Genomic DNA, 55885 nt, shown 5'->3' with positions numbered 1-55885 from the left:
ACCGCAGTCCCTCCTAATCATGTTTCTTCCAGCTTATCCGCGCACTCTTTCTATCGCCCCAGCCCGGGGCTGAGAAAACCAGGGCAACCAAAAGAGCCCAGACGTAGATATTATACGCCAGCCCAGAACGGCTGTCAAGCAAGATCTGCCAATCAAAATTAGTATTCCACCTGAACTAAATATAATCCAGCCGCCGGCGCCGTCGGCCCCGCCTGTGTCCGGTCGCCGCTGGCCATAATGTTTAGCACTTCTTCTCTGCTCAGCTTACCCCGGCCAACCTCTAACAAAGTGCCAACGATGTTGCGAACCATGTGGTACAAGAAGCCATCGGCGGTAATCTCCAGCCCGATTAGCGGCGGCCTGGTCCAGATTTCACACCGGCTGACCGTCCGCACCAGGTTCTTAACCGCCGAGCCACTTGCGCAGAAGCCCCCAAAATGGTGTGTCCCAATAAAGCATTGGGCCGTCTCCTGCATCGCCGGCACCTCAAGCGCATAGGGGATAAAAGCCGCGTAATTCCGCCAGAAAACCGAGCAGATCGGTGCATTGTAGATAAGGTAACGGTACGTCTTTTGTTTCGCCGAATACCGGGCATTAAACTCTGGCCCAACTTCTTCCGCCGACAGCACGCGGATATCCGCTGGCAAGCGGGTATTAACCGCAATCGGGAACTTATCTAGCGGGATCCTGGAGACAGTTGAGAAACTAATCACCTGCCCCAGGGCATGCACCCCCGTATCGGTACGGCCGGCGGCCGTGACTTTTACCGGGCTTCCCGTCACCCGGGTCAGCACCTCTTCCACTACCTGCTGGATGGTTGGCCGGTGAGCTTGTGGCTGTCGCTGCCACCCGTAATAGTTGGTGCCGTCATACTCCAAAGTCATCTTCAGGTAGCGCACGTCTGACCACCTCACCAAAGAATCCCTGGCCAAACCCGGGTTAGGATCGAATAAACACACATCAAACCGCTGACGGCTATAACCAGATAGTCAAGCCCTGTCATCTGCGGCTGGTATAACCTAGTCCGCTTTTCCCCTCCCTGGTAGCATCTCGCCTCCATCGCCAGAGCCAGGTCCTCGGCCCGGCGGAAAGCGCTCACCAACAAAGGGACAAGTACAGCGACCAGATTTTTGCCGCGCTGCACGACCCCGCCGCCCTCAAAATTCGCGCCCCGCGCCTTCTGGGCTTTGATGATTTTTTCTGCTTCTTCAGCGAAGATGGGAATGAACCGTAGCGCGATGGTCGTCATCATCGCCAGTTCGTGAGCCGGCACGCGGATTCGCTTTAGGGGAGTGAGCAGGCGCTCCAAGCCATCTGTCAGAGCAATTGGCGAAGTGGTCAGGGTTAAAAGTGAAGTCAGGATGATCAAAAAAATCAACCGTACTATAAGTAATCCGGCCAACCTCAGCCCCTGGTCAGTAATCGTGAAAGGGCCCAGATACAGGAGCGACTGACCCGGAGTCAGAAAAAGCTGCAGCGGAACAGCGATCAGGAGAATAATCAGCAAGGGCCTAAGGCCCCGGAGAATCATCCGCAGGGGCAATCCAGACGCCACCTGTGCTCCAATCAAGAGCACTCCCAAGACAAACAGGCCAAACTTATCTTCCAGGATAAACAGGGCCATCATCAGCAAGCCGGTAGCAATGATTTTGGTTCGGGGGTCTAATCGATGGACTGCCGAATCACCGGGAACATACTGGCCAATGGTAATGTCTTTTAACATCGACTTTTACCTCGCTTCATAACCACCTGCAGAATCTCCTGGCTGGCTTCTTTCACCTGAGTAATCCCTGCATTCACCGGCCAGCCCAACTCCCGCAGCCTGAACATGAGCCTGGTCACGCTAGGAATATCCAGCCCTACCTGCTCCAATGTTTCCGGACGGCTGAACACTTCACGGGGTGAGCCATCAAGGATAATCTGCCCAGCCTGCATTACGACCAGCCGATCTGTCAGGCACGCGACCTCCTCCATATGATGTGACACAATAATAACCGTCATCCCTAGCTGCTCACGCAGAGCCAGAATCTGGCGTAAAAGCGCATCACGTCCCCGGGGATCCAGCCCGGCCGTCGGTTCGTCCAGAATTAAAACTTTCGGCCGCATCGCCAGCACCCCCGCGATCGCCACTCGCCGCATCTGCCCACCGCTTAACCCAAAAGGTGAGCGCTGATGCAAGTCATTGTAGTTGAGACCAACCAGTTTCATCGCCCACTTGACCCGTTCGGTTACTTCGGCTTCGTCAACACCCAGGTTGCGCGGTCCAAAAGCAATATCGTTAAAAACCGTTTCTTCAAACAATTGTTGTTCGGGAAACTGAAAGACCAGGCCCACCTGCTGCCTGATTCGTCTGAGTTCCGTGCCTTTCAAATCACCGATTGAAACTCCGTCCAGGTAAACCCGGCCGCTAGTCGGTTTAAGCAATCCGTTCATGTGCTGAACCAGCGTAGACTTACCCGAACCCGTTGGCCCGATAATTCCCAGAATTTCGTGCTCGCCAATCGTCAGGTTGATCCCCTGCAAGGCAGTAGACTCATACGGAGTGCCGGGCATATAAGTATAACTAACGTTCTCTAGAATAATCGACATAAGCTAGCCACCATCTCATCAACGGTTAAGATATTCGCTGGCAAGTCAATGCCTTTTCTTCTCAGGAGATAAGCCATCTCTGTCATGGGCGGAACGTCCAGGTAGATTGACCGCAGAGCTTTCGTTTGCGTCAGCACCTCCCGTGGGGGACCATCCATCACGACTCGACCCTGGTCAATCACTACCAGTCGCTCCAGATCAACGACTTCTTCCAGGTGATGAGTGATTAAAATCACCGTCATCCCAGCCTCTCGGTTGAGCCGCCGCAAAGTGGCTAAAACCTCTTTGCGGCCGTTCGGATCAAGCATCGAGGTCGGCTCGTCCAAGACCAGATACCGGGGCCGCATGGCCAGGGCCCCCGCGATGGCGATCCGCTGCCGCTGGCCACCGGAGAGCAAGTGAGGAGCTCGCATTCTGTATTCAGACATACCAGTCCATTTTAGCGACTCGTCTACCCTTTTCCTGATCTCATCTCTTGGCAAAGACAGATTCTCCGGCCCAAAAGCCACATCTTCTTCGACTACCGGGGCGACCAACTGGTTATCGGGGTTGGAAAACACCATTCCCACCCGCTGCCGGATTTGCCAGAGGGCAGATTTATCCGCCGTATCAAGACCATCTACGAGAACCTGACCCTCAGTTGGCAGAAGTAAAGCGTTTAAATGCCTGGCCAGGGTTGACTTTCCTGATCCATTCTGTCCCAGAATACCAATAAATTCCCCTTCCCGGATCTGGAGATTTAGTTGGTCCAAGGCGATGATCTCTTCTCCACTAGTCAGACGATAACGATAACTCAGGTCGATAACCTGGATCAACCTACCACCCTCTCTAATCAATCTAAATTAATTATTTGCGTGTTTTCAAAACAATTTTTTTCCGCCTCATACCTAAGGCCCGTCCTTTTTTTATCTTCGCCAAACACTGGGAAAGTCCTTTTCCCTCAGTTGAGACCAAAATATCCGTTGAACAATGAAAAATTAGAGCCAGGAATTATTATCTGAGTAACTTCTCCTGACTCTTGATGCGGCTAAACCAGTTCAATTATGACAACCGGGGCACCATCACCGCGCCGGTATCCTTTTTTGATAATCCTGGTATATCCACCCTGACGATCAGCATATTTCGGCGCGATTTTTTCAAACAGCTTGGTGACCACATCCTCATCCAGCAAATAGGCGAGGGCCTGTCTTCTGGCGTGCAGGTCACCGCGTTTCGCCAGAGTAATCATTCTTTCCGTCAAGCGGTTCAATTCTTTAGCCCGGGTTTCCGTGGTCTCGATCCGCTCCTTATCTAACAGTGAGGTAACGATGTTGCGAAGCATTGCTCGCCGCTGGTCAGACCGTAGACCCAATTTACGATATCCCATGGTCTTCCCTCCCTTGCAGTTCACTCATTGGATTTGCGCAATGAAAGCCCAAGTTCAGCCAGTTTCTTGTCGACTTCTTCCAGCGATTTCTTGCCCAGATTGCGCACTTTCATCATATCTTCTTCTGATTTTTGGATCAGCTCAGCCACTGTGTTGATCCCAGCCCGTTTGAGGCAGTTGTATGAACGCACCGACAAATCGAGCTCTTCGATCGTCATGTCCAGGAGCTTGTCTTTTTCTTCTTCTTCTTTTTCCACCATAATTTCCACGTCGCCGATCCGCTCGGTCAGGCCGATAAATAATCGCAAGTGTTCGCTCAAAATTTTCGCCGACAGGCTGGTGGCTTCTTCTGGCGAAATACTGCCATTCGTCCAGACTTCCAGAGTCAATTTGTCATAGTCAGTAACCTGACCGACCCGGGTATCCTCAACTGTATAGTTGACCTTTCGTACCGGGGAAAAAATGGAGTCGACCGGAATTATGCCGATGATATGGTCAGGGCGCTTGTTCTTTTCCGCTGATACGTAACCCCGGCCTTTTTCCACAGTCATTTCCATAAACAGTCGGCCATTCTCACTTAGAGTAGCGATGTGCAGTTCGGGATTAAGGATCTCCACATCGGCATCAGCGATAATGTCACGTGCTGTCACCTCTCCCGCTCCTTGAGCCTCGATCCGCAGGATTTTCCCTTCGTCACCATACACTTTTAAAGCCAGGCTTTTTAAGTTCAAGATTATATCAGTAGTATCCTCCACTACGCCTGGAATCGTGGAAAACTCGTGCAGCACCCCATCAATCTTGACTGAAGTAACCGCCGCACCGGGGAGAGAAGACAGCAGAACTCGCCGCAGCGAATTTCCCAGGGTGATCCCATAACCTCGTTCCAAAGGCTCAACGACAAATTTCCCGTAGGTGTTATCTTCGCTTCGTTCGACACATTCGATCTTGGGTTTCTCGATTTCTAACATCTAAGACCCTCCTTTCCCCACTCTCAGCAACTTTCTGGTTGTAGCAAAAAGCAGACGAGGGTAATGGGGGTAATTATCTCGAGTACAACTCAACGATCAGGTGCTCTTGAACTGGAACATCGATCTGGTCTCTGGTCGGTAGAGTAACAACTCGACCCGTCATTGCCTCAGGATCTACTTCCAGCCAAGCAGGAGGGGTCTTGTGTTTTGCCAGTTCCATATTTTCCTTGATCCGGGGTATATCCCTGCTACTTTCCTTAACGGTGATGGTATCACCAGCCCGGACCAAAATCGATGGAATGTTAGCTTTTTTACCATTCAGTTGGAAATGGCCGTGCCTAACTAGCTGTCGGGCTTCATTACGGGAAGAAGCAAAACCCAATCGATAAACAACGTTATCCAAGCGGCGTTCCAAAAGTCGAAGCAGGTTTTCCCCCGTGATTCCCGGCTGCCGCTCAGCTTTCGCGAAGTATCCTCTGAACTGTCGTTCGAGAATACCGTAGATCCGACGGGCCTTCTGCTTTTCACGCAGCTGGATTCCGTATTCGGATAACTTCTTCCGTCCCTGACCATGCTGGCCGGGAGCATAGGTCCGTCGGTCGACCGCACATTTACCCGAATAACAGCGATCGCCCTTCAGGTATAGTTTAACACCTTCGCGACGACACAGTCTACATACTGCTTCGGTATACCTTGCCATTTTTGTTCACACACCTCCTAGACTCTTCTCCGTTTGGGTGGACGGCATCCGTTATGTGGAATTGGCGTAACGTCTTTGATCATGTTCACTTCCAGCCCGGCTGCCTGCAGAGAACGGATCGCCGCTTCCCGGCCGGCACCTGGCCCTTTTACATAGCACTCCACTTCTTTCAAGCCATGTTCCATTGCTGCCTTAGCTGCCGCTTCTGCCGCCATTTGTGCAGCAAAAGGAGTAGACTTCCTGGACCCTTTAAAACCCAGGGTCCCAGCACTAGCCCAGGAAATGGCATTGCCGGCGGTATCAGTTATGGTTACAATTGTATTGTTAAAGGTTGACTTAATATGGGCAACCCCACGGTCAATGTTTTTCCGTTCGCGCCTTTTAACCCGACTAACTCGACGTGCCATTTAATCCTTTCCCCCCTTATTTTTTCCGTCTTACGCCAACCGTGCGCCGTGGTCCTTTACGCGTCCGGGCATTCGTTTTGGTTCTCTGGCCACGGACCGGTAAGCCCCGACGGTGCCGCAAACCTCGATAACAACCAATCTCCATGAGTCGCTTGATGTTTAAAGAAATCTCCCGACGCAAGTCACCCTCAACCTTATAGTTCCGGTCAATAATCTCCCGTAACTTGGCCACCTCGTCTTCTGTCAAATCTCTGACCCTAGTGTCGGGATTAATTCCTGTTTCTGCCAGGATCTTCTGCGAGGTAGGCCGACCAATCCCAAAGATATACGTCAGAGCGATTTCCACCCGCTTCTCTCGCGGTAAGTCAACACCGGCAATACGTGCCATATTCCTTTTCTACACCTCCACGCGCGTACTAATTCTTATTCCGTGTCATTAGCCCTGCTTCTGCTTGTGCTTGGGATTCTCGCAAATTACCATGACCTTACCGTGGCGTTTGATGATCTTGCACTTTTCGCAGATGGGCTTAACTGATGGTTTAACCTTCATTATTAACCCTCCCTTAACAGGACGTTGGTAATTTACTATTTAAAACGATAGATTATCCGTCCCCGTGTTAAATCATAGGGAGATAATTCCACAGTTACCCGATCACCCGGCAAGATCCGGATAAAATTCATCCTGATCTTACCTGAAACATGGGCAAGCACTTTATGCCCATTCTGAAGTTCTACCCGAAACATAGCGTTAGGCAGTGGTTCAATGACCGTGCCTTCCACTTCAATAACATCTTCTTTTGACATCAGGCCTTCAACCTCCTTGTTCACCAATTCATTCCCTGGGTTGGCTTAAGACCATAATCGCTCGCCTGACCTCAGCATTGCTAGGGCACTGCCCAGACATTATCTTAGCCGCAATTTCCGTAGCCACTTGATGGGTAATTCGTACGTGTTTGATGTTTTTCCTTTTAGGGTTTTCAACTTTGCGCAAGTCTCCGTCAACCAGACCTAGATAGCCATCTTCGGTGATCTCCCAGATGAGAAAGGGTCGGTTTTGATCACGACCGGCTTTCGAGTAAACTAATTGACCGATTCTTACATCCCCAATGTTCAAGCCGTACACCCCCACCCTTTGTGAACACCAAGGCTTAACTAACAATTTAGATCCGCGTCAAAATTTCTGGTCCTTTTTCCGTCACCGCGATGGTGTGTTCAAAATGAGCCGATAGTTTGCCATCTCTGGTGACAACCGTCCAACGATCTTCCTTGGTCATTACTTCAAAGGTACCCATATTCACCATGGGTTCAATGGCTAGAGTCAACCCCGGGTTCAAGCGAGGGCCACGTCCAGGTTTACCAAAATTGGGCACTTGAGGTTCTTCATGCATGCTCCTCCCGATCCCATGTCCGACATAATCGCGGACCACTGAAAATCCATTATTTTCCACGTAAGTCTGCACGGCATGCGAAATATCGGACAGGCGATTACCAACTACCGCTTGTTCAATCCCTTTGGCCAGTGATTCCTTAGTTACATTAATTAACCGTGCAGCCTCACTGGTCACCTCGCCTACCGGCAGCGTTACCGCCGCGTCTCCGTAATAGCCGCTTACGATTGCCCCGATGTCAATACTAATAATATCACCAGTTATCAATTTCCTTAAACTACTAGGAATGCCATGAACGACTTCTTCGTTAATCGAAGTACAAATACTGGCTGGAAATCCATCGTATCCCTTAAAAGCCGGGATCGCCCCACAGTGACGCATAAAGTCTTCCGCTAATTGGTCAAGCTCTTTGGTCGTCACGCCCGGTGCTACCGCCTTCTCCAGCTCAGCATGCGTCCTGGCTACCACTCGACCAGCATCGCGGAGATAGTCTAATTCCCGGTCAGACTTCAGGATGATCATGTTTATTCTCTCCCCAAGCTCAGGCAGATGTCGTTAAATACCTTTTCCAGCGCTTGATTGCCGTTGATCGTTCTCAGGATACCCTGTTGCCGATAATACGTAATCAGCGGTTCGGTTTGCCTGGTGTAAACCTCCAACCGGTTGGCTACCGTGTTGCCTGTGTCATCACTGCGCTGATACAGTTCCCCACCGCACTGGTCGCATACTCCCGGCTTGGCCGGTGGGTTAAACTCCACGTGATACGTCGCTCCACACTGCCGGCAGATGCGGCGGCCCGTCAGCCGGGCATAGAGGACCTCACTGGGTACTTCAATGTTTATTACCGCATCCAGCCGTCGGCCCAACTGGTCTAGCGTTTCCGCCAGCGCATCAGCCTGGGAAACAGTCCGGGGAAATCCATCCAGCAAAAACCCAGCCGCACAGTCGCTGGCTGATAATCTATCCCGCACGATGCCAATTGTGACATCATCAGGTACCAGCTGACCGGCTTCCATGTAGGCCTTGGCCTGCAAGCCCAATTCGGTCCCCTGCTTCATCGCCGCCCGGAACATGTCACCGGTCGAGACATGGGGAATCCCAAACCGACTCACCAGCATTGCCGCCTGAGTACCTTTGCCCGCCCCAGGTGGTCCCATCAAGATAATATTCATGGGGATCACTCCTCAACCTAAAGTGTGCGAAATTTACTTCATGAATCCCTGGTAGCTTCTAAGCAATAAGTGGGATTCTACCTGCTTCATGGTTTCCAGCGCCACACCGACCACGATTAACAGAGCAGTGCCCCCAAACCAGATCGTAGTAATCTTGGTTAAGGCGATCACGAAGTTGGGTAAGATGGCAATAAAAGCCAAGAAGATAGCCCCGGCCAGAGTGATTCTGGTCAGGACGCGGTCAATAAACTCTGCCGTCGGCCGGCCCGGCCGAATGCCGGGAATAAATCCGCCATACTTCTTCATATTATCTGCTACATCCATCGGGTTAAAGGTAACGGCGGTATAGAAGTAAGTAAAGAAGATAATCAGCAAAGCATATAGAACATTATACAACGGGGTACCAAAGTTAAAGTAATTCTGAATAAAGGTATTCAGCCAGCTGGCAGAAAACCAAGAAGCAATCGTGGCTGGAAACATCATGATCGACATCGCGAAAATAACCGGGATGACGCCCGCCTGGTTAACCCGCAGCGGTAAATGGGTGCTCTGTCCACCGTAAACCCGCCTGCCGACTACTCGCTTGGCGTACTGAACAGGGATTCTCCTCTGCCCTTCATGCATGGCTACAACGCCGGCGATCACCAGTAAGGCGATGACAACCAAGAGCAAGACATTAAAAACATTAACCGTACCAGCCACCAGATACTGCCCGATGGAAACAAGCGCCGAAGGTACCCGCGCCACGATGCCGGCGAAGATAATCAGGGAAATTCCATTGCCAATTCCCCGGTCCGTGATCATTTCCCCAATCCACATCAAGAGGGCCGTGCCCGCTGTCAGAGTTGTCGCAATGAGCAGGTAGGAACCCCAGCCGGGGTTGATCACCGCTGACTGACCCCCAATGTTATATCTACCCAGAGCAACCGCCATGCCTAAAGCCTGAATAAAGCCCAGAATTACAGTACCATAACGGGTATATTGGGTGATCTTCTTGCGGCCTTCTTCTCCTTCTTTGGCCAGTTTTTCCAAGGCTGGAACAACCACCGTTAACAACTGCATAATAATCGATGCATTGATGTATGGGGTGATGCTCATCGCAAATACCGTAAAACGCTTAAATGCCCCACCGGAAATTACGTCGAAGAAACCAAAGAGCTGCCCTTTCATCAATTCCTCAATGATGTTCGTGTTAATACCCGGCACGGGTACATGCGCTCCGATCCGAAAGACCAAGAACATGATCAAGGTAAAAATAATTTTTTGCCGTAGGTCACTTAGCTTCCACGCCGTTTTCAGTGAGTCAAGCACCTACATCACCTCAACTTTACCGCCAGCGGCCACGATCTTTTCCGCTGCTGCCTGACTGACCCCATGCACCTTAACCGTCAAGGCCCGCTCAAGTTCGCCGGTGGCCAGGATCTTGACTCCGTCCTTAATATTCTTGATTACACCAGCCTTTTTTAAGAGTTCGGGTGTAACCACCGTGCCGTCTTCAAACCTGTTGAGATCTCTGACATTGATCACTACCAGTTCTTTCTTGAACTTGTTGTTAAATCCTCGCTTCGGCGTTCGGCGTTGCAGCGGCATTTGTCCGCCTTCAAAACCCGGCCTTACTCCTCCACCGGAGCGAGCTTTCTGGCCCTTGTGTCCACGACCAGCCGTTTTACCCAGACCGGAACCAATCCCGCGCCCCTTGCGCGTTGGTTCCCGACGTGCACCTGGCGCCGGCTTGAGTTCATGCAATTTCATCATGTACACCTCCTCAGGCTTCTCATTCCTTTAAGACAACTGAGCTGGTTATTAGGCTTCGATTTCCTGCACAACCACTAAATGCTCGACTTTTCGAATCATTCCTCTTATTTCAGGAGTATCGTTCTGCACCACGGTGTGATGAAGTTTCTTCAGTCCTAGAGCCTGAATGACTAGCCGCTGATTTTCCGGATAGCCAATCGTGCTCTTGACCCAGGTAATCTTCAGTTTATTGGCCATCGCTGCTTCCTCCTAACCTATCAGTTCCTCCACCGTCTTCCCGCGCAGCTTCGCCACCTGCTCCGCCCGCTTCAAGCCCTTTAGACCCTCTAATGTAGCTCTGACCATGTTATTCGCATTGGAGGATCCCAGAGATTTCGTTAAGATATCCTTAATGCCGGCCAGTTCAAGAACTGCCCGCACCGGACCACCGGCAATGACCCCGGTACCGGGAGAAGCAGGCTTCAGTATAACAGCACCGGCCCCAAAATGACCAACGATCTCGTGAGGAATCGTAGTTCCAACCAGGGGTACCTCGATCAGGTTTTTCTTCGCGTCCTCAATCCCTTTACGAATCGCTTCTGGTACCTCACCAGCCTTGCCCAAACCGGCGCCAACATGACCCTGTCCATCACCAACTACTACCAAGGCGCTAAAGCTAAACCGCCGACCACCTTTAACAACTTTAGCTACCCGGTTGATGCTGACAACCTTCTCACTCAGTTCTAACCCTGTCGCATCTATTCTAGCCATCTATGCTTGTACTCCCTCCTTTTCTTGGATTCTAGAATTCCAACCCGGCTTCCCGAGCCGCTTCCGCCAAGGCGGCGATCCGACCATGATAAATATTACCGCCGCGGTCAAACACCACACGAGTAATGCCTTTCTCCATCGCCTTCTTCGCGATCAATTCTCCGACCAGCCGTGCCGCCTCAATGTTACCCCCGTAGGTAATCTTATCTTTTAATGCCGGGTCGAGGGTTGAGGCCGCGACTAGGGTTGTTCCGTTGGTGTCATTAATAATCTGGGCATAAATATGTTTGAGGCTGCGGTAAACAGACAAGCGAGGGCGCTCCTCCGTGCCAAAAATTTTCTTTCTCACCCGCAGGTGTTTTTTATTCCGCACCTCTTGGCGATTTATCTTCTTGAACAACTACGTTCACCCCTTCCGTACCAGCAGTAGCAATATTGTAAGCTCAAACCTACTTCTTACCTTTACCGCCCGTCTTACCAACCTTGCGAAGAATCTTTTCGCCTTCGTATCTGATCCCTTTGCCCTTATAAGGTTCAGGCTCGCGGACGGCACGGATTTTCGCCGCCAGAGCGCCAACCTGCTCCTTATCAATACCCTTAACCAGGATCTTGGTCGGTGCCGGCACTTCAATCTCCAAGCCCGTCTGCGGTTCTATTTCAACTGGGTGCGAATAACCCACGGTTAGGACCAGCTTGTTACCTTGTTTGGCCGCCCGATAACCTACCCCGACCACTTCCAGTGATTTCTGAAACCCTTTCGTTACTCCTTCAACCATATTATTGAGCAAGGTCCGACTCAAGCCATGCAGTGAGCGGTGTTTTTTTTCATCGCTTGCTCGAGTGACCCGCAGGGTTTTTCCCTCAAGAATAATCTGCATTTCTTTGGGAAACTCACGCCTCAGTTGACCTTTTGGCCCTTTAACCGTTACGACATTTCCTTCAATTTTCACTTCTACTCCGTCAGGCACGCTGATGGGCAATTTACCAATTCGGGACATCCCGTACACCTCCTACCAGACATAGCAAATGACCTCGCCGCCCAGCCCTTCTTTCCGAGCCTGCTTGTCGGTCATAATGCCTTTTGATGTCGAGATAATGGCGATGCCCAATCCACCCAGTACCCGAGGAATTTCATCCTTCTTGGCATATACCCGCAGGCCGGGTTTACTGATTCGCTTCAAACCAGTAATTACTTTTTCCCGGTTGGGGCCATACTTGAGGTACAGGCGAATTATTCCTTGCTTACCATCATCAATATATTCGTAATCACGGATGAAGCCTTCCTGTTTGAAGATTTCGGCCAATGCTTTCTTCATTTTAGAAGCTGGTACCTCTACCTTTTCATGATAAACCGTATTGGCATTGCGGATTCTGGTCAGAAAGTCCGCGATTGGGTCGGTCATAACCATTTAATTATTACCTCCTTTCCCTTCGGGCTACCAACTGGCCTTGGTCACGCCGGGAATTTCGCCCTTATAGGCCAATTCGCGGAAACAAATACGGCACATACCGAACTTACGCATATAAGCATGCGGGCGTCCGCACAGCTTGCATCTGGTGTAGGCCCTGACTTTAAACTTAGGTGGTCGCTGTTGTTTGGCAATCATCGATTTCTTCGCCATCGTCTTCCCTCCTTACTGGCTGATGTGGGCATCACTGCAATTAGGCTTCTCTAAACGGCATCCCTAATAGCCGTAGCAGTTCTCGCGCTTCTTCATCGGTTTTCGCGGTAGTCACAAACACCACGTTCATGCCGCGCAATTTATCAATTTTATCATACTCTATTTCGGGGAAGATCAGTTGTTCACGTAAGCCAAGGGTATAATTGCCCCGACCATCAAAGCCCTTTGGTGAAACACCACGGAAATCACGCACCCGCGGTAAAGCAACATTGATTAATTTATCTACGAACTCGTACATCCGACTTCCCCGTAAAGTGACCTTACAGCCGATGGACATACCAGCCCGCAACTTGAAGCCTGCGATCGACTTTTTGGCCTTGGTCACAATGGGCTTTTGGCCAGAAATCTTGGTTAAATCACTGACTGCTGCATCCAGTGCCTTGGGATTTTGAATAGCCTCACCAACACCCATGTTGATGACCACTTTTTCCAGCTTGGGGATCTGCATTATGTTCTTATACCCAAACTTTTTCATCATGGCTGCGGCCACGTCGTTCTGGTATTTTTCTTTCAGTCTTGGCACTTCCGTCGCCATAACTTTCCTCCTTTCCTCGAAAACTAAGCGTCAATCAATTCTCCACACTTGCGGCAGGCTCGCACATACTTGTCATCGAGTAGTTTTTTGGCCACCCGCGTTGGTCTCTGGCATTTACTGCACACCAGCATCACGTTGGAACTGGCGATTGAACCTTCCTTCTCCACGATTCCACCCTGCGGGAGTGCCCGGGTTGGTTTGGTATGCTTCTTGGTAATGTTAACGCCCTCAACGATGATCCGTTGCTTCTTTGGGTTTACCTCCAGGACCTTACCACGCTTTCCCGCGTCCTTACCGGTGATCACCAGGACAGTATCGCCCTTTTTTACATGTACTTTGGGAGTTGTCACCTAACTCACCTCCGTCTGAGTGACTTCTTGTTCCAAAATATTGACCAGAATTATAGCACCTCAGGAGCCAGGGAGATAATTTTCATGAAATCCTTATCCCGCAGTTCCCGGGCCACTGGTCCGAAGATCCGAGTCCCCCGGGGGTTGTTCTGGTCATTGATAATTACCGCGGCGTTTTCACTAAACCGGATATAAGAGCCATCTGGACGTCTGATTTCTTTTTTTGTTCTTACTACAACAGCGCGGACTACGTCTCCTTTTTTAACCACGCCTCCTGGCGTTGCTTCTTTAACAGAAGCGATGATTATATCCCCAACCGAGGCATAGCGCCGTAGTGAGCCACCCATGACTCGAATGCACATCAGTTTTTTCGCGCCAGTGTTATCGCCAACTTTAAGAATGGTTTGAGGTTGAATCACTAAAATAACCTCCTTTCACCAGAAATAATGTTAAAACTAGCAATTACACGCGTTGTGCTTTTTCAAGAATAGTGACTACCCGCCAGCGTTTTTCCCGGCTTATCGGACGGGTCTCCATGATCTGGACCTTGTCGCCAACACTGCACTGGTTATTCTCATCGTGCGCCTTAAACTTCTTGGTCCGCCGGACTGTTTTACCATAAAGCGGATGCCGCGTCAACGTCTCCACGGCTACCACCACGGTCTTATCCATCTTATCGCTGACCACAGTCCCAATCCGTGTTTTTCTCTGTGCCCGTTCTTCCACAAATGCAAACCTCCTTTGCTGGCCTTATCAAATTACCCAAACCAATACGCTCTAGTTAATCCCCTTTTTACCGGCCAATTCGCGTTCCTTCAAAATCGTTTGTACGCGAGCGATATTTCGCCTTACTTCCCGTATTCGCATGGGATTGTCCAGTTGGTTGGTCGCCATTTGAAAGCGTAATTTAAACAGTTCATCTTTAAAATCATGCAGCTTGCGCACCAATTCATCATTGGTCAGATCGCGCATCTTGTTAGCTTTCATTAGCATCACCACCCACCTCTTCTCTTTTCACGACCTTGCACTTAACTGGTAGCTTATGCGACGCTAATCGCAAAGCCTCACGAGCAACTTCCTCAGACACACCTGATAGTTCAAACATCACTCGCCCGGGTTTCACCACGGCTACCCAGTACTCGGGCGCCCCTTTACCACTACCCATCCGGGTCTCAGCCGGTTTGGCGGTAACTGGTTTATCTGGAAAAATCTTGATCCACACTTTTCCTCCCCGCTTGATGTAACGGGTCATGGCGATCCGGGCCGCCTCGATCTGACGACTGGTGATCCAGCACGGCTCCAACGCCTGGAGACCAAATTCACCGTAGGAAACCTGGTTTCCCCTCGTGGCTTTACCAGTCATGCGTCCCCGGTGTTGTTTACGGTACTTTACCCTCTTTGGAATCAGCATTGATTACTCTCCTCCTTCCCTCTGTCCCACAGCCGGCTTGGCTTTGATTTCGGGAAGTACTTCTCCCTTGTAGAGCCATACCTTAACCCCAATTTTACCGTAGGTTGTTTTAGCTTCAGCAAAGCCGTAGTCAACATCTGCCCGCAGAGTATGAAGGGGAACTTTACCTTCGCTGTACCACTCCGTCCGGGCGATCTCGGCTCCGGCCAGGCGGCCGGCACAGGCCACTTTAACACCCTGCGCACCAAGGCGCATCGAACGAGAAACCGCCTGCTTCATGGCCCGGCGGAAGGAAACGCGTTTTTCCAACTGCGCCGCGATATTCTCAGCCACCAGCTGGGCATCCAGTTCCGGCTTTTTGATTTCAGCAATATTCACGCTGACCTGCTTTCCCGTCATCTGCTCCAGTTCTTTCCGCAGGTTCTCAACCTCGGCTCCGCCCCGTCCAATAACGATACCTGGTTTTGCAGTATGAATACTGATCTTGACCCGATTCGCGGCCCGCTCAATTTCAATTAGGGATACTCCAGCGGCATACAGCTTCTGCTTGATGTAACGGCGGATCTTGATGTCCTCATGGAGCAACTCCTGGTAGTTCTTATCAGCATACCATTTGGAGTCCCAATCCTTGATGATCCCAATTCGCAGACCTTTTGGATGAACTTTCTGACCCACCTGGTTATCCCTCCTTCTTTTCCCTGACTACTACGGTGATGTGGCTGGTCCTTCGGCGCATCAAATCGGCACGGCCTTGTGCTCGCGGCTTGTATCGCTTCAGGGTCGGCCCCTGATCAACATAAATCGCGGCAATGTATAAATCATCTTTGTTCATGTCGTAATTATGCTCGGCGTTCGCGGCCGCAGACTTAACCACCTTTTCGATAGACTTGGCTGCCATTTGGGGAATAAACTTTAAAATTGCCAGAGCTTCGTTGAGGGCTTTCCCCCGAATCAAATCGACAACCAGTCTCGCTTTACGCGGAGAAATACGGATATATTTAGCGACTGCCTTTGCTTCCATACAATTACCCCCTCTCCAGCCCTATTTCAGCGCTGTTGATCTCTCTGTGTGCGCTCCATGTCCTTTGAAATGTCGGGTAGGAACAAATTCACCCAGCTTATGTCCGACCATATCTTCCGTGATATATACCGGGACATGTTTTTTTCCATCGTATACCGCCAGAGTATGTCCGATCATCTGGGGAAAAATCGTTGAACGGCGAGACCAGGTCTTAATTACTCTCTTTTCGCCACGCTCGTTCATATCCTCAACTTTCTTTAAGAGTTTCTCATCAACATAGGGCCCCTTTTTGAGCGATCTTGCCATTCAGTCGTCTGCCTCCCTTCTACTTAGTTATTATGGGTTAGCGTCAATTACTTACTACTTACTTCGTTTTTTAACAATCAATCGATCAGAAGGCTTTTTCTTTCTGGTTTTGCCACCAATCGCCGGTTTACCCCAGGGAGTCACTGGCGTTTTGCGACCGATCGGCGAACGACCTTCTCCACCGCCGTGCGGATGGTCTACCGGGTTCATCACCACTCCACGGACCGTTGGTCGAATCCCCAGCCAGCGTTTGCGCCCGGCTTTACCAATGGTGATATTCTCATGCTCCAGATTCCCTACCTGACCAATGGTCGCCTTACAACGAATATGCACCAGGCGAACTTCACCAGAAGGCATCCGGATGTGCGCATAGTCTCCTTCCTTCGCCATCAACTGCGCCGCCCCACCAGCGGAACGCACCATTTGGCCGCCTTTTCCCGGCTTCATCTCGATGTTATGGATCATGGTTCCAACCGGGATGTTCTTTAATGGTAAGGCGTTCCCAATCTTAATATCGGCTTCTGGTCCGGAGATAATCTTATCGCCTATTTTTAGTCCGTGCGGCGCAATAATATATCGTTTCTCTCCGTCAGCGTAGTGGAGCAGAGCGATATTTGCCGTGCGGTTGGGATCGTACTCAATGGTGGCCACCCGAGCGGGAATCCCGTCTTTATCCCGCTTAAAATCGATCCGGCGATACATCCGCTTGTGACCGCCACCACGGTGTCGAACCGTCAATCTCCCCTGCGCGTTACGACCACCTGTCTTCTTTAAGGGTTCAAGCAGCGACTTTTCCGGGGTTGTAGCCGTAATTTCTTCAAAAGTTAAGACCGTCATCGCCCGTCTCCCTGGCGAAGTCGGCTTAAATTTCTTCACACCCATTAATAGTTCCCTCCTTTGCTTCGGGTTGGGAGTCGATGTTATAGTCCGTCAAAGAGCGGAATTTTGTCACCGGCCTTGAGAGTGACAATCGCCTTTTTCCGATCAGGCGTCTTCCCCTGATATCTGCCCACTCTCTTTAGCTTGCCTTTCACGATCATCGTGCGTACATCGGTAACTTTAACTTTAAATAATTCTTCGACCGCATGTTTAATTTCAATTTTGTTGGCATTTTTGTCCACAAAAAAGGTATATTTGTTTTCAGCTAAGAGATTGGTGGCTTTTTCGGTAATCACCGGTTTAATTAACACATCTCGGGGGTTACGCATTAGCCAGCACCTCCTCTACTCTAGCCACCGCATCTTTCGTCATGATCAGTTTGTCGTGCGCCAGAATATCGTAAACATTCAGCCCCACCGCTACCAGCGGGAGAATACCCGGAATATTACGGGCTGATTTTTCTACGTTTTCATTAGCTTGCGCCGTAACAATCAACGCTTTGCGATCAACCTTCAGCGCGTTCAGAATGCGAACCATGTCTTTAGTTTTCGGCCGGTTCATGGTCAGGTCATCGAGTACAATCAGGTCACCGCTCTTCACTTTCGCTGACAGAGCTGATTTCAACGCCAGACGGCGGACTTTACGCGGTAGCGAATACCTGTATTCGCGCGGCTTAGGTCCAAAAATAATCCCGCCTTTACGCCACAGCGGTGAACGGATACTCCCCGCCCGGGCACGACCGGTTCCTTTTTGCCGCCATGGTTTTTTTCCACCACCGGCTACTTCCGCCCGCGTCTTTGTGGAGGCCGTACCCCGACGAAGGCTGGCCAACTGCATAACCACGGTTTCATGGAGAACAGCTTCATTCGGTTCAATCCCGAAGATTTCGTCCCGCAGCTCTATTTCCCCCACCTGGTTACCTTCTATATTAAATACAGCTACTTTCGGCATGTTTTGTTCCTCCTTTCCCGCCTGTCGGTCTAAGCTTTGACCGAGCTCTTGATGACCAAGAGACTCTTTTTCGGCCCGGGAACAGCCCCTTTAATCAGCATTAAGTTGCGCTCAGCATCTACTCGTACGACTTCCAGGTTTTGCACGGTTACTCGTTCTCCGCCGGTCCGTCCTGGTAGTTTACGGCCCTTGAAGACCCGGGCCGGTCCTTTAGCTCCCAGCGAACCCGGTCGCCGATGATACTTCGAACCGTGCTTCATAGGTCCACGGTGGAAGCCGTGCCGCTTAATGCCCCCGGCAAAACCCTTACCCTTGGAAGTTCCGACCACATCAACGTGTTCTCCAGCGGTGAAAATATCTACGCCAAATTCCTGTCCAACCTGATAATCCTCCACATTATCCACACGAAATTCGCGAATATGTCTCAGGGGCTTAACCTGCGCCCGGGCAAAGTGCCCTTTTAATGGCTTGTTTACTAAGTTTTCGCGAATAGCCCCAAACCCCACCTGAATAGCGTTATAGCCATCAGACTGCATAGTCTTCTTCTGCAGAACGACACAAGGACCCGCCTCAACTACGGTCACCGGGATCATTTTCCCTTGTGGGTCAAAGATTTGGGTCATTCCCAGCTTCTTCCCCAAGATGCCCTTGGACATATTAACACCTCCTATACGAAACTTATTCTACACTACAGTTTAATCTCAATATCCACGCCCGCTGGCAGGTCCAATCTCATCAGCGCGTCAACGGTTTTGGGTGTCGGTTCCATAATATCAATCAAACGCTTGTGAGTCCGCATCTCAAACTGCTCGCGCGAATCCTTGTTCACGTGGGGAGATCGCAAGATTGTGTAAATATTTTTCTCGGTCGGTAGCGGGATCGGTCCGGAGACTTGTGCCCCAGTCCTCTTAGCCGTTTCGACTATTTTCAGCGCCGATTGGTCGAGGATCTGGTGGTCAAATGCCTTGAGACGGATCCGAATCTTTTGCTTACTCATCCGAAATTCCCTCCCTTTCACCAATCGATAAACAAAAATGATAAACAGACTTGCTCCCTTTTTCAAGGGAGCAGTCCCCAGCGTTAGCCTTACCTAGCTTGTCGATTATTAATATCCACCTATTCAATGACCCCGGTAACCACACCAGCGCCAACCGTCCGGCCGCCTTCCCGAATCGCGAATCTTAAACCCTCTTCGATGGCGATCGGGGTGATCAACTCGATGGTCATCCGGATGTTGTCTCCCGGCATAACCATTTCTACGCCCTCAGGCAGGGTAACTACGCCCGTTACATCAGTCGTCCGGAAATAAAACTGTGGCCGATACCCGTTGAAAAACGGTGTGTGCCGTCCACCTTCTTCTTTCGTCAGAACGTAGACTTCCGACTGAAACTTGGTGTGCGGTTTGATCGAGCCCGGTTTGGCCAGCACCATCCCCCGCTCTACTTCTTTCCGCTCCACGCCCCGCAGCAGGGTTCCAATGTTGTCTCCAGCTACCGCCTGGTCTAATAGCTTCCGGAACATTTCTACCCCAGTACACACCGTCTTCCGGGTGGCTTCCCGTAAACCAACGATTTCTACTTCATCCCCTACCTTGACGGTCCCCCGCTCGACCCGACCAGTCGCTACGGTGCCCCGTCCAGTTATGGTAAAAACATCCTCCACCGGCATCAAGAACGGTTTATCTACATCCCGCTCCGGAATCGGCACGTATTCATCAACGGCATCCATCAAGGCCCAAATCCGACTGCAGTGCGGGCATTCCCGACTCCCACAGCCACACTCTAACGCCTTTAGGGCCGACCCGGGAATTACCGGAATGTCGTCACCCGGAAATTCATATTCATTCAATAGATCCCGCACTTCCATTTCGACCAGTTCCATCAATTCAGGATCGTCTACCATGTCAGCTTTATTCAGGAAAACAACGATGTAAGGCACGCCAACTTGCCGTGCCAGCAGGATGTGTTCACGGGTCTGCGGCATCGGTCCATCAGCCGCTGACACTACCAGAATGGCTCCGTCCATTTGGGCAGCACCAGTGATCATGTTCTTGACGTAGTCGGCGTGACCTGGGCAGTCCACGTGGGCGTAGTGCCGATTGGCAGTTTCGTACTCGACATGGGCGGTCGAGATGGTGATCCCTCTTTCTTTTTCTTCTGGTGCCTTGTCGATCTGGTCATAAGCCGTCGGTACCGCGCCGCCCACTTTGGACAACACATAGGTGATTGCCGCGGTCAAAGTGGTCTTGCCATGGTCAACGTGGCCAATCGTGCCCACATTCACGTGAGGTTTGGTTCTTTCAAATTTTTTCTTAGCCATGAGCTATCCTTCCTTTCTTATAAACACAGTTCTTTTTCAATAACGGATGTAATATTTGATAGAGATATTAAGAAAATCCGTAGCGCTTAGCCAGAATCTTTTCCGTAACGTGATTCGGCACTTCTTCATAGTGGGAAAACTGCATTACATAATTGCCTCTTCCCTGTGTTCGCGAACGCAAGTCTGTCGCATAACCAAACATCTCTGCCATGGGAACATATCCTTGCACCACCTGAACATCACCGCGTGGTTCAAATCCCTGCACTCGACCGCGCCGGCTATTAAGGTCGGCGATGACATCACCCAGGTACTCCTCAGGAACGATAATTTCAATCTTCCCGATCGGCTCTAAGAGCACCGCGTCAGCCTTTTCAATCGCATTGCGGAAAGCCATTGAACCCGCGATTTTAAAGGCGATTTCCGAAGAATCGACCTCGTGGTAGGAACCATCCACCAGGTTTACGCGAACATCAACCACGGGATAACCCGCCAGAACACCATTCTCCATAGCTTCCTTGACCCCAGCCTCAACCGCCGGGATATACTCCCGTGGTACTGCCCCGCCAACAATCTTGTTGACAAACTCAAAACCTTGACCTGGTTCCAGGGGCTCGACTTCTAGCCAGACATGACCGTATTGACCGCGGCCACCTGTTTGCCGGACAAAACGGCCTTCCGCCTTAACCACCTTTTTGATGGATTCGCGGTATGCTACCTGCGGTTTACCAACGTTGGCATTTACCTTAAAGTCACGGAGCAAGCGATCAGTAATGATCTCCAGGTGCAGCTCGCCCATGCCAGAAATGATCGTCTGGCCTGTTTCTGGGTCCACGTGAATTTTAAAGGTCGGGTCTTCTTCCGATAGTTTCTGCAAGGCTGTCCCCATTCTGTCCTGGTCAGCCTTGCTCTTGGGCTCAATCGCCACTGAAATTACGGGGGCAGGAAACTGCATGGACTCCAGAATAATCGGCTTTTTTTCATCACACAGTGTATCGCCGGTGGTCGTATCTTTCAATCCCACCGCCGCCGCGATGTCTCCAGTGCAAACCTCAAATATTTCTTCGCGGTGGTTGGCATGCATCTGGAGAATGCGACCAATCCGTTCCCGTTTACCACGCGTTGAGTTATAAACATATGAGCCCGATTGCAGTGTTCCCGAATACACTCTAAAGAAGGTCAGTTTACCTACATACGGGTCAGCCATGATCTTAAAGGCCAGGGCGGAAAAGGCTTCATCATCACTGGAGAATCGCTCATGTTCCAGCCCGGTGGCGGGGTCAATTCCCCGCACTGCTGGGATATCAGTCGGTGCTGGCAAATAATCAACCACGGCATCCAGCAGGGGTTGCACCCCTTTATTTTTAAAGGAAGACCCGCAGAGAACCGGGATCACTTTAACCGCGATGGTTGCCTTACGGATGCCCTGTTTGATTTCTTCCACTGTAAGTTCCTGGCCTTCCAGGTATTTCACCATTAACTCTTCATCGCTCTCTGCAACGGCTTCGAGCAGCTTTTCTCGGTAGAACGCGGCCTGTTCAACCAGTTCCGGCGGGATGGCCGTTTCCTCGCTAACTGTCCCTAAATCATCAAGATAGACAATGGCCGTATTTTTTACCAGGTCAATGATCCCGACAAAATTCTCTTCCGCGCCAATTGGCAATTGTATGGGTACCGCATTGGCCCCTAAGCGTTTAGAAATCATGTCCACCCCGCGGAAGAAATCAGCCCCAACCCGGTCCATCTTGTTCATGTAAGCGATCCTAGGGACGCCATACTTGTCTGCCTGCCGCCACACGGTTTCTGATTGTGGCTCAACTCCCGCCACTGAACAAAATACGGCAACCGCGCCGTCTAACACCCGCAGAGACCGCTCCACCTCCACAGTGAAGTCCACGTGCCCTGGCGTGTCGATAATATTTATGCGGTGATCCTTCCAGTAACAAGTCGTCGCAGCGGAAGTAATAGTGATCCCACGTTCCTGCTCCTGAACCATCCAGTCCATGGTCGCAGCGCCGTCATGTACTTCGCCCATCCGGTGTACGCGCCCAGTATAAAAAAGAATTCTCTCGGTTGTAGTCGTCTTACCCGCGTCAATATGCGCCATTATACCAATATTGCGGGTTCTTTCCAATGGATGTGCTCTTGCCACTATTATCCTCCTTTCTGCATAAAATTATAGCCTTAGCCCAGGGCACCAGGCTGTATTGCTGTCAAAATCACCGTCTTTTTCTGCTATCAAACTACCTCTGGCCCGTGCAGGTAGAGCCAGCCTCCTCTTACCACCGGTAGTGAGCGAAGGCCTTGTTTGCCTCGGCCATCTTATGCGTATCCTCACGCTTTTTCACTGCACCGCCGGTATTGTTAGCCGCATCCATTAACTCGGCAGCTAACTTCTGTTCCATGCTCTTTTCTCCCCGTTTACGGGCATAGTTTACAATCCACCTGATGGCTAAAGCCTGTCGGCGCTCCGGTCGAACTTCTACCGGCACCTGATAGTTGGCTCCCCCAACCCGTCTGGCCTTGACTTCCAGGATGGGCATGACGTTTTTCATCGCCTGTTCGAACACCTCAAGTGGATTCTTGCCGGTTTTGTTCTTGATAATTTCCATAGCGTTATAGGTGATCCGTTCGGCAAGGCTCTTCTTGCCCTTCAACATCACCTGGTTAATCAACTTGGTAAGAACTACACTGTTGTAAATTGGATCAGGAAGCACCTCGCGCTTAGGTACGGGACCCTTTCGCGGCATCTTTTTCCCCCCTTTTACCAGATAAATCCAGTTTAATCAGTTTAATTAATTTTAATTAATTATAGAGAAATATTACTACTTCTTGCCAGCCGGCTTAGCAGCACCTTTCTTCGGCCGTTTCGCCCCATATTTGGAACGACCTTGATTTCTCTGCTGAACACCCGCAGCGTCGAGGGAACCTCGCACGATATGGTACCTAACCCCCGGTAAATCCTTAACCCGACCTCCTCTGACAAGCACCACCGAGTGCTCTTGTAAATTGTGCCCAATTCCTGGAATATAAGCAGTTACCTCGATTCCGTTGGTCAATCTAACCCGGGCCACTTTTCTCAGGGCCGAATTTGGTTTCTTGGGCGTGGTGGTGTACACTCGCGTACAGACCCCTCGCTTTTGGGGGGATTCTTTAAGGGCTGGAGCAGTTGACTTTTTTTCTACTTCCTCTCTCCCTTTTCTGATCAGTTGACTAATGGTTGGCACCAGACTACACCTCCTTCCCGCTCTACTCTTCCACGATAGCCGCTGAGGCCGAACCTACATCTATCCCGCAGGCTTTTCCCAACACAGCCATTGTATCAATAAAAACCACCGGAATACTTTTTTCCTGACATAATTGGAGTAAGGGTTTGGTCACATGCGCTTCAGCATCCTGGGCTAAATAAACCACCTTAGCAATCCCTTTTTCCACTGCTTTTTGGGTTTGTTTGGTGCCAATTGTTTTCTTGCGGGCGGCCTTTAACCTCTCTAATGGCATGTTTCTCTCCCTCCAACAATTTACACACTTTAATATTTTAGCACCTGGTCCAGGCAGTGTCAATCTGTTTCCGCCTCTGACTCATTATCGCTGGGTATAACCCGGATATTACGATAACGTGACATACCGGTACCCGCCGGAATCAGCTTGCCAATAATCACGTTTTCCTTTAAGCCAAGGAGTGGATCAACTTTGCCTTTGATTGCCGCTTCGGTTAGAACCCGCGTTGTTTCCTGGAACGAAGCTGCCGAAAGGAACGAATCCGTCGCCAGCGAAGCTTTAGTAATTCCCAAGAGAACCGGTCTGGCGGTAGCTGGTTCACCTCCCTCGGCGATTACCCGGGCATTTTCGTCTTCAAAATCAAAAACATCGATTAATCCGCCGGGGAGCAGGTCGGTGTCCCCCGGGTCATCCACCTTGACTTTCCGGAGCATCTGCCGGATCATGACCTCGATGTGTTTATCGTTGATATCAACCCCCTGTAAACGATATACCCTTTGCACTTCTCGCAGGAGGTAAGTCTGAACTCCGCGCACGCCTTTCACTTTAAGGATGTCGTGCGGATTCACTGAACCCTCAGTGAGTTCGTCACCCGCTTCGACTCGTTGTCCATCCCGCACCTTCAGACGCGAACCATAAGGAATCTGGTAGGAGTACTTCTCGTCAGTGTCATTAATAATCTCAATCTCCCGCCGGCCCTTGGTTTCAGTAATCTTAACCACACCATCAATTTCTGCGATCACCGCCTGGCCTTTCGGTTTGCGGGCCTCAAATAACTCTTCTACCCGGGGTAGACCCTGCGTGATATCGTCACCCGCCACGCCGCCGGTGTGGAAAGTCCGCATCGTCAATTGGGTACCCGGTTCACCGATTGACTGAGCCGCGATAATACCAACCGCTTCGCCAATCTCAACCAGATGACCCGTGGCCAGATTTCGTCCGTAGCACTTGCGGCAAACTCCGTACCGCGTCTTGCAGGCCAGCACCGATCTGATTTCCACATGCTGGATACCTGCTGCCTTGATCCGGTGAGCCTTATCTTCATCAATTTCCTGATCATGCTCAACAATGATTTCGCCGGTAGCCGGGTCAACCACATCAACGGCAGCGAAGCGGCCAATCAAACGCTCTTCGAGTTTCTCAATAACTTCGGTACCATCTTTAATCTCGTCAACCCGGACTCCGCTCTGCGTACCGCAATCTTCCTCCCTGACAATCACATCCTGGGCCACATCCACCAGGCGGCGGGTTAAATAACCTGAATCTGCCGTCCGCAGCGCGGTATCGGCCAGCCCTTTACGGGCACCGTGGGTTGAGGTAAAGTACTCCAACACCGTCAAACCTTCTCTGAAATTAGCTTTAATCGGCAGGTCGATGATTCGTCCAGATGGGTCAGCCATCAGCCCCCTCATCCCAGCTAACTGGCGAATCTGTTGGATGTTACCCCGGGCCCCGGAATTAGCCATCATGTAGACCGGGTTGAATTTATCCAGGGTCTTTAACAAAGCATTGGTCACATCGTCCGTGGCCTTATTCCAAATACCAATAATCTTCTGGTATCGCTCGTCCTCCGTGATCAAACCGCGCCGATATTGCTGCTCGATCTGTTCTACTGCCGCTTCGGCCTTGGCCAGGATCTCATGTTTCTCTGGCGGCACCTGGATGTCTGTTATTCCAATAGTAATTCCCGCCTTGGTGGAGTAGTTAAAGCCGAGCTTCTTAATGCCGTCGAGCATCCTGGCGGTGCCTTCGTTGCCTAAGGCACGGTAGCACTTATCGACGATCTGTCCCAGTTCTTTTTTACCAACGACTTGGTTAATAAATCCAACTTCTGGTGGAATAACCTGGTTAAAGATTAGCCTTCCAAGCGTCGTGTTAATGCGTTGACCATTGTGCCGGACCAAGATTTTGGCGTGTAAATCAAGGTCACCATTTTGGTAAGCCATAAATGCTTCCTCATAACTGGAAAAAGCCTTGCCTTCCCCTTTGGCCCCCTCTTTTTCCACCGTTAGGTAGTAACAACCCAAGACCATGTCCTGCGTCGGCGTGACCACTGGCCGGCCATCCTTGGGGTTCAGAATGTTGTGCGACGAGAGCATCAGTAACCGGGCTTCCGCCTGCGCCTCAGCTGATAAGGGAACATGGACAGCCATCTGGTCGCCGTCAAAGTCAGCGTTGTAAGCCGTACAGACCAGTGGATGAATCTGCAGAGCACGGCCTTCAACCAAGACCGGCTCAAAAGCCTGGATCCCCAAACGATGTAGGGTTGGCGCCCGGTTCAACAAGACGGGATGTTCCTTTATCACCTCTTCCAAAACATCCCAAACCTCATTGCGAACTCGCTCCACCATCCGCTTGGCACTTTTAATGTTGTGGGCATAACCATCGTTCACCAGTTTTTTCATGACAAAGGGCTTAAACAACTCCAGGGCCATTTCTTTGGGCAGGCCACACTGGTTAAGCTTTAATTCAGGGCCAACCACAATTACTGACCGGCCTGAATAGTCAACCCGTTTCCCGAGCAAGTTTTGCCTGAACCGGCCCTGTTTACCTTTGAGCATATCACTCAAAGACTTCAAAGGCCGGTTACCCGGTCCGGTGACCGGGCGGCCACGCCGCCCGTTATCGATCAAAGCATCCACTGCTTCCTGCAGCATCCGCTTCTCATTACGCACGATGATGTCCGGCGCACCCAAATCTAGCAAGCGCTTCAACCGGTTATTCCGATTGATCACCCGCCGGTACAGGTCATTTAGGTCAGAAGTAGCAAACCGCCCACCATCTAATTGGACCATCGGCCGCAACTCAGGCGGGATCACCGGAATGACATCCATAATCATCCATTCCGGGCGGTTGCCGGACTTCTTAAAGGCTTCCACCACTTCCAACCGGCGGATCGCCCTGATCTTACGCTGGCCACTGACTTCCTTTAATTCCTGACGGAGCTCTCGGATCAACTCATCCAGGTTCATCTCTTCCAGCAGCTCTTTGATCGCCTCCGCGCCCATGCCGGCATGGAATTTATTTCCATACTTCTCCCGGTATTCCCGATATTCAGTCTCGGTGAGCAACTGTTTTTTCATCAGCGGGGTATCACCGGGATCAATAACAATGTAAGAAACGAAGTACAAGACTTTTTCAAGCGAACGCGGCGACATATCGAGGAGCAAACCCATCCGGCTGGGTATCCCCTTAAAATACCAGATGTGGGAAACCGGGGCGGCCAGTTCGATATGTCCCAGTCTTTCTCGTCTGACTTTAGAACGGGTTACCTCAACACCACAGCGATCACAAACAATTCCTTTGTAACGTACGCGTTTGTACTTACCGCAGTGACATTCCCAGTCCCGGGTCGGGCCGAAAATCTTTTCACAGAACAGCCCTTCCCTTTCAGGCTTTAGCGTTCGGTAGTTGATCGTCTCGGGTTTCTTAACCTCCCCGCTCGACCAGGCTCGGATTTGCTCCGGTGAAGCCAGTCCAATCCGCATGCGGTCAAAGTTATTTACGTCCAACACAGGCCTCTCCCCCTCCCGCTTAGAATTCATCTTCTGCCAATTCGTCTACGTCTTCGTCAAGCTCCCCTTCGTCTAACGGCTCCAGTTCACCTATGGTCTCGTCGTCTTCATCGACATCTTCGCTTTCATCCTCATAGTTATCAACAACCTCACCCTGGATGTCCAGCCCCAGTTCCTTGGCTGTTTCATTGATATCTTCTTCAACCTCTTTGATCTCAATTTCTTCGTCGTATTCGGATAAAACTTTGATGTCCAAACCAAGACTTTGTAGTTCCTTAATTAAGACCTTAAACGATTCAGGGACACCCGGCTCGGGGACATTTTCCCCTTTGACAATGGCCTCGTAGGTTTTGACCCGGCCAACTACGTCGTCCGACTTAACCGTCAATATTTCTTGCAAGGTATAGGACGCCCCATAGGCCTCCAGTGCCCAGACCTCCATCTCGCCAAATCGCTGACCTCCAAACTGGGCTTTACCACCCAAGGGCTGCTGGGTGACCAGCGAATACGGCCCCGTTGAGCGGGCGTGGATCTTGTCATCGACTAGGTGAGCCAGTTTCAGCATGTAAACATAACCGACAGTAATGGGATTGTCAAAAGGTTCGCCTGTTCGTCCGTCGTAAAGAATAGTTTTACCGTTCTCAGGCAACCCGGCTTTCTTTAAGGTTTCCACTATTGCTTCCTCACTGGCCCCATCAAATACTGGCGTTGCAACCTTAATACCCAAAGTTTTTGCCGCCCAGCCCAGATGACACTCCAGGACCTGCCCGATATTCATCCGAGAAGGAACCCCAAGCGGATTGAGGACAATCTCAATTGGTGTCCCGTCCGGCATAAATGGCATGTCTTCTTCGGGTAAGATCCGGGAAATAACCCCCTTGTTGCCGTGGCGACCCGCCATCTTATCCCCTTCAGATATTTTCCGTTTCTGCGCGATGTAGACACGCACCAATTGGTTGACACCCGGGGCCAACTCATCGCCGTTCTCCCGGGAAAAGACTTTAACGTCAACGACCTTCCCCGCCTCACCGTGCGGGACCCGCAGCGAGGTATCGCGAACCTCTCTTGCTTTTTCGCCAAAGATCGCTCGTAATAACCTTTCCTCCGCCGTCAGTTCAGTTTCCCCCTTGGGAGTAACCTTCCCCACCAGGATATCGCCCGGTCGGACTTCCGCCCCGACCCGGATAATCCCACGCTCATCGAGGTCCTTGAGCACGTCTTCCCCCACGTTAGGGATATCCCGAGTAATTTCTTCCGGCCCCAACTTGGTGTCCCGGGCATCGCACTCGTATTCCTCGATGTGAATGGAGGTAAACATGTCTTCTTTGACCAGTTTTTCGCTGATCAGGATGGCATCCTCGTAGTTGTAACCTTCCCAGGTCATAAAAGCGACCAGGACATTCCGCCCCAGGGCTAACTCCCCATGATCCGTCGAAGGCCCATCGGCGATAATCTCCCCTGCCTCAACTCTTTGCCCTTTAGAAACAATTGGCTTCTGGTTTATGCATGTCCCTTGATTGGAACGATTAAACTTAAGCAGCTTATAGCGATCGATTTTGCCGCTATCTGTCTTAATGAGGATCTCATCACCGGTCACACGCGAGACAGTTCCACCTTCCCGCGCAATAACAACAACCCCCGAATCGCGCGCTGCCTTGTATTCCATCCCGGTTCCCACCAGTGGTGAATCAGTCCGCAGAAGCGGTACGGCCTGCCGTTGCATGTTGGAACCCATCAAGGCCCGGTTAGCATCATCGTGCTCCAGGAAAGGGATCAAAGCCGTCGCGATACTAACCACCTGCTTCGGAGAAACGTCCATGTAGTCAACCTCCTCAGCCGGCACCACCAGAATCTTGCTGCCGTACCGGGCGTTGACCCGACTTGTTTTAAAACGGCCGTGCTCGTCAAGAGGGGCATTCGCCTGAGCAATGATAAATTGGTCTTCCTCATCTGCAGTCAGGTATTCAATTTCATTGGTGACAACACCCTTTTCTTTATCAACTTTCCGATAAGGTGTCTCAATAAACCCGTACTCGTTAATCCGGGCATAGGTGCTTAAAGAACCGATCAGGCCGATGTTAGGACCTTCCGGCGTCTCGATTGGACACATTCGCCCGTAGTGCGAATGATGAACGTCCCGCACCTCAAATCCAGCGCGCTCTCGACTCAAGCCCCCTGGCCCCAGGGCACTAAGCCGGCGTTTATGTGTCAACTCAGCCAGCGGGTTCGTCTGATCCATAAACTGTGACAACTGGCTGCTCCCAAAAAACTCCTTGATTGCCGCCACCACTGGACGAATATTAATCAAAACTTGGGGCGTAATTACGTCCACGTCTTGAATGGTCATCCGCTCCCGGACCACCCGCTCCATACGCGATAACCCAATCCGGAACTGATTCTGCAGGAGTTCTCCCACTGAGCGTAAGCGACGATTACCCAGGTGGTCAATATCGTCAACCACACCTTCGCCCTTCATTAATTTCAACAGGTACCCCAGCACGGCCACGATGTCTTCTTTGGTCAGATTACTGACATCAAGCGGAACCTGAATCTTCAACTTCTTATTTAGTTTATAACGTCCGACGTTAGCCAGGTCATAACGCTTAGGGTCAAAGAATAATGCTTCCAGCAGCGACCTGGCACTCTCAACCGTTGGCGGCTCGCCCGGTCTGAGTCGCTTATAAATTTCCACCAGCGCTTCTTCTTCCGATTCTGTGTTGTCCCGGTCTAAAGTGATGCGAATATACTCGTCGCCTTCAAACAAAGACATGATCTGGGCATTGGTGGAGTACCCGAGTGCGCGTATCAAAACTGTGGCCGGGAGCTTCCGCGTCCGGTCAACGCGGACAAAAATGTTATCATTAACATCCGTCTCGAATTCCAACCAGGCCCCACGGTTAGGGATCACTGTCGCCCCGTAGAGTTTTTTTCCACTGGAGTCAATCTGCTCAGCATAGTACACACCGGGCGAGCGGACCAACTGGCTGACGATAACCCGCTCTGCTCCATTAATAATGAAAGTCCCCTTTTCCGTCATCAAGGGGAAGTCCCCCATAAAAACCTCTTGTTCTTTTAATTCGCCGGTTTCCTTGTTGTGTAGCCGTACTTTAACTCGCAGAGGAGCCGCATACGTAACGTCTCTCTCTTTACACTCGTCCACCGAATATTTGGGATCTCCCAGGGTATAGTCAATAAATTCTAAAACCAGGTTGCCAGTAAAGTCCTGGATTGGAGAAATATCTTGAAACAATTCCCGCAAACCCACGTTGAGAAACCAATTATACGAATTTTGTTGGATCTCAATAAGGTTGGGCATTTCTAAAACTTCATCGATTTTGGCATAACTCCACCTGACTCTTTTCCCTACCTGGACTGGATAAACCATGGTACCTCACCCCTTATCATGTTGGTAAAATCCCGCCGCACCGGAAGACTTAAAGGAAACCAGATATATGAAACCACAGACAGTTAAAAGCAAGGCTTAGCCTTTGTTAAACCTCGCTTTCCACCCATGGTTAAATATTCGGCCTTATCTAGCTATTGTTACCACTTCCACTAGAATTATGCACACAAATGGACGTCCTTACCAATTGTCCCTACTAAAGATGCCATTTTTTAATGTTAGCACAAGAGATGTTGATTGTCAAGGAATTTGCAGGAAAAACTGCCGCTTTTTTTGAGGTGGGACAAAAGGATAAACTGGACACCCCGTATAACGAAGTGTCCAGTCTGATGGTTCTGTAGACGAAAACCTTACTTAATCTCCACGGAGGCACCAGCTTCAACCAACTTGGCCTTGATGGCTTCAGCCTCTTCCTTACTGATCTTTTCTTTGACAGGTTTCGGGGCACCATCAACCAAATCCTTCGCTTCCTTCAGCCCTAAACCGGTAATCTCGCGCACTACCTTGATGACGTTGATCTTCTTATCACCAGCGCTAGCCAGGATAACGTCAAATTCGGTTTGAGCCTCTTCCACCGGCGCTGCCGCAGCAGCTACTGGTGCTGCCGCTACCGCTACCGGGGCCGCAGCTGTAACGCCAAACTCCTCTTCAAAAGCCTTGACCAGTTCGGCTAATTCCAGAACGGTCATGCCCTTTACCATTTCCAGGATTTCAGCAACCTTACTCATTTATTTCACCTCCTTAAACCCTTCTGAGTCTTTATTTATAGGTTAAGATAAAGCAAACTTGGCTTGCGCCAAGGTTTAGCGCAGGTATAGGTCTTAGTTGCATTATGTTGAGCAGGAAGTTATATCTCTGAGCAACCAAGGCTAAGCTTCTTTTTGTTTCCTGACGGCATCCAGGGCATAAACAAACTTGCGAATCGGCCCCTGCAGAACATTGACCCAGGCCGTGATCGGCGCTTGCATCGCCCCCACGACTTTAGCCAGGAGCACCTCTCGGGACGGTAAATCAGCCAGGGCTTTTACCCCTTCGAGGTCGATAACCTTTCCTTCCAAAACCCCGCCTTTTATAGCAAAGTTTTTGTTTGTCTTGGCAAACTCAGACAAAATTTTCGCTGGCGCCACGGGATCATCGCTAAAAGCAATGGCCGTCGGGCCTTTTAAATATACTTCCAGTTCATCCAATCCAATGTCTTTGACCGCGATTGTAGCAAGTGTGTTTTTAACTACCCGATATTCAATTCCAGCTTCGCGCAGCTGATTTCTCAATTTTGTCACTTCTTTTACGTTAAGTCCGCGGTAATCAGTTAAAACTGCGCTCTTGGAACGCTGGAGCTTTTCTCTAATCTCAGTGACAACCTGCTTCTTGGCTTCGATATTCGGCACTCATTTTCACCTCCTCACAAAAACTTAAGCCTCTGCAGACAACAGAGGCTATAATAAACAGAGTAATTAAGACTCCGAAAATTTGCCTTAACCTCGGTAGGCGGGTTAATTAAACCCCTTACGTGTCCCCACACCTACTGTCTACAGTTAATTAATGGTATTATATTCTCACGCTGGAGCTCATTTTAGCACACAGTGGCAACCACTGTCAACTGCAGAACATTTCACCGCAAACGAGAACTGGCGTTAACCAATTAGCCCTCTCTGGTCAGAGCTTTCAGCGGATTGATTCTAATCCCCGGGCCCATCGACGACGAAACCGTGATGCTTTTCAGATATTGCCCCTTGGCCGCGGCTGGTCTAGCGCGAACCAATGTCTCCAGCAATGTCTGATAATTATCTTTCAGTTTGTCCACGTCAAAAGAAACCTTACCGATCGGGGCGTGCACGATTCCCGTCTTATCAACCCGATATTGAATCTTACCTGCTTTAGCTTCTTTGACGGCGCGTTCAATTTCAAAGGTAACCGTACCGACTTTCGGGTTCGGCATCAGGCCTTTCGGGCCTAAAAGCTTACCGAGTTTACCAACTGCCCCCATCATGTCCGGCGTGGCGATCGCGACATCAAAATCAAACCAACCACCCTGGATCCGGGCAATAATATCTTCGGCTCCCACATAATCAGCGCCGGCCTGCTCAGCTTCTTTAGCCTTATCACCTTTGGCAAACACCAGAACTTTACGGGTTTTTCCAATTCCGTGCGGTAAGACTACCGCACCCCGGATTTGCTGGTCAGCGTGTCGGGGGTCAACCCCTAGTTTAACTGCTACTTCGACCGTCTCGTCAAATTTGGCTGGAGCAGCCTTCTTCACCAACTGCAGTGCCTCAACTGGTTCATAAAGCACGGAGCGGTCAACAAGCTTAGCAGCTTCCTGATACTTTTTTCCTCGCTTTTTCATACGTCTACCTCCTCAAGTGGTCGTGACGGAAATGTTCCTCCCACTACCTGGTGAAAGCCTAACCTTCCACAATCTCAATGCCCATGCTCCGGGCCGTCCCTTCGATCATCCGCATCGCGGCGTCGATACTGGCAGCATTCAAGTCTTTCATTTTCATTTCCGCGATTTCTTTGACCTTGCTCTTCGTCACTTTGCCAACCTTCTTACGGTTTGGTTCGCCAGACGCAGTTTCCAAGCCGGCCGCTTTTTTCAACAAGACCGAAGCTGGCGGCGTCTTCAACACAAATGTAAACGAACGGTCATCGTAAACCGTAATTTCTACTGGAATAACCAGACCCGCTTGCGCCGCGGTCTTTTCATTATATTCCTTACAAAAAGCCATAATATTGACACCATACTGACCCAGGGCCGGACCAACTGGAGGGGCGGGAGTCGCCTTACCGGCCTGACACTGCAGTTTAACCAGACCTACTACCTTCTTGGCCATTCTTTCCACCTCCTTCAAGTAAAATGTGGTATGCGGGTAATTATGAATACCCTCCCACCAGGAAAATTGGCTTCATTATCAAATGAGACTGCCAATTTTCTTATTCAAGGGGGGTCACCCCCACTTAAACCTTTTCCACCTGGGAAAAATCAAGCTCGACTGGGGTTTCCCGCCCAAACATCGAGATCAACACTTTTAGCTTGCCTTTATCAGGATAAATCTCCTCTACTGTGCCAATAAAATTCTGAAAAGGCCCAGCGATGACCCGGAGACTCTGCCCAACCACAAAATCAATCTTTGGCTTGGGTTCATCTATTCCCATCTGTTTGAGAATTTGTCTCACTTCAGCCGGCCTCAGCGGGATCGGCTTGTTTCCTGTACCTACAAAACTGGTGACTCCAGGGGTATTGCGGACCACATACCAGGAATCATCGGTCAAAATCATCTCAACCAGAACATAGCCGGGATAGATCTTCCGCTTGGTAATCTTTTTCTTACCATTTTTAATCTCAACTTCATCTTCCATCGGGACAAGAACACGGAAAATCTTGTCACCCATATTCATGGATTCAACCCGTTTTTCCAGGTTGGCCTTAACCTTATTCTCATATCCCGAATAAGTATGAATGACAAACCATTTCGCTTCTTCCATAATTCAAGGGACCCCTAAGCCAGGCCCCTCACCCCCTTGAGAATCACATCAGTTAGTATGGTTGACAATCAAGCCAGAGCCTTGAATAACTGTTCTAAAAGAAAACTCAAGACCGAATCAACCAGCCAAATTAGTAAGGCGACAAAGGCCACTGAGATCAGAACAACACCCGTGTAGGTAATGAGCTCAGAACGATTTGGCCAGTGCACCTTTTTTAGTTCTGACCATACTGTCCGCAAAAAGTTGGTAGTCCTAGTTCGATATTCGCTGAATCGACCAGCCTCGACCCGTTTAATGTTAGCCATCCGTTTCACATCCCTGATCAGGTTTTGAGAATATCCCCACCCAGTATACTTGCAAGTCGGGATGACTATTTAGTTTCTTTATGGAGGGTGTGTGTTTTACAGAACTTGCAGTACTTCTTCATTTCGATCCGGTCCGGATCGTTCTTCTTATTCTTGTTGGTTTGATAATTCCGCTGCTTACATTCTGTACAAGCCAGGGTAACACCAACTCGCATGCAAATCGCCACCTCCTGCCTAAACCACTTATAAGTCAGCTTGCCTTCACTCTTTGACTGTTCAGGAGCTTTTAAAATTTATACGCTTAAGCATAATCATGCCTGAAATCGCTACCCTAAGAATTTATCATAATTTGTATTAACTGTCAATAGCATGCGTGCTTAAGCCTTCTGGCTTTAGGTTATTCCATAGTTTATCATTTTTGACTGTTTTCTAAACGTTAAAAGGGGAAATCGCCAGCCAACGATTTCCCCAATGCAATCTTGAGAAAGGCCTTGCTTTACTTTTTACTCAATGATCCCGGTAACCACACCAGCGCCAACCGTCCGGCCGCCTTCCCGAATCGCGAACCTTAAACCCTCTTCGATGGCGATCGGGGTGATCAACTCGATGGTCATCCGGATGTTGTCTCCCGGCATAACCATTTCTACGCCCTCAGGCAGGGTAACTACGCCCGTTACATCAGTCGTCCGGAAATAAAACTGTGGCCGATACCCGTTGAAAAACGGTGTGTGCCGTCCACCTTCTTCTTTCGTCAGAACGTAGACTTCCGACTGAAACTTGGTGTGCGGTTTGATCGAGCCCGGTTTGGCCAGCACCATCCCCCGCTCTACTTCTTTCCGCTCCACGCCCCGCAGCAGGGTTCCAATGTTGTCTCCAGCTACCGCCTGGTCTAATAGCTTCCGGAACATTTCTACCCCAGTACACACCGTCTTCCGGGTGGCTTCCCGTAAACCAACGATTTCTACTTCATCCCCTACCTTGACGGTCCCCCGCTCGACCCGACCAGTCGCTACGGTGCCCCGTCCAGTTATGGTAAAAACATCCTCCACCGGCATCAAGAACGGTTTATCTACATCCCGCTCCGGAATCGGCACGTATTCATCAACGGCATCCATCAAGGCCCAAATCCGACTGCAGTGCGGGCATTCCCGACTCCCACAGCCACACTCTAACGCCTTTAGGGCCGACCCGGGAATTACCGGAATGTCGTCACCCGGAAATTCATATTCATTCAATAGATCCCGCACTTCCATTTCGACCAGTTCCATCAATTCAGGATCGTCTACCATGTCAGCTTTATTCAGGAAAACAACGATGTAAGGCACGCCAACTTGCCGTGCCAGCAGGATGTGTTCACGGGTCTGCGGCATCGGTCCATCAGCCGCTGACACTACCAGAATGGCTCCGTCCATTTGGGCAGCACCAGTGATCATGTTCTTGACGTAGTCGGCGTGACCTGGGCAGTCCACGTGGGCGTAGTGCCGATTGGCAGTTTCGTACTCGACATGGGCGGTCGAGATGGTGATCCCTCTTTCTTTTTCTTCTGGTGCCTTGTCGATCTGGTCATAAGCCGTCGGTACCGCGCCGCCCACTTTGGACAACACATAGGTGATTGCCGCGGTCAAAGTGGTCTTGCCGTGGTCAACGTGGCCAATCGTGCCCACATTCACGTGAGGTTTGGTTCTTTCAAATTTTTTCTTAGCCATGGACCTTTCTTCCTCCTTATTAACTTCTTATCCGATATAAAATTTTGTCTATTCAGGATCAACACTTTACGCTTATTCTACACCGGTGGAAAAAATCCTGCCGATTTTAGGAAAAACCTATCTTTTAGATTGCCAAAAATGCTTTTTTTTATTCTTGCTTTCTCCAACCATATACAATCTAGGGACAATTTGAATACCTTTATTCGCTCAAGCCCAGATGATGCACCAAGTCCCCCAAAAATTTCTCGGCCTGGGCGTGGACAACCACTACAGCCCGCTGGTCCCACGGAGTTGGCTCTCGGTTGACAATGATTAACTGCCGTGCCAGTCTTGGCAGGTCAGCTACCGGATATACCTGCAAACTACTGCCTACCACCAGCATGAGATCGCAATTAACAGCCTCATCAACAGCCCGATAATAATCTTCTCCCATAGGGTCCTCAAAAAGCACCACATCCGGACGCAGGATACCCTGGCACACCTGACACCGGGGAGGATTAATACCACGGTTATACTGCTCGGTCAACTCAGCGAACGGATACTGTTGCGCGCACTGCAAACAATGGCAACTCCGTAAGTGTCCATGAACTTCCCATACCTTTAGTGAGCCCGCTTTCCGGTGCAAACCATCGATATTCTGGGTGATCACCCCATAAATTAGCCCGCTTTTTTCGAGAAGAGCTAGAGAACGGTGAACAGCATTAGGTTCAGCTTCGAGGTAACTAGCCCAGCGCAGCAGACTAAAAGAGTAAAATTCCGCGGGATTGTTTAAAAGCGCTGTTACACTAGCTCTTTGCATTGGGTTGTACTTTTCCCACAGGCCCGTGCCCTTGCTACGGTAGTCAGGAATACCACTCCCAGTACTCGCTCCGGCACCAGTTAGAGCTAAGGTTTTGCGGGATTGCCTCAACATCTCAGCCGTTTTTAACACTGCCTCATGTAGATCCTCCATTGAATCACCTCCCATTTCAAGTTTATTATACCGTAGTCCCTTAAGGATAGCCTAGCCAGAAAAATGAAATTTACTTAAAAAAAGCCACTAAATCAAAAAGCTGCTGCTCGATCCTTTAGCTTGAGAACTGTTTACCAAAGAAGAAAGACCTATCTGATATGATAGGTCTACGCATTTTACTTGGTAGCGGTGCAGGGATTTGAACCCCGGACACTGCGGGTATGAACCGCATGCTCTAGCCAACTGAGCTACACCGCCAGATTTGGAGCCGATAACCGGGATTGAACCGGTGACCTTATCCTTACCAAGGATACGCTCTGCCAACTGAGCTATATCGGCATGTTGGTTGCGGGGGCTGGACTTGAACCAGCAACCTTCGGGTTATGAGCCCGACGAGCTACCAACTGCTCCACCCCGCGATAAATATTTTTGATAAATAATTTTTTATTGAAAAATGGTGGAGGGGGAAGGATTTGAACCTTCGAAGGCGGTGCCAACAGATTTACAGTCTGCCCCCTTTGGCCACTCGGGAACCCCTCCAAATAAGGTTGGACGTCAGATGTTGGAAACCCACCCAAGTTGCGCCGTGTTCCAACCTCGTACCTCCAACAAAATTGGAGCCGACGATGGGACTCGAACCCGCAACCTGCTGATTACAAGTCAGCTGCTCTACCGTTGAGCTACGTCGGCGCGACTGACAGCTTAGATTATATCACCGCGAATCAATTCAAGTCAAGAGATTTACTTAAATTAAATTATGGTAAATGAGGTGGCAATTGGTTAATTATCATCTCTTTTTTCTAAATATCTTTCAAGTTTACGCTTGACCCGTTGCAATGCGTTATCGATTGATTTAACGTGCCTCTTCAAATCCACAGCGATTTCTTGATATGACTTTCCTTCTAAATACGACATTAAAACCTTCCACTCAAGCGAGCTTAAAATCTCACCCATTTTTTCTTCAATGTCATCGAACTCTTCCCGACTGATGATCAGTTCTTCCGGATCGGTAATCTTAGAACCGGAAATAACATCCAGAAGCGTACGGTCGGAATCTTCGTCATAAATCGGTTTATTTAAGGAAACATATGCGTTTAAAGGAATATGCTTCTGCCTGGTCGCCGTCTTGATGGCAGTGATAATCTGGCGGGTAATACACAATTCAGCAAAAGCACGGAAAGAAGACAACTTATCGCAACGGAAATCCCGAATAGCTTTATAGAGGCCAATCATACCCTCCTGGATAATGTCTTCCCGATCTGCCCCGATCAAGAAATATGATCTGGCTTTGGCCCTGACAAAATTTTTATACTTGTTGATCAAATGCTCGAGAGCCGCGTCATCACCTTCCCGCGCCATTTCGACAATATCTTCATCGGTCATTATTTCGTAAAGATCTATAACTTCTCTCTGAGCATTGAGACTCATCAAAATCGCCTCCACATCAACAGTTTCGTAAATCCCAAAAACTTCAACTTAAAGTCTAGAGGAAGTCTTTAATTCTTTTGCAATAAAAATGACTCTGCTTGAAGTTTACAAGGAAGTCATTTCTTTACGCGCTTATTAGCTATATTGACGATAAAAAGGTATTTCGGGAAAAATACCTTTCAATTTTCCTGTAGACTCAACCATTTACATGACCAGCAAACTTTAATTTTGTCCGAGGAGATTGTCCTCTAGGTAATCAAATAAAAGGCGAGCATCAGGTCTCTATAAATATATCTATGTATACCACGGAGGCGAAATGACAATAAAGAGGGTTGTCCATTTGACATAATTATTATAACTGAAAGCTCTAAAAATCGTCAAGGCATTTTTGGGGGAGGGGCTAACTCTTCTGGCGGCGCCACTCCTCCAGGACTCGGCGTAATTCAGCAGGAAGACGAGCATCAAGAGTAGGTCCGGGGCGGTTTAGGGTTATCTGTCGCCGATTGTCCTGGAGGGTAGAATAAACCAGTTTACGCAGTTCCCTGGCTGGCAGCCGATATGCTCCTTTACCAAAGATTAACCGTTGCTCTATATAGTCTGAAGTAGCTACATAAACCGATAAACCGTCAGGTATTTTCTGCACCATTTTTTCAATTGCCTGATCCGCGGTAACTCCCTCGGGGGTGTAGATCACCTGAATTCCGTCTACAACTTCACTGGTCTGCACCCCACCCCGCACCAGATGGGCATCAAACACCACGATCACCTGGTTACCGCATAATCCTCGCCAATTAGCCAGAATCTCGATCAATTTGTCACGGCCGTGCTCAAGACTTTCCTCGCTGAGCTTGGCTAATTCCGGCCAACCGTTGAGAATGTTGTAGCCGTCAACAATCAAAACATCGATCAAGGCTTATTCCCCTATTCCTATTTCGAATGTAATTGCTGAACCGAGCGCTGGCGCACCACTTCATAGAGGACTACTGAAGCAGCGACCGCCGCATTCAGGGAGTTAACCTGCCCTAACATTGGTAGCTTAATCAAAAAATCACACGTCTCTCTAACCAACCGGCTGACGCCACGTCCTTCCCCACCAACCACCACGACCAGTGGCCCAGTTAGGTTAGCCTCATAGTACAGGCGGGAAGCGGTTACATTCGCTCCCACTACCCAACAGCCAGCTGCTTTCAACTCTTTTAAGGTCTGTACCAGGTTAACCACCCTGGCCACAGCAACATGCTCAATCGCCCCGGCAGAAGCCTTGGCAACCACCCCGGTAACCGGTACGGCCCGCCGCTTCGGAATAATGATTCCGTGGACGCCAGTTGCTTCCGCGGTCCGTATGATCGTTCCCAGGTTATGCGGGTCCTCCAGTCCGTCGAGAGCAACAATCAGCGGGTCTTCCCGTCTGGATCTGGCCAGTTCCAGAATATCCTCAACCTCGACATATTCTTTAGCCGCGACCCAAGCCAGTACTCCCTGGTGAACCGGGGTAGGGCTAACGTTGTCCAAGTATCGCCGTTCGACTTCGGTGACTGGTATACTTCTTTCTTTGGCCAGGGCGTAGATTTCTTTAATTGAACCTTCTCGCGCCCCTTTGGCGATAACGATCCGATTGATTTCCCGCTGTCCCCGTAGGGCCTCAAGCACAGGATTGCGGCCGGCAATGATTTCATCCATGGGCTCACCTTCTGGAATGGAAATATGCAGTTCAGGAGCTTCATTATTTATTCTACCTGATTTACGGCAAGCTAATCGGTACCCGGGACATCAGTTCGCACAACCGTTTGTGCTCCCCCTTCAGGTACAGATAGCCGATCAGTGTTTCCAGGCCCGTGCTGTAACGGTATTCGATCATCTCCGCGCTCTTGGGAACGTGGCCCGATTTAGCGTTTCGGCCACGGCGCATCATCATCTGTTCTTCTTCCGTAAGCTGACTTTCAATTTCTTGCAAGAACTGAGCCTGGAAACTGGCCTGCACCAATTCTACCGCCCGCTGATGGATGTTTTTTACCCTGGTCAGGCCGGCCTCGATTAACCTTGACCGAATATAAAGCTCGTAGACGGCATCTCCGATATAAGCCAGTACCAACGGAGGCAACTGTTCAGGCGGTGGGTTGTTTGTTGGTTCAAAGATCATAAGCCCGCCTCAACCTTCCAACGCGTCCCATTCGGGGTATCTTCTAAAACAACACCTAACCGTTTTAGTTCGTCACGCAGGCGGTCCGCCGTCACCCAATCCTTTCTTTTTTTGGCCGACCAGCGTAGATTGATGAGCAAGTCAAGCAGCCCTTCCAGGATATTTCCCTGCGACATTCGCTGTACCCGAACTCCCTGCGGGGTATCTTCCAGGACTATTCCCAGTGATTTGAGCTGTTCCTGAATAATATCGGCCACACTCCAGTTTTTGGCTTGCCGGGCTTCTTGTCGCACCGCCATCGTCAACTGGAGCAATTTCTCAATCAGACGGTCACTTCCCGCTTCGTCCTGGAGGGTCAATATACCCAGCACATCTCCCCCAAGTCTGGACATAATCCGAACCGCTTGGCTGAGTGCCTGGCAGGAAGCCGCATCAGGAACAAACTCACTGTTGTTCAAAAATAGGTTGATCTCACGGGCCAGATCGAAAAGATTAGCAATCCCGAGGGCCGTGTTGAAATCATCGTCCATGGCTTCAATAAACGCCTGTTCCAGTTCTTTTATACGGTTAAAAAATGTTAAGCTGCGCCCGGCGATTTCCACTTCACCGGTGCTCTCGCCTGTTTTCTTCAGGGTTTCCTCAGCCAAACGATAGGCATTCTTTAACCTTTCTAAACCGCGCCGGCTCATTTCTAGTTTTGTATCATCAAAATCCAATGGACTCCGGTAATGGGTGGACAGGAGATAGAAACGAACAACATCTCCGGAAAACTTGGTCAGAATATCCCGCAGGATAAAAAAGTTTCCCAGCGACTTCGACATCTTCTCCTGATTGACAGTAATGAATCCGTTGTGCATCCAGTAGTGGGCAAACGGACGACCATCCCCATAGGCTTCCGACTGGGCAATCTCGTTCTCGTGGTGCGGGAAGATCAGATCAAAACCACCACCGTGAATATCAAACCCGAACCCCAGGTACTTGAGGGACATAGCCGAACATTCGATGTGCCAACCCGGTCGGCCAGGCCCCCAGGGGCTTTCCCAGGCAGGCTCACCTGGTTTAGCCGCTTTCCACAGAGCAAAGTCCATTGGGTTCCTCTTCCGGACATCAACCTCTACCCGGGCACCGGCCTGCAAGTCGTCTAAAGACCGCCCCGAAAGCTTACCGTAATCAGCAAACTGCTCTACACTATAATAGACGTCTCCCTCAATTTCGTAGGCATACCCTTTGTTGATTAAGGTTTGGATCATCTCAATGATCTCTGGGAGATGTTCACTTACCCGGGGGTGAACATCGGCCCTCATAACCCCCAAGGCATCGGCATCCTCAAAGTAAGCGGCGATGTATTTTTCGGCCAGAGCTAGAGGAGCTAACTGTTCTTCCTGCGCTCGGTTAATAATTTTATCGTCGATGTCGGTGAAGTTCTGAACGTAGACCACCTGATAACCCCGGTAGGTAAAATACCGGCGCACTGTATCGAAAACCACCAGCGGCCGAGCATTACCCAGATGGATATAATTATAGGTAGTTGGTCCACAGACATACATCCTAATCTTATTTGGTTCCCGCGAGATAAACCTTTCTTTTTGTCTGGTTAGGGTATTGTAAATCCTGATGCTCATTCCGCTCTTCCTCCAACTCCGCCAATCGGTTTTCTAATTCCTCAATCCGTTTTTGCAGGGTAGTGATCATCTCCGCCACCGGGTCGGGCAGCAGGTGGTGCCGCAGGTCAATCTGGCCGTCGGCATTGTCAACTTTTACTCCGTCACGGACCACGATCCGACCCGGCACCCCCACGACAGTACAATTGGGCGGTACACTGCTCAAGACTACTGAGCCAGCGCCGATGCGGACATTGTCGCCCACGGTAAATGACCCCAATACCTTAGCCCCGGTAGCGATTACCACATTGTTACCAATGGTCGGATGCCGTTTCCCTTTTTCCTTGCCGGTCCCGCCGAGGGTTACTCCCTGATAAAGAGTAACGTTATTGCCAATCTCAGCCGTTTCTCCGATGACCACCCCGGCCCCGTGATCAATGAAGAGCCCTTCTCCAATCTTGGCTCCCGGGTGGATTTCAATGCCGGTAATGTGTCGACTCCAGTGAGAAATCATTCTCGCTAATAGATACCATTTACGTTTATAACAAAAATGGGCGATCCGGTGAAAGAAAATGGCGTGAAAACCAGGATAACAAAGAATAATCTCCCAAACAGTCTTGACCGCTGGGTCGCGTTCAAATATTACTTCAATATCACGCTTGATTTGCTTAAGAAACCGAAACATCTGATATCCTCCTTTCTAAAATTAATAAATTGGTTAAATTAAAAACCCTTCGCCTCAATTCAGAGGCGAAGGGTGGCTTCGCGGTTCCACTCTGATTGGACACACCGGTCCCACTCAGTGACACCTGACCCGCTTGGGTTGATGTCAACCCCTTAACGGTGGCAAGCCGTTCTGGCCTACTTCAGCGTTCAGCCAAACTGCTCCTGGGCGCATTTCAGCATCCGCGGTACCTGGGGTCACTTTCAGCCGCCGATGACCCCTCTCTGAAGGCGCTAAATGCTTACTTCTCCCGCTCATCGCTTATAGTATTAACATGTGTAACCCAATTATACCCGACTCAGCCGATGATTGTCAACAATGACAAGCTCACTCTAAAGTGAGATAATGTTTCTGGCAATAAGTGAGTCTCTTCAAGCAGCGATCCCGCCCAAGAATGGGAAACAAATAATAAAGATCAGTCCCGTGCGTCTGCCCGGTTAAAGCGACGCGGATCGGCATGTAGACCTTCTTGCCCCCCAGCTTGGTCTCCTTGGTCAACTGCTTAAGCAGGACCTTACTGCTCTCGACATCCAGCCGGTCCATCGCCGCTAGTTTGGACTTGAACAACTCCAACACCACCGGCACCTGTTCTTCGCGGAGCACCTCCCGGGCCTCATCGCTTTCCAAACTAATCTCGTCGTGTATAAAGATCTTAACGTGCTCGACAATCTCGGAGAGCGCGCCCAAGCGGTCCCGAACAGCCTCAACGACCAGTTTAAGCCAGGCATATTTTTCCGGGGTAATTGGCTCTTCCACCAGCCCAGCTTGCTTCAAGAAGGGAATTGCCAGATTGGTAATTCGGTCCAGCGAACTTTGCCGGATGTAGTGACCATTAAGCCACTTCAATTTTTCTAGGTCAAACACCGCTGGATTTTTCGCTACCCGGTCCAAGGAAAAAACCTGAATAAGTTCATCTAAACTAAAGATTTCGTTTTCACCCGGCGGGGCCCAGCCCAGGAGCACCAGAAAGTTAATCAACGCTTCTGGCAGATAACCGGCCTCCTGATAGGCGACAATGGAGGTTGCCCCGTGTCGTTTACTCATCTTCGACCGGTCCTTGCCCAGAATCAGGGAAACGTGCGCAAACTCGGGCTTGGGTAGTCCCAGGGCTTCATACAGCAGGATCTGCCGGGGTGTGTTGGACAGGTGTTCCTCACCTCGGATTACATGAGTGATCTTCATGAGGGCGTCATCGATGACCACAGCGTAATTGTAGGTGGGAATTCCATCGGATTTTACGATGACAAAATCACCGATGGTCTCACTCTCAAAACTGACCTGCCCCCTGACCAAGTCGTTGACCACAACGGTCTGCTTGTCCGGTACCCGGAAGCGAATCGTCGGTTTGCGCCCCGCCCGTTCAAACGCCTGGCGCTCAGCCAGCGTCAGGGCACGGCATTTGCCTAAATAACGTGGGTTTTCCCCGCGCTCAACCAGAGACTTCCGCTCATTTTCCAGTTCTTCTTCCGTACAGTAGCAATAATACGCCTGGCCATTGGTCAACAATTTTTGAGCATATTCCTGGTAAAGAGGTAATCTCTCGGTTTGTCGGTATGGTCCGTATTCTCCCCCAACCTCAAGCCCTTCATCCCAGGTAATCCCCAGCCAGCGTAGCGAATCGATGATGTTTCGCTCTGATTCCAGGCTCGAGCGCTCCAGGTCCGTGTCTTCACTGCGCAAGATAAATGTTCCACCCTGTTGCCGGGCTAACAAATAATTGAAAAGAGCAGACCTGGCACCGCCGATATGCAAAGGCCCCGTTGGACTAGGGGCAAAACGAACTCTGATCTTACCCATCTGCATCATTCCTCCTAAAAGCAAAGCATCCGAACCAATTGCTGCCATTATATCATTATTTTGATTTTGTCGCAGTCGGCAAATAAATTACCGTAGCCACCGCAAAAGCAGCAATACCTTCGCCAGTGCCCGTAAATCCCAGTCCTTCCGTGGTGGTAGCTTTGACATTCACTGCGGACCGATCAATCTCTAGTGTCCGGGCAATGTTGGCACACATCTGCTCAATGTACGGGGCCAGTCTTGGCTGCTGGGCAACGATCGTGCTATCAATGTTATTCACGCGATAACCTTTGGACGACAGGATTTCCCCGACTCGACAAAGCAGCTTCAAACTGGAGATGTCTTTATACTGGGGGTCATGCTCGGGAAAGTGTCGGCCGATGTCACCCTCAGCCACCGCGCCTAAAAGAGCGTCCTTAATCGCATGCAAGAGAACATCCGCGTCAGAATGGCCAGCTAAGCCAAGTTCAAAAGGTATTTTTACCCCGCCTAAAACCAGGTCTCGCCCAGCAACCAGACGATGGACATCATAGCCAAACCCAACCCGCATTAATCCGTTCTCCTTTGCCAAATAGTCTCCGCCAATATCAGGTCATCCGGCGTCGTTATCTTCAGATTGTCGTAGCTACTCATAACCACCCTGACCGGTAAGCCTAACCGTTCGACCAGACTGGCGTCATCCGTCCCCCAAAACCCATCACGATAAGCCTGTTCGTAAGCAGACTGGAGGATATCCCGTCTGAACACCTGAGGAGTCTGGATCGCCCAGAGTTGTTTCCGCCCCGGGGTTGTTACTACCAGGCCATCTTCGTCGACCACTTTAATCGTATCCTTCACCGGGACAGCTGCCACGGCCGCGCCGTCTAATTCGGCCTGTTGAATCACCCTACTCAGGATCACTGGTGTCAAAAGTGGTCGTGCCCCATCGTGCACGACCACCAGTGAACAGTCATCTTGGAGGTGGCGGAGTCCTTCAAACACTGAATCCTGTCGTTCCTTGCCGCCAGCAATGACCCGGGAAACCTTGAAGAACCTATACTTCTGCACAATCTCCCGGACACAATAGTCAACCTCGCCCCGAGCGACCACCACAACCAGATCGTCAATTAACGGCGAAGATTGGAAAACGGCCAAGGTGCGCGCTAAGATTGGCTGGCCAATCAGCGAAAGATATTGTTTGTTACGCCCAACCCCCATTCGTTTTCCCTGGCCGGCCGCAGCGATAATCGCCGTAATGCTACCCACTCACGTTCACCTCGTTTAGCGATGAAGCCGTGGTCGAAGACAGTTTTTTGTCAACACTCATCCGGGGTTTCGCAAAAATCATTCGGCCAGCCGCCGTTTGGAAAACGCTGGTAACAAAAACATCAATCGTTTGCCCAATATACTTCTTACCACCATCGACAACAATCATTGTCCCATCATCAAGATAACCGATTCCCTGGCCGGCCTCTTTACCGTCCTTGATCACCTGGACGTTCATTTCTTCACCCGGTAAAACAATCGGCTTAACAGCATTGGCTAACTCATTGATATTTAGGACCCGGATCCCCTGAAGTTCAGCCACCTTATTCAGATTATAGTCATTGGTGACGATCTGGGCCCCCAGGGTCTGGGCCAAACGGACCAACTTGCTGTCAACCTCTGTTAGATCCTCAAAATCCCCTTCGTAAATCTGGACCATGCCATCCAGTTCTTTGCGCATCGCATTAAGAATATCTAAACCCCGCCGGCCACGACTTCTCTTGAGTAAATCAGATGAATCGGCAATATGCCGTAATTCCTCCAGGACGAAAGATGGGATCCACAACGTCCCTTCTAAAAAACCGCTCCGGCAAATATCTGCGATTCTGCCGTCGATGATCACGCTAGTATCCAGGATCTTACCCTGACTACGCGGCTCCAGACGACTCACCTTTTCCTTATCCCGCGTGGTGAAACGGGGGAAAAATGAGCGAACAGATAACAGGTCATCTTTTCTTCTCATCCCTAATTTCATGCCTAGATACCCCAGAATCAAGCTAACCAAAATTGCCAGGTATCCGCCAATGACTGGGATATAAGAAAAGGAATAGCCTAAAAGACTAGCAATTATAAGTCCAATAATTAAGCCGACCGCCCCACCCAGCAGGTCCTGGGTAGGCATTTTCTGCAAACTGGTTTCCGTCCACTCCATGGCTTGCACTACTGCCCTCATCAGTGAAGGAGCAAAAATAAAAGCAATCAGGCTAGCCAGAAGTGTACTCACCACAATAAATGCATAATACGTCGTTCCCTCAGGGATCAGCCGCTGCATCACCTCCTGGCGGCTAATAAAATTGGCCAACCCAAAGCCCCCGGCTGCACCCACTAGAGTAATGAAGGAGCGGACTACTCTTCGGACCATACACTCACCCCCTTTCGTCCTAAAACTGGATTATTGTTCATTACTTTGGAAACCAAATAAAAAAGCCTGGCAATTCCTAGGACAATTATAGCAAACGGGTTTTGAGATGTCAAAAACGGGGCGCCTGGTTACGTTGACAAAGGAACTTGCTTATCAGTATAATAGAGATTGTAAGAAGTCCAGGATTATCAATAACTTAGGACAACTGCAGACTTCCGGGAACAACGGCGATAAACCAAGTTTAGCCTGTATTGGGTAAAGGAGTGAAGCCGTTCCATGAAAGACCTGATTTGCGACGAGTTTCAAAACACTGTAGCTGAACTTTTGATCCGTCACCAAAGTGTTCTCGATGTTTTATCCAAGTCACAAGAGGCCAACGCTCGAGTAAATCGGGCTGTTGTTAAAGCTGTTACCAGTTGTGGTTGCATAAACGTGGAAGCCAAGAAACAAGCCATCCCGCCCGATGCCTCGCTCGCTGAAATGAAGCGGTATTTTGAAAGCCATTTACGGGGTTCTCTGTGCTCTAACTGCGAGGAAATCATCGAGATGGAAATTGGCAAATCTCTGTTTTACCTGGCCGCACTCTGTAACCTGCTGGGCCTTAATTTATACGATATTTTTATTAAGGAACATAAAAAGATTTCAACACTCCGCGTGTTCAATTTTACTTAATAAAAGGGCATATAACGTAATATTCGAGTAAAAAGCCACCAGGCCGGTGGCTTTTATATTTACAGGTTATGAGTGCCGGGCTAGAATTGCCTGCTCCTGGAGCCGTTTCAAGCCGCTCTTGATCGCCCGGGCCCGCACTTCACCAATGCCTTCGACATCATCAAGCTCATTAATCGAGGCCCTTAAAATTTTCGGGAGTTCGTTGAACTTTTCCACCACGTTTTCGATAACCTGCATGGGCAACCGTGGGATTTTTTGGAGCATACGGTAACCGCGTGGGGAAACAGATAAATCGAGAATACCAGCGGTAGAACCATAGCCAAGCGCCCGGCCAATTGCCACCAGGTCCGTTAATTCCTCAGATGACCACCGGCGAATACTGTCCCGGATCTCCCGGGGGGAACGATCCCCATACTTAGCAGAGTAATCGCGAATAATTAACAAGACCTCATCTTCAACGTCCCCTACCAGTTCTTCCAGTTGCAGGTTGACCAGGCGCCCTTCCACACCTAACTCACTGACGTAACTCCTGATCTCATGAACAATCCGCATCACCAATTCCATGCGCTGGATTACCTTGGCGACATCAAATACGGTGACCAGGTTTTCAAACTCCATGGCAGTCAGGGTAATCAGATCTTTGTCCAGCACCATCTTATATTTCTCTAGGGTTTGCAAGGCTTGATTTGCCTTAACCAGCAAAACCCCGATATCCTGAAGTACGTATTTCATTGGGCCCCAGTATAACGAGATAATGCCCCGCCGCTGGGAGATCGCGATCACCAGTTCCCCTGTTTGTCTGGCCACCCGCTCAGCCGTACGGTGCCGAATACCCGTCTCAAACGAAGGAATGCTTGGGTCGGGGATCAACTGGGTGTTTGCCCACAAAATCCGTTTGGAATCACGGTTCAGTATAATGGCACCGTCCATCTTCGCTAATTCATATATTGCAGCTGGCGTAAACTCACAATCGAGGTGAAACCCACCATCAATAATTGACATCACCTGGGGACTATCGCTAACGACAATTAGAGCTCCCATTTTACCCCGTAAAATGCTTTCAATTCCTTCCCTAAGGCCAGTACCCGGGGCGAGAATCCGCAAGGCGTGTAAAAACTTATCATCTAAATTCCGCTCACTGCTCACCCGTTCCTCTCTGGTGATTTTATCATCACGGCACCGGTCTTCCTTTGGTCGCTCTTCGCGGGCTTCCTCTTTTACTGGGTCAATCTTTTTTATTGCCTCGTCTCTGGTGATTTCTTCCTTCGTTTTCTCTTCCTTCACCTATTTCCCCCCTAGCGTAACCTCTAACGCCTCCTGGAGGGTATTAACCGCTACCAATTCAGCGTTTACAGGTGATTTTAGATACCTAAGATTGGACCTGGGAATTACACATTGGCAAAAACCCAACTTCACGGCTTCTTTAATCCTCTTTTCCAACTGATTGACCGCTCTGATTTCCCCGGTCAGACCAATTTCACCCATGACCACACATTCCGCTCTGGTGGGAATTCCCCGATGACTGGAGGCAATCGCCAGAGCGATCCCCAAATCAACTGCCGGTTCATCTAACCGCACCCCACCTACGACATTAACATAGGCGTCTTGCTGGATCAAATGTAAGCCGACGCGTTTCTCCAAGACAGCCATAATCATCGCTACCCGGTTATAATCAACCCCGGTGGTCATACGTCGGGCTTGCCCAAAACTGCTGGCTGTAACCAGGGCCTGTATTTCTACCAGGACGGGCCGGCTGCCTTCCAGTGTGGGTACGACTACGGAACCGGCTGCCCCTGACGGTCGCTGGGCCAGAAACCACTCGGATGGGCTCTGGACCTCGGTCAGTCCACACTCCGACATCTCAAAAATACCGATCTCATTAGTCGAGCCAAAACGGTTCTTTACACTACGCAGAATACGAAAGGTATGGTGCCGCTCCCCTTCTAGATAAAGCACAGTATCCACAATGTGTTCTAACAAACGCGGTCCAGCTACGGCTCCTTCTTTGGTCACGTGGCCAACGACAAAAATGGGCAGGTTCTGCGTTTTACTTAGCCGCATCAGGTGGCCAGTACACTCTCTTACCTGACTGACACTACCGGGGGCGACAGTGATTTCCGGTCGATAAATGGTTTGAATTGAATCAATAATAACCAGACACGGCTTGAGTCTCGCGATCCAGGTTTCCACGTCCGCCAGGTTGGTCTCATTGAGGAGATAAACCTCACCTGGTTCGAGTTCCAAGCGATCAAATCGCATCTTAATCTGCTGGACTGACTCTTCACCTGACACATAAAGCATCCGACCATACTGCTGACTCATTCGGACCACGGTTTGCAGTAGCAGGGTAGATTTTCCAATTCCTGGATCCCCGCCAATTAAAACAAGTGAACCTGGCACCACTCCTCCGCCCAGCACCCGATCAAATTCTGGACTCTGGGTTGAGAATCGGGGTGATGTGTCGGTCACCACCGACGCCAGTAAATTCGGCTGACTGGCCGATTGGGCCGTTAACTCGCGGCGGCCCTCGCTAACAGTGGTCATCTCCTCAACAATGGTATTCCACTCACCACAGTTAGGGCACCGGCCCTGCCACTTCGGCGATTCTTGCCCACATTTCTGACAAAAGAAACTTCGCCTTATCCTAGCCAACTGGACCTTCCCCCGATCAGACATTCCTAATGAAAAATTATAGCATGTTTCGGGAGAGTTGTCAGTCTTTCCCATGAGATGTTAACCGCGAGGAAAAAGAGGTGGGCCAAAACCATTCCGTCTGGCTCACCCCTCAACAAATGCCCACCTTATTTCTTCTTCAGCGAAATTTGCCCATCCGCAACATCGACCAGCACCGTATCTCCAGCCTTGAAGGTTCCCCGCAACATTTCTTCAGACAATGGATCTTCAATCAAGCGTTGAATCGCCCGGCGCAACGGTCGTGCGCCGTAGTTTGGATCGTAACCCTCGGTAGCTAAGCTTTCCTTGGCTGCCTCGGTGATTTCTAGCGATAATTCTTGCTCTTTCATGCGTTTTCTCAAATCGGCCATCATTAAATCGATAATTTGTGAAATTTCTTCTCGGGTCAAGGCATGGAAGACGATGGCTTCGTCGACCCGGTTTAAGAATTCTGGGCGGAAAGTTCGCCGCAGTTCCTCCATCACCCGGTTCTTCATGACCTCGTAGTCATTATTCTCCGTTGGCTGTCTAAACCCAAGGGCAGACTCCCGCCGGAGGTGCTGGGCCCCAACGTTAGAGGTCATAATGATCACCGTGTTGCGAAAATCAACGGTTCTCCCCTTGGCATCGGTCAGGCGCCCGTCCTCCAGGACCTGCAAGAGGACGTTAAAAATCTCCGGGTGAGCCTTCTCAATCTCGTCCAGCAAAATGACGGAATAGGGCTTTCGTCGTACGGCTTCTGTCAGCTGGCCACCTTCTTCATAACCGACATACCCGGGAGGAGCACCGACCAAACGAGAGACCGCGTGTTTCTCCATGTACTCCGACATATCGATCCGCACCATGTTTTCGTCACTGCCAAATAAGGCCTCGGCTAACGCCCGAGCTAATTCCGTCTTACCCACCCCGGTCGGGCCCAGGAAGATAAAGGAGCCGATGGGTCGTTTAGGATCCTTAAGCCCGGCCCGGGCTCGTCGGACAGCCCTGGCCACCGCCTTGATCGCTTCATCCTGCCCAATCACCCGTCGATGGAGAATTTCTTCCATTTTGATCAAACGCTCTGTTTCCTCTTCCGCCAATTTTCTGACGGGAATTCCCGTCCAGCTCGAAACAATATGGGCAATATCCTCTTCGGTTACCAGGGCCTCGGCTTTCCTCTGCTCATCTTGCCAGGCCGCTCTTTGTTGTGCAAGCTGTTCTTTTACCTTTTGTTCCTGATCTCTGAACTCAGCTGCCTTCTCAAATTCCTGGGCCAGGACCGCCGCCTCTTTTTCTTTCTTGATTTCTTCAAGTTTGGCTTCCAGGTCTTTCACATCAGGGGGGGCAGTGTAGGCCCGCAGCCGAACCCGAGATGAAGCCTCGTCAATCAAGTCAATGGCTTTATCGGGTAAGAAGCGGTCGGTGATATATCGGTCAGACAATTTAACCGCCGCCTTGATAGCCTGGTCAGTAATCTTCACCTTATGGTGGGCCTCATAACGGTCCCGCAGTCCGTAGAGGATCGCTTCCGCCTCTTCCGGGGTGGGTTCGTCAACCATTATCGGCTGGAACCGTCTTTCTAAGGCCGGATCTTTTTCAATGTGCTTTCTATACTCATCAAGAGTTGTCGCCCCGATACACTGCAGTTCACCCCGTGCCAGGGCCGGTTTCAAAATGTTAGCCGCGTCAATGGCCCCCTCAGCGCCGCCAGCCCCGATTATAGTGTGGAGTTCATCAATAAATAAGATAATATTTCCCGCCCGTCTGATTTCATCGGTGATTTTCTTTAATCGTTCTTCAAACTCACCCCGGTACTTTGTCCCGGCCACCACTGATGACAGGTCGAGGGTAATCACCCGTTTGTTGGTTAACACCTCAGGCACTTTGTTATCGATGATCCGCTGTGCTAACCCCTCGGCAATCGCTGTTTTACCAACCCCCGGTTCACCAATCAACACCGGGTTGTTCTTGGTCCGTCGACTTAAGATTTGGATTACCCGTTCGATCTCTTTTTCCCGGCCAATCACCGGGTCCAGTTTGCCCTCTTTGGCCAGGTAAGTCAAATCTCGGCTAAAATCATCAAGGACCGGTGTGTTTGTATGAGCTGACCGTCGCCCGGCGGACTGCCCTTTTGTCCCGGCACTGGCCATTCCACCACCGAGCAAGTTCAGAACCTGGGCTCGTACCTGTTCCAAATTAGCGCCCAAACCAATCAGGACTCTCGCCGCTACCCCTTCGCCTTCGCGAATCAAACCCAGCAGGATATGTTCGGTGCCAACGTAGTTTACTCCCTGACGTCTTGCCTCATCGAAGGATAACTCTAAAACATGTTTGGCTCGTGGAGTGAGCCCAATTTCCTGATTACCCTGAACCTCACCCGATCCAATCAGTTCCAGGACCGCCTGACGCACTCGATCTAAATTAATTCCCATCATTTCCAAAGCCTTTGCCGCGACCCCTTCACCTTCTCGGATCAACCCGAGCAGCAGGTGTTCGGTTCCTACCGCCGGATGGTTTAACCGGCGGGCTTCCTCTTGAGAAAGAAAGAGAACTTTTTGCGCCCGTTCCGTAAATCGACCGTTCATTATATTGCACCTCCCTAAAATCATAAAGCCTGAACTTATAAATTTATCTTGTTTAACCCTTACTTGGGGCCAGCTTCTCGCGGATGATGCTTGCTCGTTTCAGATCACGAGCAAAGGGGCTCATCTCGTGACCCGCTAGCTTTTGCAAAAAATTTGGCCGTGTTAAAACAATCAACTCATTTAATATTCTGGTATCTACACCCCGAATTATGCCTAAATCAGCACCCAATCGAACATCGGACAGATAAGAAATTGCCTCCTGGGAAGTAATAATCCGGGCATTAGTCAAGATACCAAAGGCCCGTCCCACCCGGTCTTCCAGTTGCTCCTTGGTCTGCGTTCGGAGTAATTCGCGCGCCATCCTTTCCTGTTCAAGAATCTTATGGGTTACTGCCGTCAAGTTATTGATAATCTCTTCCTCGGTCAAGCCCAGAGTAATTTGGTTGGAGATCTGGAACAGGTTACCGGCCGCTTCCGTCCCTTCGCCATATAAACCCCGGACCGCCAGACCCAATTGAGATAAAGCGCTGAGAACCCGGTTGGCTTGATTAGTGATCACCAGACCCGGCAAATGCATCATAACCGAAGCGCGCATGCCAGTACCCACATTGGTCGGGCAAGCAGTCAGGTAGCCGTATTTTTCATCAAAAGCGAAATCTAACCGCTTCTCTAATACATCATCTACCCGGTTGGCCAAATCCCAGGCTACATTCAGTTGGAAACCGGGAAACAGGCACTGGATTCTTAGATGGTCCTCTTCATTGACTAGTATGCTGACCGCTTCATCCTCACGTAAGACAACCGCTCGGCTCTGAGTGGCTGCCTCAGCGTGTTGCGGACTGATCAGATGTTTTTCCACTAGTATTTGCCTATCCAAAGCCGACAATTCGCTCAAAGCAACTGCTTCCAGATGGCCGACGATTTTTTCCACCTCTTTGTGCGCGATCGCATCAACAACCCGCTTTACTACCTGACGTCCTTGTTCTTCATTCAAGAGATGCGGGCAGGGAACACCAGCCAGGTTTCTAGCAAGACGTACACGGCAACTGATGACCACGTCACTTTCCGGGCCGGTTCCTTCCATCCACTTGCTGTTCGCCCGATTGAGAATATCTTTAATAAACACAACTCTGCCCCCCTTATTCCCTTATGGCAGCTTTTTCTCTAACTCGCGAATTTGGTCACGCAATTGGGCCGCCTGTTCAAATTCCTCCCGCTGGATTGCGTTCTGCAATTGCTGGCGTAGATGCTCGATTTCTTTTTGCAAGCGGATCGCCCCACCGGTCCTTTTCGGTATTTTGCCGGTATGCCTGGCACTCCCATGGATACGACGGAGCAGCGGACTGAGCTTTTCACTAAACCTTTGATAACATTCGCTACAACCAACCTTACCCAGCTGGCCAAACTGGGAGTAAGTTAAACCACAGTTTTCACACTTTGTCGGCTCAGGATAAGCGATACTTATCCCTTCCGGCGTAGGTGGTTCATAGTTTAGCAGGCTGGCCAGTAATTTTTGGATCGAGAAGCTTGGCTCAAAACCAAACCCAATCTGTTCTTGCTCCCTGGCGCAATATTCACAAAGATGCCTCTCCGTTTTTTTATTGTTTACAATCTTGGTTACATGAACAGTAGCCGGCCGTTTTTTACACTCTTCACAGTACATAAGCTCAGACCTCCTGTTCGGACTGTTTTGAGTTCGTTCGAATTATTGTTAGTAAAACTGCCCGCATTATACGGGCTCTAATTATGTCCCGCTCGGGTAATTTTAGACGCAACGTATCACGGCTGATTATAGCACGTAATAACGACAGCTCGCGCTCATTCAGAATACCTTCTTCCTGCAACCGTTTTAAAATATCCTCCGCCTGGGGTTGGGATATTTCTTCGCCAATGAGTTCATTGAGAACTACCATCAATTCGTCCATGTCGTTTAAATTGAGCTTAATAACCCGGACAAACCCCCCACCTCCTCGTCTGCTTTCTACTATATAACCCCTTTCAACAGTAAAACGGGTACCCAACACATAATTGATTTGCGATGGAGCACACTGGAATACCTCAGCCAATTCACTGCGCTGGATTACAACTACTCCATCCTCACTTTTTTCCAGCAACCGGATCAGGTAGTGCTCAATCTGATCACTTAAATTTCGCATATATTCCTCTGGTTCCCCCTTCTGCTGACCTTGATTGCTGTTTTGACCTTTTCTGACCTTTATTTAATTATAATACGCTTCAGTCAATAAATAACAATCGTTTCTAAATCTATTTTTACCCATCGCTACCGTTTTCAGTCGTTTTATACGTCTATATCAACCTGATTCGTAAATTACCACTCAAATTCGTACTTATACATATTTGAGCCTTTTGCAAAATTAGCTTTTTTGTTAAAGGTAAAACATTGTTAGTCGTTTAGATGTACTCTTTTTTCGCTAGATTAAGGTCAAAAACCAAACCACAATGTAATTTAACATTTTATTCCAGGC

Annotated in this window: 69 protein-coding genes, 5 tRNA genes and 2 other annotated features; of the genes, 1 reads left to right on the top strand and 73 read right to left on the bottom strand. The window is 50.0% G+C overall.

Annotated features, from left to right (window positions below):
• Nucleotides 1-158 precede the first annotated feature (158 nt).
• The 67 genes from truA to HPY81_05795 form a co-directional block, all read right to left on the bottom strand.
• Entirely contained in the window at nt 159-899 is a 741-nt protein-coding gene (gene truA, locus HPY81_06125) for a tRNA pseudouridine(38-40) synthase TruA (GenBank protein ID NPV27026.1), read from the bottom strand.
• A gap of 11 nt (nt 900-910) precedes the next feature.
• Nucleotides 911-1723, bottom strand: coding sequence for an energy-coupling factor transporter transmembrane protein EcfT (locus HPY81_06120; GenBank protein ID NPV27025.1), 813 nt, complete (start codon nt 1721-1723; stop codon nt 911-913).
• Nucleotides 1717-2589, bottom strand: coding sequence for an energy-coupling factor transporter ATPase (locus HPY81_06115; protein ID NPV27024.1), 873 nt, complete (start codon nt 2587-2589; stop codon nt 1717-1719). Before HPY81_06115 ends, HPY81_06120 begins: the two co-directional genes overlap by 7 nt.
• Entirely contained in the window at nt 2574-3422 is an 849-nt protein-coding gene (locus tag HPY81_06110; GenBank protein ID NPV27023.1) for an energy-coupling factor transporter ATPase, read from the bottom strand. Before HPY81_06110 ends, HPY81_06115 begins: the two co-directional genes overlap by 16 nt.
• A 194-nt stretch (nt 3423-3616) precedes the next feature.
• Nucleotides 3617-3955 (bottom strand): 50S ribosomal protein L17, encoded by a 339-nt coding sequence (gene rplQ / locus HPY81_06105; protein NPV27022.1) that lies wholly within the window; start codon nt 3953-3955, stop codon nt 3617-3619.
• Nucleotides 3956-3975: 20 nt separating this feature from the next.
• Nucleotides 3976-4923, bottom strand: a complete 948-nt coding sequence (locus HPY81_06100; GenBank protein NPV27021.1) for a DNA-directed RNA polymerase subunit alpha — start codon at nt 4921-4923, stop codon at nt 3976-3978.
• A gap of 73 nt (nt 4924-4996) precedes the next feature.
• Nucleotides 4997-5623, bottom strand: coding sequence for a 30S ribosomal protein S4 (rpsD, locus tag HPY81_06095; protein NPV27020.1), 627 nt, complete (start codon nt 5621-5623; stop codon nt 4997-4999).
• 17 nt (nt 5624-5640) lie between these two features.
• A complete protein-coding gene (rpsK, locus tag HPY81_06090) occupies nt 5641-6030 on the bottom strand; it encodes a 30S ribosomal protein S11 (GenBank protein ID NPV27019.1) in 390 nt (129 codons plus the stop codon).
• Between the two features lie 16 nt (nt 6031-6046).
• Nucleotides 6047-6418: a 30S ribosomal protein S13 gene (gene rpsM, locus HPY81_06085; GenBank protein NPV27018.1), complete on the bottom strand. Its 372-nt coding sequence runs from the start codon at nt 6416-6418 to the stop codon at nt 6047-6049.
• 48 nt (nt 6419-6466) lie between these two features.
• A complete protein-coding gene (gene rpmJ, locus HPY81_06080; GenBank protein ID NPV27017.1) occupies nt 6467-6580 on the bottom strand; it encodes a 50S ribosomal protein L36 in 114 nt (37 codons plus the stop codon).
• Nucleotides 6581-6615: 35 nt separating this feature from the next.
• Nucleotides 6616-6834, bottom strand: coding sequence for a translation initiation factor IF-1 (infA, locus tag HPY81_06075; GenBank protein ID NPV27016.1), 219 nt, complete (start codon nt 6832-6834; stop codon nt 6616-6618).
• Nucleotides 6835-6862: 28 nt separating this feature from the next.
• Complete coding sequence (locus tag HPY81_06070) at nt 6863-7138, bottom strand: RNA-binding protein (GenBank protein NPV27015.1); 276 nt, start codon at nt 7136-7138, stop codon at nt 6863-6865.
• A gap of 52 nt (nt 7139-7190) precedes the next feature.
• On the bottom strand, nt 7191-7940 hold the full coding sequence (gene map / locus HPY81_06065) for a type I methionyl aminopeptidase (GenBank protein ID NPV27014.1): 750 nt from the start codon (nt 7938-7940) through the stop codon (nt 7191-7193).
• Nucleotides 7941-7942: 2 nt separating this feature from the next.
• On the bottom strand, nt 7943-8590 hold the full coding sequence (locus HPY81_06060; protein NPV27013.1) for an adenylate kinase: 648 nt from the start codon (nt 8588-8590) through the stop codon (nt 7943-7945).
• 33 nt (nt 8591-8623) lie between these two features.
• Nucleotides 8624-9901 (bottom strand): preprotein translocase subunit SecY, encoded by a 1278-nt coding sequence (gene secY, locus HPY81_06055; protein NPV27012.1) that lies wholly within the window; start codon nt 9899-9901, stop codon nt 8624-8626.
• Nucleotides 9902-10342, bottom strand: coding sequence for a 50S ribosomal protein L15 (gene rplO / locus HPY81_06050; protein NPV27011.1), 441 nt, complete (start codon nt 10340-10342; stop codon nt 9902-9904).
• Between the two features lie 51 nt (nt 10343-10393).
• Nucleotides 10394-10582 carry a 50S ribosomal protein L30 gene (gene rpmD / locus HPY81_06045; GenBank protein ID NPV27010.1) on the bottom strand — a complete coding sequence of 63 codons (189 nt, stop codon included), beginning with the start codon at nt 10580-10582 and terminating at the stop codon, nt 10394-10396.
• Between the two features lie 12 nt (nt 10583-10594).
• Nucleotides 10595-11095 carry a 30S ribosomal protein S5 gene (gene rpsE / locus HPY81_06040; protein NPV27009.1) on the bottom strand — a complete coding sequence of 167 codons (501 nt, stop codon included), beginning with the start codon at nt 11093-11095 and terminating at the stop codon, nt 10595-10597.
• Nucleotides 11096-11126: 31 nt separating this feature from the next.
• A complete protein-coding gene (locus HPY81_06035) occupies nt 11127-11495 on the bottom strand; it encodes a 50S ribosomal protein L18 (protein ID NPV27008.1) in 369 nt (122 codons plus the stop codon).
• 49 nt (nt 11496-11544) lie between these two features.
• Nucleotides 11545-12093, bottom strand: a complete 549-nt coding sequence (gene rplF, locus HPY81_06030; protein NPV27007.1) for a 50S ribosomal protein L6 — start codon at nt 12091-12093, stop codon at nt 11545-11547.
• A gap of 12 nt (nt 12094-12105) precedes the next feature.
• Nucleotides 12106-12504, bottom strand: coding sequence for a 30S ribosomal protein S8 (gene rpsH / locus HPY81_06025; GenBank protein NPV27006.1), 399 nt, complete (start codon nt 12502-12504; stop codon nt 12106-12108).
• A 27-nt stretch (nt 12505-12531) separates the two neighbouring features.
• Complete coding sequence (locus HPY81_06020; GenBank protein NPV27005.1) at nt 12532-12717, bottom strand: type Z 30S ribosomal protein S14; 186 nt, start codon at nt 12715-12717, stop codon at nt 12532-12534.
• 40 nt (nt 12718-12757) lie between these two features.
• Nucleotides 12758-13300 carry a 50S ribosomal protein L5 gene (gene rplE, locus HPY81_06015; protein ID NPV27004.1) on the bottom strand — a complete coding sequence of 181 codons (543 nt, stop codon included), beginning with the start codon at nt 13298-13300 and terminating at the stop codon, nt 12758-12760.
• Between the two features lie 35 nt (nt 13301-13335).
• Nucleotides 13336-13662 carry a 50S ribosomal protein L24 gene (locus HPY81_06010; GenBank protein NPV27003.1) on the bottom strand — a complete coding sequence of 109 codons (327 nt, stop codon included), beginning with the start codon at nt 13660-13662 and terminating at the stop codon, nt 13336-13338.
• Nucleotides 13663-13712: 50 nt separating this feature from the next.
• Complete coding sequence (gene rplN, locus HPY81_06005; GenBank protein NPV27002.1) at nt 13713-14081, bottom strand: 50S ribosomal protein L14; 369 nt, start codon at nt 14079-14081, stop codon at nt 13713-13715.
• Nucleotides 14082-14124: 43 nt separating this feature from the next.
• Nucleotides 14125-14388, bottom strand: a complete 264-nt coding sequence (rpsQ, locus tag HPY81_06000; GenBank protein ID NPV27001.1) for a 30S ribosomal protein S17 — start codon at nt 14386-14388, stop codon at nt 14125-14127.
• 51 nt (nt 14389-14439) lie between these two features.
• Entirely contained in the window at nt 14440-14649 is a 210-nt protein-coding gene (gene rpmC, locus HPY81_05995) for a 50S ribosomal protein L29 (protein NPV27000.1), read from the bottom strand.
• The gene (gene rplP, locus HPY81_05990) at nt 14639-15073 is read right to left on the bottom strand and encodes a 50S ribosomal protein L16 (protein ID NPV26999.1); all 435 of its coding nucleotides are present in this window, start codon (nt 15071-15073) and stop codon (nt 14639-14641) included. The genes rpmC and rplP overlap by 11 nt, the downstream gene beginning before the upstream one ends.
• A gap of 3 nt (nt 15074-15076) precedes the next feature.
• Nucleotides 15077-15748 (bottom strand): 30S ribosomal protein S3, encoded by a 672-nt coding sequence (gene rpsC / locus HPY81_05985; GenBank protein ID NPV26998.1) that lies wholly within the window; start codon nt 15746-15748, stop codon nt 15077-15079.
• A 4-nt stretch (nt 15749-15752) separates the two neighbouring features.
• A complete protein-coding gene (gene rplV, locus HPY81_05980) occupies nt 15753-16094 on the bottom strand; it encodes a 50S ribosomal protein L22 (protein NPV26997.1) in 342 nt (113 codons plus the stop codon).
• 21 nt (nt 16095-16115) lie between these two features.
• On the bottom strand, nt 16116-16400 hold the full coding sequence (gene rpsS, locus HPY81_05975; GenBank protein ID NPV26996.1) for a 30S ribosomal protein S19: 285 nt from the start codon (nt 16398-16400) through the stop codon (nt 16116-16118).
• 54 nt (nt 16401-16454) lie between these two features.
• Nucleotides 16455-17282: a 50S ribosomal protein L2 gene (gene rplB, locus HPY81_05970; GenBank protein ID NPV26995.1), complete on the bottom strand. Its 828-nt coding sequence runs from the start codon at nt 17280-17282 to the stop codon at nt 16455-16457.
• Between the two features lie 38 nt (nt 17283-17320).
• Nucleotides 17321-17608 (bottom strand): 50S ribosomal protein L23, encoded by a 288-nt coding sequence (gene rplW / locus HPY81_05965; protein ID NPV26994.1) that lies wholly within the window; start codon nt 17606-17608, stop codon nt 17321-17323.
• Nucleotides 17601-18230 carry a 50S ribosomal protein L4 gene (gene rplD / locus HPY81_05960; protein NPV26993.1) on the bottom strand — a complete coding sequence of 210 codons (630 nt, stop codon included), beginning with the start codon at nt 18228-18230 and terminating at the stop codon, nt 17601-17603. The genes rplW and rplD overlap by 8 nt, the downstream gene beginning before the upstream one ends.
• Before the next feature lie 29 nt (nt 18231-18259).
• The gene (gene rplC, locus HPY81_05955; protein ID NPV26992.1) at nt 18260-18886 is read right to left on the bottom strand and encodes a 50S ribosomal protein L3; all 627 of its coding nucleotides are present in this window, start codon (nt 18884-18886) and stop codon (nt 18260-18262) included.
• 32 nt (nt 18887-18918) lie between these two features.
• Complete coding sequence (gene rpsJ, locus HPY81_05950; protein ID NPV26991.1) at nt 18919-19227, bottom strand: 30S ribosomal protein S10; 309 nt, start codon at nt 19225-19227, stop codon at nt 18919-18921.
• 119 nt (nt 19228-19346) lie between these two features.
• The gene (gene tuf / locus HPY81_05945; GenBank protein ID NPV26990.1) at nt 19347-20549 is read right to left on the bottom strand and encodes an elongation factor Tu; all 1203 of its coding nucleotides are present in this window, start codon (nt 20547-20549) and stop codon (nt 19347-19349) included.
• Between the two features lie 67 nt (nt 20550-20616).
• Entirely contained in the window at nt 20617-22698 is a 2082-nt protein-coding gene (gene fusA, locus HPY81_05940) for an elongation factor G (GenBank protein NPV26989.1), read from the bottom strand.
• 127 nt (nt 22699-22825) lie between these two features.
• Entirely contained in the window at nt 22826-23296 is a 471-nt protein-coding gene (gene rpsG, locus HPY81_05935) for a 30S ribosomal protein S7 (GenBank protein ID NPV26988.1), read from the bottom strand.
• A 75-nt stretch (nt 23297-23371) separates the two neighbouring features.
• The gene (locus HPY81_05930; GenBank protein NPV26987.1) at nt 23372-23773 is read right to left on the bottom strand and encodes a 30S ribosomal protein S12; all 402 of its coding nucleotides are present in this window, start codon (nt 23771-23773) and stop codon (nt 23372-23374) included.
• Between the two features lie 22 nt (nt 23774-23795).
• The gene (locus tag HPY81_05925) at nt 23796-24047 is read right to left on the bottom strand and encodes a 50S ribosomal protein L7Ae-like protein (protein NPV26986.1); all 252 of its coding nucleotides are present in this window, start codon (nt 24045-24047) and stop codon (nt 23796-23798) included.
• Between the two features lie 59 nt (nt 24048-24106).
• Nucleotides 24107-27562 carry a DNA-directed RNA polymerase subunit beta' gene (rpoC, locus tag HPY81_05920; protein ID NPV26985.1) on the bottom strand — a complete coding sequence of 1152 codons (3456 nt, stop codon included), beginning with the start codon at nt 27560-27562 and terminating at the stop codon, nt 24107-24109.
• A 19-nt stretch (nt 27563-27581) separates the two neighbouring features.
• The gene (gene rpoB, locus HPY81_05915; protein ID NPV26984.1) at nt 27582-30947 is read right to left on the bottom strand and encodes a DNA-directed RNA polymerase subunit beta; all 3366 of its coding nucleotides are present in this window, start codon (nt 30945-30947) and stop codon (nt 27582-27584) included.
• A gap of 368 nt (nt 30948-31315) precedes the next feature.
• Entirely contained in the window at nt 31316-31693 is a 378-nt protein-coding gene (rplL, locus tag HPY81_05910) for a 50S ribosomal protein L7/L12 (protein ID NPV26983.1), read from the bottom strand.
• Nucleotides 31694-31834: 141 nt separating this feature from the next.
• Nucleotides 31835-32353 carry a 50S ribosomal protein L10 gene (locus HPY81_05905; protein ID NPV26982.1) on the bottom strand — a complete coding sequence of 173 codons (519 nt, stop codon included), beginning with the start codon at nt 32351-32353 and terminating at the stop codon, nt 31835-31837.
• Between the two features lie 13 nt (nt 32354-32366).
• Nucleotides 32367-32518, bottom strand: a sequence feature (ribosomal protein L10 leader region).
• A gap of 89 nt (nt 32519-32607) precedes the next feature.
• On the bottom strand, nt 32608-33312 hold the full coding sequence (gene rplA, locus HPY81_05900) for a 50S ribosomal protein L1 (GenBank protein NPV26981.1): 705 nt from the start codon (nt 33310-33312) through the stop codon (nt 32608-32610).
• Nucleotides 33313-33370: 58 nt separating this feature from the next.
• Nucleotides 33371-33799 (bottom strand): 50S ribosomal protein L11, encoded by a 429-nt coding sequence (gene rplK / locus HPY81_05895; protein NPV26980.1) that lies wholly within the window; start codon nt 33797-33799, stop codon nt 33371-33373.
• A 124-nt stretch (nt 33800-33923) separates the two neighbouring features.
• The gene (nusG, locus tag HPY81_05890) at nt 33924-34451 is read right to left on the bottom strand and encodes a transcription termination/antitermination protein NusG (GenBank protein NPV26979.1); all 528 of its coding nucleotides are present in this window, start codon (nt 34449-34451) and stop codon (nt 33924-33926) included.
• A gap of 68 nt (nt 34452-34519) precedes the next feature.
• A complete protein-coding gene (gene secE / locus HPY81_05885) occupies nt 34520-34756 on the bottom strand; it encodes a preprotein translocase subunit SecE (protein ID NPV26978.1) in 237 nt (78 codons plus the stop codon).
• Nucleotides 34757-34821: 65 nt separating this feature from the next.
• Nucleotides 34822-34971, bottom strand: a complete 150-nt coding sequence (gene rpmG / locus HPY81_05880; GenBank protein ID NPV26977.1) for a 50S ribosomal protein L33 — start codon at nt 34969-34971, stop codon at nt 34822-34824.
• Between the two features lie 288 nt (nt 34972-35259).
• Entirely contained in the window at nt 35260-36462 is a 1203-nt protein-coding gene (gene tuf / locus HPY81_05875; protein ID NPV26976.1) for an elongation factor Tu, read from the bottom strand.
• 199 nt (nt 36463-36661) lie between these two features.
• Nucleotides 36662-37429, bottom strand: a complete 768-nt coding sequence (locus tag HPY81_05870) for an NAD-dependent deacylase (GenBank protein NPV26975.1) — start codon at nt 37427-37429, stop codon at nt 36662-36664.
• 166 nt (nt 37430-37595) lie between these two features.
• Nucleotides 37596-37672: transfer RNA gene (locus tag HPY81_05865), tRNA-Met, on the bottom strand.
• A gap of 5 nt (nt 37673-37677) precedes the next feature.
• Nucleotides 37678-37753 (bottom strand) — tRNA-Thr (locus HPY81_05860).
• 4 nt (nt 37754-37757) lie between these two features.
• Nucleotides 37758-37833 (bottom strand) — tRNA-Met (locus HPY81_05855).
• Nucleotides 37834-37869: 36 nt separating this feature from the next.
• Nucleotides 37870-37954 (bottom strand) — tRNA-Tyr (locus HPY81_05850).
• A gap of 75 nt (nt 37955-38029) precedes the next feature.
• Nucleotides 38030-38104, bottom strand: a tRNA-Thr gene (locus HPY81_05845).
• A 90-nt stretch (nt 38105-38194) separates the two neighbouring features.
• The gene (gene sigH / locus HPY81_05840) at nt 38195-38842 is read right to left on the bottom strand and encodes an RNA polymerase sporulation sigma factor SigH (protein NPV26974.1); all 648 of its coding nucleotides are present in this window, start codon (nt 38840-38842) and stop codon (nt 38195-38197) included.
• Between the two features lie 400 nt (nt 38843-39242).
• On the bottom strand, nt 39243-39752 hold the full coding sequence (locus tag HPY81_05835) for an NYN domain-containing protein (GenBank protein ID NPV26973.1): 510 nt from the start codon (nt 39750-39752) through the stop codon (nt 39243-39245).
• Between the two features lie 17 nt (nt 39753-39769).
• On the bottom strand, nt 39770-40522 hold the full coding sequence (gene rlmB / locus HPY81_05830; GenBank protein ID NPV26972.1) for a 23S rRNA (guanosine(2251)-2'-O)-methyltransferase RlmB: 753 nt from the start codon (nt 40520-40522) through the stop codon (nt 39770-39772).
• Between the two features lie 61 nt (nt 40523-40583).
• Nucleotides 40584-40982 (bottom strand): ribonuclease III, encoded by a 399-nt coding sequence (locus tag HPY81_05825; GenBank protein NPV26971.1) that lies wholly within the window; start codon nt 40980-40982, stop codon nt 40584-40586.
• Nucleotides 40979-42598 (bottom strand): cysteine--tRNA ligase, encoded by a 1620-nt coding sequence (locus HPY81_05820; protein NPV26970.1) that lies wholly within the window; start codon nt 42596-42598, stop codon nt 40979-40981. Before HPY81_05820 ends, HPY81_05825 begins: the two co-directional genes overlap by 4 nt.
• Nucleotides 42537-43268, bottom strand: coding sequence for a serine O-acetyltransferase (gene cysE, locus HPY81_05815; protein ID NPV26969.1), 732 nt, complete (start codon nt 43266-43268; stop codon nt 42537-42539). The genes HPY81_05820 and cysE overlap by 62 nt, the downstream gene beginning before the upstream one ends.
• 58 nt (nt 43269-43326) lie before the next feature.
• Nucleotides 43327-43574 (bottom strand) — a binding site (T-box leader).
• 60 nt (nt 43575-43634) lie between these two features.
• A complete protein-coding gene (locus HPY81_05810; GenBank protein NPV26968.1) occupies nt 43635-45104 on the bottom strand; it encodes a glutamate--tRNA ligase in 1470 nt (489 codons plus the stop codon).
• A 55-nt stretch (nt 45105-45159) separates the two neighbouring features.
• Nucleotides 45160-45654, bottom strand: a complete 495-nt coding sequence (locus HPY81_05805; GenBank protein ID NPV26967.1) for a 2-C-methyl-D-erythritol 2,4-cyclodiphosphate synthase — start codon at nt 45652-45654, stop codon at nt 45160-45162.
• Entirely contained in the window at nt 45654-46349 is a 696-nt protein-coding gene (locus HPY81_05800) for a 2-C-methyl-D-erythritol 4-phosphate cytidylyltransferase (GenBank protein NPV26966.1), read from the bottom strand. Before HPY81_05800 ends, HPY81_05805 begins: the two co-directional genes overlap by 1 nt.
• Nucleotides 46342-47490 carry a PIN/TRAM domain-containing protein gene (locus tag HPY81_05795; GenBank protein NPV26965.1) on the bottom strand — a complete coding sequence of 383 codons (1149 nt, stop codon included), beginning with the start codon at nt 47488-47490 and terminating at the stop codon, nt 46342-46344. Before HPY81_05795 ends, HPY81_05800 begins: the two co-directional genes overlap by 8 nt.
• Nucleotides 47491-47766: 276 nt before the next feature.
• Between HPY81_05795 and HPY81_05790 the strand changes: the two genes are divergently transcribed.
• Nucleotides 47767-48162, top strand: coding sequence for a DUF1573 domain-containing protein (locus tag HPY81_05790; protein NPV26964.1), 396 nt, complete (start codon nt 47767-47769; stop codon nt 48160-48162).
• 66 nt (nt 48163-48228) lie between these two features.
• Here the strand turns inward: HPY81_05790 and disA are convergent, their stop codons facing one another.
• The 6 genes from disA to HPY81_05760 form a co-directional block, all read right to left on the bottom strand.
• Entirely contained in the window at nt 48229-49308 is a 1080-nt protein-coding gene (gene disA / locus HPY81_05785; protein ID NPV26963.1) for a DNA integrity scanning protein DisA, read from the bottom strand.
• 138 nt (nt 49309-49446) lie between these two features.
• Nucleotides 49447-50814 (bottom strand): DNA repair protein RadA, encoded by a 1368-nt coding sequence (radA, locus tag HPY81_05780; protein ID NPV26962.1) that lies wholly within the window; start codon nt 50812-50814, stop codon nt 49447-49449.
• 149 nt (nt 50815-50963) lie between these two features.
• Nucleotides 50964-53399 carry an ATP-dependent Clp protease ATP-binding subunit gene (locus HPY81_05775; protein NPV26961.1) on the bottom strand — a complete coding sequence of 812 codons (2436 nt, stop codon included), beginning with the start codon at nt 53397-53399 and terminating at the stop codon, nt 50964-50966.
• Nucleotides 53400-53451: 52 nt separating this feature from the next.
• Entirely contained in the window at nt 53452-54525 is a 1074-nt protein-coding gene (locus HPY81_05770) for a protein arginine kinase (GenBank protein ID NPV26960.1), read from the bottom strand.
• Between the two features lie 21 nt (nt 54526-54546).
• Nucleotides 54547-55062 (bottom strand): hypothetical protein, encoded by a 516-nt coding sequence (locus tag HPY81_05765; GenBank protein NPV26959.1) that lies wholly within the window; start codon nt 55060-55062, stop codon nt 54547-54549.
• A 4-nt stretch (nt 55063-55066) separates the two neighbouring features.
• Entirely contained in the window at nt 55067-55555 is a 489-nt protein-coding gene (locus tag HPY81_05760) for a CtsR family transcriptional regulator (GenBank protein ID NPV26958.1), read from the bottom strand.
• Between the last annotated feature and the right edge of the window lie 330 nt (nt 55556-55885).

It is taken from the genome of Bacillota bacterium, from assembly GCA_013178045.1.
Classification (GTDB): domain Bacteria; phylum Bacillota; class Ch66; order Ch66; family Ch66; genus Ch66.
Note: the sequence above shows the minus strand (reverse complement) of the source record. Positions and strands in the feature narration are given on the sequence as shown.

What these genes read in the sequence shown, in the direction of transcription:
- HPY81_05870 (NPV26975.1), bottom strand. Translation starts at nt 37,429, where the DNA reads ATGGGAGGTGATTCAATGGAGGATCTACATGAGGCAGTGTTAAAAACG.
- rpsK (NPV27019.1), bottom strand. Translation starts at nt 6,030, where the DNA reads ATGGCACGTCGAGTTAGTCGGGTTAAAAGGCGCGAACGGAAAAACATT.
- rpmJ (NPV27017.1), bottom strand. Translation starts at nt 6,580, where the DNA reads ATGAAGGTTAAACCATCAGTTAAGCCCATCTGCGAAAAGTGCAAGATC.
- rplV (NPV26997.1), bottom strand. Translation starts at nt 16,094, where the DNA reads ATGGAAGCAAAGGCAGTCGCTAAATATATCCGTATTTCTCCGCGTAAA.
- rpsJ (NPV26991.1), bottom strand. Translation starts at nt 19,227, where the DNA reads ATGAGTAAGCAAAAGATTCGGATCCGTCTCAAGGCATTTGACCACCAG.
- rplO (NPV27011.1), bottom strand. Translation starts at nt 10,342, where the DNA reads ATGAAATTGCATGAACTCAAGCCGGCGCCAGGTGCACGTCGGGAACCA.
- cysE (NPV26969.1), bottom strand. Translation starts at nt 43,268, where the DNA reads ATGTTTCGGTTTCTTAAGCAAATCAAGCGTGATATTGAAGTAATATTT.
- rpsH (NPV27006.1), bottom strand. Translation starts at nt 12,504, where the DNA reads ATGGTTATGACCGACCCAATCGCGGACTTTCTGACCAGAATCCGCAAT.
- rplK (NPV26980.1), bottom strand. Translation starts at nt 33,799, where the DNA reads ATGGCCAAGAAGGTAGTAGGTCTGGTTAAACTGCAGTGTCAGGCCGGT.
- tuf (NPV26990.1), bottom strand. Translation starts at nt 20,549, where the DNA reads ATGGCTAAGAAAAAATTTGAAAGAACCAAACCTCACGTGAATGTGGGC.
- rpmD (NPV27010.1), bottom strand. Translation starts at nt 10,582, where the DNA reads ATGGCCAATAAACTGAAGATTACCTGGGTCAAGAGCACGATTGGCTAT.
- HPY81_05925 (NPV26986.1), bottom strand. Translation starts at nt 24,047, where the DNA reads ATGCCATTAGAGAGGTTAAAGGCCGCCCGCAAGAAAACAATTGGCACC.
- HPY81_06060 (NPV27013.1), bottom strand. Translation starts at nt 8,590, where the DNA reads ATGAATATTATCTTGATGGGACCACCTGGGGCGGGCAAAGGTACTCAG.
- rplF (NPV27007.1), bottom strand. Translation starts at nt 12,093, where the DNA reads ATGTCCCGAATTGGTAAATTGCCCATCAGCGTGCCTGACGGAGTAGAA.
- HPY81_05775 (NPV26961.1), bottom strand. Translation starts at nt 53,399, where the DNA reads ATGAACGGTCGATTTACGGAACGGGCGCAAAAAGTTCTCTTTCTTTCT.
- rplL (NPV26983.1), bottom strand. Translation starts at nt 31,693, where the DNA reads ATGAGTAAGGTTGCTGAAATCCTGGAAATGGTAAAGGGCATGACCGTT.
- HPY81_05760 (NPV26958.1), bottom strand. Translation starts at nt 55,555, where the DNA reads ATGCGAAATTTAAGTGATCAGATTGAGCACTACCTGATCCGGTTGCTG.
- rplA (NPV26981.1), bottom strand. Translation starts at nt 33,312, where the DNA reads ATGAAAAAGCGAGGAAAAAAGTATCAGGAAGCTGCTAAGCTTGTTGAC.
- HPY81_05790 (NPV26964.1), top strand. Translation starts at nt 47,767, where the DNA reads ATGAAAGACCTGATTTGCGACGAGTTTCAAAACACTGTAGCTGAACTT.
- rplB (NPV26995.1), bottom strand. Translation starts at nt 17,282, where the DNA reads ATGGGTGTGAAGAAATTTAAGCCGACTTCGCCAGGGAGACGGGCGATG.
- rpsE (NPV27009.1), bottom strand. Translation starts at nt 11,095, where the DNA reads ATGGCTAGAATAGATGCGACAGGGTTAGAACTGAGTGAGAAGGTTGTC.
- rpsS (NPV26996.1), bottom strand. Translation starts at nt 16,400, where the DNA reads ATGGCAAGATCGCTCAAAAAGGGGCCCTATGTTGATGAGAAACTCTTA.
- HPY81_06120 (NPV27025.1), bottom strand. Translation starts at nt 1,723, where the DNA reads ATGTTAAAAGACATTACCATTGGCCAGTATGTTCCCGGTGATTCGGCA.
- rplW (NPV26994.1), bottom strand. Translation starts at nt 17,608, where the DNA reads ATGCGTAACCCCCGAGATGTGTTAATTAAACCGGTGATTACCGAAAAA.
- tuf (NPV26976.1), bottom strand. Translation starts at nt 36,462, where the DNA reads ATGGCTAAGAAAAAATTTGAAAGAACCAAACCTCACGTGAATGTGGGC.
- infA (NPV27016.1), bottom strand. Translation starts at nt 6,834, where the DNA reads ATGTCAAAAGAAGATGTTATTGAAGTGGAAGGCACGGTCATTGAACCA.
- HPY81_06100 (NPV27021.1), bottom strand. Translation starts at nt 4,923, where the DNA reads ATGTTAGAAATCGAGAAACCCAAGATCGAATGTGTCGAACGAAGCGAA.
- HPY81_05825 (NPV26971.1), bottom strand. Translation starts at nt 40,982, where the DNA reads ATGATCTTTGAACCAACAAACAACCCACCGCCTGAACAGTTGCCTCCG.
- HPY81_06115 (NPV27024.1), bottom strand. Translation starts at nt 2,589, where the DNA reads ATGTCGATTATTCTAGAGAACGTTAGTTATACTTATATGCCCGGCACT.
- secE (NPV26978.1), bottom strand. Translation starts at nt 34,756, where the DNA reads ATGGCTAACATTAAACGGGTCGAGGCTGGTCGATTCAGCGAATATCGA.
- HPY81_05795 (NPV26965.1), bottom strand. Translation starts at nt 47,490, where the DNA reads ATGGTCCGAAGAGTAGTCCGCTCCTTCATTACTCTAGTGGGTGCAGCC.
- HPY81_05810 (NPV26968.1), bottom strand. Translation starts at nt 45,104, where the DNA reads ATGGGTAAGATCAGAGTTCGTTTTGCCCCTAGTCCAACGGGGCCTTTG.
- HPY81_06020 (NPV27005.1), bottom strand. Translation starts at nt 12,717, where the DNA reads ATGGCGAAGAAATCGATGATTGCCAAACAACAGCGACCACCTAAGTTT.
- rpsD (NPV27020.1), bottom strand. Translation starts at nt 5,623, where the DNA reads ATGGCAAGGTATACCGAAGCAGTATGTAGACTGTGTCGTCGCGAAGGT.
- nusG (NPV26979.1), bottom strand. Translation starts at nt 34,451, where the DNA reads ATGGAAGAAGCGAAATGGTTTGTCATTCATACTTATTCGGGATATGAG.
- rplP (NPV26999.1), bottom strand. Translation starts at nt 15,073, where the DNA reads ATGCTGATTCCAAAGAGGGTAAAGTACCGTAAACAACACCGGGGACGC.
- rplD (NPV26993.1), bottom strand. Translation starts at nt 18,230, where the DNA reads ATGCCGAAAGTAGCTGTATTTAATATAGAAGGTAACCAGGTGGGGGAA.
- rpoB (NPV26984.1), bottom strand. Translation starts at nt 30,947, where the DNA reads ATGGTTTATCCAGTCCAGGTAGGGAAAAGAGTCAGGTGGAGTTATGCC.
- rplQ (NPV27022.1), bottom strand. Translation starts at nt 3,955, where the DNA reads ATGGGATATCGTAAATTGGGTCTACGGTCTGACCAGCGGCGAGCAATG.
- sigH (NPV26974.1), bottom strand. Translation starts at nt 38,842, where the DNA reads ATGAGTCTCAATGCTCAGAGAGAAGTTATAGATCTTTACGAAATAATG.
- rpmC (NPV27000.1), bottom strand. Translation starts at nt 14,649, where the DNA reads ATGAAAGCTAACAAGATGCGCGATCTGACCAATGATGAATTGGTGCGC.
- rpsG (NPV26988.1), bottom strand. Translation starts at nt 23,296, where the DNA reads ATGCCGCGAAAGGGTCCCGTACCTAAGCGCGAGGTGCTTCCTGATCCA.
- HPY81_05765 (NPV26959.1), bottom strand. Translation starts at nt 55,062, where the DNA reads ATGTACTGTGAAGAGTGTAAAAAACGGCCGGCTACTGTTCATGTAACC.
- map (NPV27014.1), bottom strand. Translation starts at nt 7,940, where the DNA reads ATGATCATCCTGAAGTCTGACCGGGAATTAGACTATCTCCGCGATGCT.
- rpsM (NPV27018.1), bottom strand. Translation starts at nt 6,418, where the DNA reads ATGGCACGTATTGCCGGTGTTGACTTACCGCGAGAGAAGCGGGTGGAA.
- HPY81_05805 (NPV26967.1), bottom strand. Translation starts at nt 45,654, where the DNA reads ATGCGGGTTGGGTTTGGCTATGATGTCCATCGTCTGGTTGCTGGGCGA.
- rplC (NPV26992.1), bottom strand. Translation starts at nt 18,886, where the DNA reads ATGTCCAAGGGCATCTTGGGGAAGAAGCTGGGAATGACCCAAATCTTT.
- rpmG (NPV26977.1), bottom strand. Translation starts at nt 34,971, where the DNA reads ATGCGAGTTGGTGTTACCCTGGCTTGTACAGAATGTAAGCAGCGGAAT.
- rlmB (NPV26972.1), bottom strand. Translation starts at nt 40,522, where the DNA reads ATGGATGAAATCATTGCCGGCCGCAATCCTGTGCTTGAGGCCCTACGG.